Annotated in this window: 49 protein-coding genes and 5 pseudogenes (1 of these 54 running past the window's edge); 40 read left to right on the top strand and 14 right to left on the bottom strand. The window is 40.0% G+C overall.

The window, feature by feature from the left end:
• From prmA to RQ973_RS04040, 5 genes are all read left to right on the top strand, one after another.
• Positions 1 to 12: the final stretch of a 50S ribosomal protein L11 methyltransferase gene (prmA, locus tag RQ973_RS04060; protein WP_311522838.1), read on the top strand. The gene continues 939 nt to the left of window position 1, outside the view; the window shows 12 of its 951 coding nt (coding positions 940-951); the start codon falls outside the window, past its left edge; its stop codon occupies positions 10 to 12.
• Between the two features lies 1 nt (position 13).
• Complete coding sequence (locus RQ973_RS04055) at positions 14 to 757, top strand: 16S rRNA (uracil(1498)-N(3))-methyltransferase (protein ID WP_311522837.1); 744 nt, start codon at positions 14 to 16, stop codon at positions 755 to 757.
• A gap of 10 nt (positions 758 to 767) precedes the next feature.
• Positions 768 to 2,564 carry an oligoendopeptidase F gene (gene pepF, locus RQ973_RS04050; protein WP_311522836.1) on the top strand — a complete coding sequence of 599 codons (1,797 nt, stop codon included), beginning with the start codon at positions 768 to 770 and terminating at the stop codon, positions 2,562 to 2,564.
• Positions 2,565 to 2,812: 248 nt separating this feature from the next.
• Positions 2,813 to 3,604, top strand: a complete 792-nt coding sequence (locus tag RQ973_RS04045; protein ID WP_311522835.1) for a DUF2785 domain-containing protein — start codon at positions 2,813 to 2,815, stop codon at positions 3,602 to 3,604.
• A gap of 109 nt (positions 3,605 to 3,713) precedes the next feature.
• Complete coding sequence (locus tag RQ973_RS04040; RefSeq protein ID WP_311522834.1) at positions 3,714 to 4,382, top strand: aquaporin; 669 nt, start codon at positions 3,714 to 3,716, stop codon at positions 4,380 to 4,382.
• Between the two features lie 217 nt (positions 4,383 to 4,599).
• Here the strand turns inward: RQ973_RS04040 and queF are convergent, their stop codons facing one another.
• From queF to RQ973_RS04005, 7 genes are all read right to left on the bottom strand, one after another.
• Positions 4,600 to 5,091 carry a preQ(1) synthase gene (gene queF / locus RQ973_RS04035; protein WP_248034826.1) on the bottom strand — a complete coding sequence of 164 codons (492 nt, stop codon included), beginning with the start codon at positions 5,089 to 5,091 and terminating at the stop codon, positions 4,600 to 4,602.
• 18 nt (positions 5,092 to 5,109) lie between these two features.
• A complete protein-coding gene (gene queE, locus RQ973_RS04030; RefSeq protein WP_311519889.1) occupies positions 5,110 to 5,826 on the bottom strand; it encodes a 7-carboxy-7-deazaguanine synthase QueE in 717 nt (238 codons plus the stop codon).
• Positions 5,819 to 6,262: a 6-carboxytetrahydropterin synthase QueD gene (queD, locus tag RQ973_RS04025; protein WP_125415378.1), complete on the bottom strand. Its 444-nt coding sequence runs from the start codon at positions 6,260 to 6,262 to the stop codon at positions 5,819 to 5,821. Before queD ends, queE begins: the two co-directional genes overlap by 8 nt.
• The gene (gene queC, locus RQ973_RS04020; RefSeq protein WP_311519886.1) at positions 6,262 to 6,915 is read right to left on the bottom strand and encodes a 7-cyano-7-deazaguanine synthase QueC; all 654 of its coding nucleotides are present in this window, start codon (positions 6,913 to 6,915) and stop codon (positions 6,262 to 6,264) included. Before queC ends, queD begins: the two co-directional genes overlap by 1 nt.
• A 203-nt stretch (positions 6,916 to 7,118) precedes the next feature.
• A complete protein-coding gene (gene trxA, locus RQ973_RS04015) occupies positions 7,119 to 7,433 on the bottom strand; it encodes a thioredoxin (protein ID WP_001029584.1) in 315 nt (104 codons plus the stop codon).
• Positions 7,434 to 7,447: 14 nt separating this feature from the next.
• A complete protein-coding gene (locus tag RQ973_RS04010; protein ID WP_004250771.1) occupies positions 7,448 to 7,669 on the bottom strand; it encodes a DUF4649 family protein in 222 nt (73 codons plus the stop codon).
• Between the two features lie 95 nt (positions 7,670 to 7,764).
• Entirely contained in the window at positions 7,765 to 8,145 is a 381-nt protein-coding gene (locus tag RQ973_RS04005; RefSeq protein WP_045762814.1) for a MarR family winged helix-turn-helix transcriptional regulator, read from the bottom strand.
• A gap of 181 nt (positions 8,146 to 8,326) precedes the next feature.
• Between RQ973_RS04005 and RQ973_RS04000 the strand changes: the two genes are divergently transcribed.
• From RQ973_RS04000 to RQ973_RS03985, 4 genes are all read left to right on the top strand, one after another.
• Entirely contained in the window at positions 8,327 to 8,701 is a 375-nt protein-coding gene (locus RQ973_RS04000) for a CidA/LrgA family protein (protein ID WP_000781321.1), read from the top strand.
• Positions 8,698 to 9,393: an LrgB family protein gene (locus tag RQ973_RS03995; protein ID WP_075230666.1), complete on the top strand. Its 696-nt coding sequence runs from the start codon at positions 8,698 to 8,700 to the stop codon at positions 9,391 to 9,393. The genes RQ973_RS04000 and RQ973_RS03995 overlap by 4 nt, the downstream gene beginning before the upstream one ends.
• Before the next feature lie 397 nt (positions 9,394 to 9,790).
• Positions 9,791 to 11,062: a radical SAM/SPASM domain-containing protein gene (locus RQ973_RS03990; protein ID WP_239665526.1), complete on the top strand. Its 1,272-nt coding sequence runs from the start codon at positions 9,791 to 9,793 to the stop codon at positions 11,060 to 11,062.
• Complete coding sequence (locus RQ973_RS03985) at positions 11,059 to 12,519, top strand: ABC transporter ATP-binding protein (RefSeq protein WP_049548509.1); 1,461 nt, start codon at positions 11,059 to 11,061, stop codon at positions 12,517 to 12,519. Before RQ973_RS03990 ends, RQ973_RS03985 begins: the two co-directional genes overlap by 4 nt.
• A gap of 374 nt (positions 12,520 to 12,893) precedes the next feature.
• On the opposite strand, the pseudogene RQ973_RS03980 reads toward RQ973_RS03985, so the two are convergent.
• A pseudogene (locus tag RQ973_RS03980) lies at positions 12,894 to 13,103 on the bottom strand (ABC transporter ATP-binding protein); the annotation flags it as partial.
• Positions 13,104 to 13,328: 225 nt separating this feature from the next.
• Here RQ973_RS03980 and RQ973_RS03975 point away from each other — a divergent pair.
• The 12 genes from RQ973_RS03975 (at position 13,329) to RQ973_RS03920 (ending at position 20,999) form a co-directional block, all read left to right on the top strand.
• A complete protein-coding gene (locus RQ973_RS03975; protein WP_001048970.1) occupies positions 13,329 to 13,574 on the top strand; it encodes a YneF family protein in 246 nt (81 codons plus the stop codon).
• A gap of 205 nt (positions 13,575 to 13,779) precedes the next feature.
• A complete protein-coding gene (racE, locus tag RQ973_RS03970; RefSeq protein ID WP_311522831.1) occupies positions 13,780 to 14,574 on the top strand; it encodes a glutamate racemase in 795 nt (264 codons plus the stop codon).
• Positions 14,571 to 15,542, top strand: a complete 972-nt coding sequence (locus tag RQ973_RS03965) for a nucleoside-triphosphate diphosphatase (protein ID WP_311522830.1) — start codon at positions 14,571 to 14,573, stop codon at positions 15,540 to 15,542. The genes racE and RQ973_RS03965 overlap by 4 nt, the downstream gene beginning before the upstream one ends.
• Entirely contained in the window at positions 15,518 to 16,039 is a 522-nt protein-coding gene (locus tag RQ973_RS03960) for a metallophosphoesterase (RefSeq protein WP_001118959.1), read from the top strand. Before RQ973_RS03965 ends, RQ973_RS03960 begins: the two co-directional genes overlap by 25 nt.
• Positions 16,036 to 16,497 (top strand): cyclic-di-AMP-binding protein CbpB, encoded by a 462-nt coding sequence (gene cbpB, locus RQ973_RS03955; RefSeq protein WP_311522829.1) that lies wholly within the window; start codon positions 16,036 to 16,038, stop codon positions 16,495 to 16,497. The genes RQ973_RS03960 and cbpB overlap by 4 nt, the downstream gene beginning before the upstream one ends.
• The gene (xerD, locus tag RQ973_RS03950; protein ID WP_311522828.1) at positions 16,494 to 17,228 is read left to right on the top strand and encodes a site-specific tyrosine recombinase XerD; all 735 of its coding nucleotides are present in this window, start codon (positions 16,494 to 16,496) and stop codon (positions 17,226 to 17,228) included. The genes cbpB and xerD overlap by 4 nt, the downstream gene beginning before the upstream one ends.
• Positions 17,228 to 17,962, top strand: coding sequence for a segregation/condensation protein A (locus tag RQ973_RS03945; protein WP_311522827.1), 735 nt, complete (start codon positions 17,228 to 17,230; stop codon positions 17,960 to 17,962). The genes xerD and RQ973_RS03945 overlap by 1 nt, the downstream gene beginning before the upstream one ends.
• Before the next feature lie 12 nt (positions 17,963 to 17,974).
• On the top strand, positions 17,975 to 18,544 hold the full coding sequence (gene scpB / locus RQ973_RS03940) for an SMC-Scp complex subunit ScpB (RefSeq protein WP_311522826.1): 570 nt from the start codon (positions 17,975 to 17,977) through the stop codon (positions 18,542 to 18,544).
• Positions 18,531 to 19,256 carry a pseudouridine synthase gene (locus tag RQ973_RS03935; RefSeq protein WP_016466836.1) on the top strand — a complete coding sequence of 242 codons (726 nt, stop codon included), beginning with the start codon at positions 18,531 to 18,533 and terminating at the stop codon, positions 19,254 to 19,256. The genes scpB and RQ973_RS03935 overlap by 14 nt, the downstream gene beginning before the upstream one ends.
• On the top strand, positions 19,256 to 19,510 hold the full coding sequence (yidD, locus tag RQ973_RS03930; RefSeq protein ID WP_000721871.1) for a membrane protein insertion efficiency factor YidD: 255 nt from the start codon (positions 19,256 to 19,258) through the stop codon (positions 19,508 to 19,510). Before RQ973_RS03935 ends, yidD begins: the two co-directional genes overlap by 1 nt.
• A 103-nt stretch (positions 19,511 to 19,613) precedes the next feature.
• On the top strand, positions 19,614 to 20,678 hold the full coding sequence (gene pepA / locus RQ973_RS03925; RefSeq protein ID WP_000209210.1) for a glutamyl aminopeptidase: 1,065 nt from the start codon (positions 19,614 to 19,616) through the stop codon (positions 20,676 to 20,678).
• 24 nt (positions 20,679 to 20,702) lie between these two features.
• Positions 20,703 to 20,999 carry a bacteriocin immunity protein gene (locus RQ973_RS03920; protein WP_075231972.1) on the top strand — a complete coding sequence of 99 codons (297 nt, stop codon included), beginning with the start codon at positions 20,703 to 20,705 and terminating at the stop codon, positions 20,997 to 20,999.
• 28 nt (positions 21,000 to 21,027) lie between these two features.
• Here the strand turns inward: RQ973_RS03920 and RQ973_RS03915 are convergent, their stop codons facing one another.
• Entirely contained in the window at positions 21,028 to 22,659 is a 1,632-nt protein-coding gene (locus tag RQ973_RS03915) for a Na/Pi cotransporter family protein (protein WP_049527702.1), read from the bottom strand.
• A gap of 305 nt (positions 22,660 to 22,964) precedes the next feature.
• Between RQ973_RS03915 and RQ973_RS03910 the strand changes: the two genes are divergently transcribed.
• From RQ973_RS03910 to RQ973_RS03875, 8 genes are all read left to right on the top strand, one after another.
• A complete protein-coding gene (locus tag RQ973_RS03910) occupies positions 22,965 to 28,226 on the top strand; it encodes an endo-beta-N-acetylglucosaminidase (RefSeq protein ID WP_311522822.1) in 5,262 nt (1,753 codons plus the stop codon).
• A gap of 251 nt (positions 28,227 to 28,477) precedes the next feature.
• Positions 28,478 to 29,011: a hypothetical protein gene (locus tag RQ973_RS03905; protein WP_075231975.1), complete on the top strand. Its 534-nt coding sequence runs from the start codon at positions 28,478 to 28,480 to the stop codon at positions 29,009 to 29,011.
• 374 nt (positions 29,012 to 29,385) lie between these two features.
• Positions 29,386 to 30,585 (top strand): phosphoglycerate kinase, encoded by a 1,200-nt coding sequence (locus RQ973_RS03900; RefSeq protein WP_001096781.1) that lies wholly within the window; start codon positions 29,386 to 29,388, stop codon positions 30,583 to 30,585.
• A gap of 135 nt (positions 30,586 to 30,720) precedes the next feature.
• Positions 30,721 to 31,671, top strand: coding sequence for a dihydropteroate synthase (gene folP, locus RQ973_RS03895; protein WP_311522818.1), 951 nt, complete (start codon positions 30,721 to 30,723; stop codon positions 31,669 to 31,671).
• A gap of 1 nt (position 31,672) precedes the next feature.
• Complete coding sequence (locus RQ973_RS03890; RefSeq protein ID WP_311522817.1) at positions 31,673 to 32,971, top strand: folylpolyglutamate synthase/dihydrofolate synthase family protein; 1,299 nt, start codon at positions 31,673 to 31,675, stop codon at positions 32,969 to 32,971.
• A gap of 1 nt (position 32,972) precedes the next feature.
• The gene (gene folE, locus RQ973_RS03885; protein WP_000380927.1) at positions 32,973 to 33,527 is read left to right on the top strand and encodes a GTP cyclohydrolase I FolE; all 555 of its coding nucleotides are present in this window, start codon (positions 32,973 to 32,975) and stop codon (positions 33,525 to 33,527) included.
• Between the two features lie 40 nt (positions 33,528 to 33,567).
• Positions 33,568 to 34,389 (top strand): 2-amino-4-hydroxy-6-hydroxymethyldihydropteridine diphosphokinase, encoded by an 822-nt coding sequence (folK, locus tag RQ973_RS03880; protein ID WP_311522815.1) that lies wholly within the window; start codon positions 33,568 to 33,570, stop codon positions 34,387 to 34,389.
• Positions 34,382 to 35,665 (top strand): DUF308 domain-containing protein, encoded by a 1,284-nt coding sequence (locus RQ973_RS03875; protein ID WP_311522813.1) that lies wholly within the window; start codon positions 34,382 to 34,384, stop codon positions 35,663 to 35,665. Before folK ends, RQ973_RS03875 begins: the two co-directional genes overlap by 8 nt.
• A gap of 48 nt (positions 35,666 to 35,713) precedes the next feature.
• On the opposite strand, the gene RQ973_RS03870 is transcribed toward RQ973_RS03875, so the two are convergent.
• On the bottom strand, positions 35,714 to 36,031 hold the full coding sequence (locus RQ973_RS03870; protein ID WP_311522812.1) for a DUF960 domain-containing protein: 318 nt from the start codon (positions 36,029 to 36,031) through the stop codon (positions 35,714 to 35,716).
• 205 nt (positions 36,032 to 36,236) lie between these two features.
• Between RQ973_RS03870 and ccpA the strand changes: the two genes are divergently transcribed.
• Positions 36,237 to 37,244: a catabolite control protein A gene (ccpA, locus tag RQ973_RS03865; RefSeq protein WP_311522810.1), complete on the top strand. Its 1,008-nt coding sequence runs from the start codon at positions 36,237 to 36,239 to the stop codon at positions 37,242 to 37,244.
• A gap of 304 nt (positions 37,245 to 37,548) precedes the next feature.
• Here ccpA and RQ973_RS03860 read toward each other — a convergent pair whose 3' ends face one another.
• A complete protein-coding gene (locus RQ973_RS03860) occupies positions 37,549 to 38,511 on the bottom strand; it encodes an asparaginase (protein WP_311522809.1) in 963 nt (320 codons plus the stop codon).
• Positions 38,512 to 38,576: 65 nt separating this feature from the next.
• On the opposite strand from RQ973_RS03860, the gene RQ973_RS03855 reads away from it, so the two are divergent.
• Positions 38,577 to 39,968: a Cof-type HAD-IIB family hydrolase gene (locus RQ973_RS03855; protein ID WP_311522808.1), complete on the top strand. Its 1,392-nt coding sequence runs from the start codon at positions 38,577 to 38,579 to the stop codon at positions 39,966 to 39,968.
• A gap of 221 nt (positions 39,969 to 40,189) precedes the next feature.
• On the opposite strand, the gene RQ973_RS03850 is transcribed toward RQ973_RS03855, so the two are convergent.
• Entirely contained in the window at positions 40,190 to 40,642 is a 453-nt protein-coding gene (locus RQ973_RS03850) for a universal stress protein (RefSeq protein WP_049504821.1), read from the bottom strand.
• Positions 40,643 to 40,787: 145 nt separating this feature from the next.
• Between RQ973_RS03850 and RQ973_RS03845 the strand changes: the two genes are divergently transcribed.
• The 8 genes and pseudogenes from RQ973_RS03845 to RQ973_RS03815 form a co-directional block, all read left to right on the top strand.
• Positions 40,788 to 41,627 carry a metallophosphoesterase family protein gene (locus RQ973_RS03845; protein WP_311522807.1) on the top strand — a complete coding sequence of 280 codons (840 nt, stop codon included), beginning with the start codon at positions 40,788 to 40,790 and terminating at the stop codon, positions 41,625 to 41,627.
• A gap of 71 nt (positions 41,628 to 41,698) precedes the next feature.
• Positions 41,699 to 42,136: an Rrf2 family transcriptional regulator gene (locus RQ973_RS03840; RefSeq protein ID WP_153224898.1), complete on the top strand. Its 438-nt coding sequence runs from the start codon at positions 41,699 to 41,701 to the stop codon at positions 42,134 to 42,136.
• Between the two features lie 116 nt (positions 42,137 to 42,252).
• Positions 42,253 to 42,372, top strand: a pseudogene (locus RQ973_RS09470) (helicase SNF2); the annotation flags it as partial.
• Between the two features lie 69 nt (positions 42,373 to 42,441).
• Positions 42,442 to 42,687: a DUF5962 family protein gene (locus RQ973_RS03835; RefSeq protein WP_153225809.1), complete on the top strand. Its 246-nt coding sequence runs from the start codon at positions 42,442 to 42,444 to the stop codon at positions 42,685 to 42,687.
• A gap of 79 nt (positions 42,688 to 42,766) precedes the next feature.
• A pseudogene (locus RQ973_RS03830) lies at positions 42,767 to 42,868 on the top strand (DUF5966 family protein); the annotation flags it as partial.
• A gap of 52 nt (positions 42,869 to 42,920) precedes the next feature.
• A complete protein-coding gene (locus RQ973_RS03825) occupies positions 42,921 to 45,599 on the top strand; it encodes a hypothetical protein (protein WP_311522806.1) in 2,679 nt (892 codons plus the stop codon).
• A gap of 117 nt (positions 45,600 to 45,716) precedes the next feature.
• Positions 45,717 to 45,902 (top strand): annotated as a pseudogene (locus RQ973_RS03820) (hypothetical protein); the annotation flags it as partial.
• Positions 45,896 to 46,003: pseudogene (locus tag RQ973_RS03815) on the top strand (Rrf2 family transcriptional regulator); the annotation flags it as partial. The pseudogenes RQ973_RS03820 and RQ973_RS03815, both read left to right, overlap by 7 nt.
• Before the next feature lie 380 nt (positions 46,004 to 46,383).
• Here the strand turns inward: RQ973_RS03815 and RQ973_RS03810 are convergent.
• Complete coding sequence (locus tag RQ973_RS03810) at positions 46,384 to 50,085, bottom strand: pullulanase (RefSeq protein WP_311522805.1); 3,702 nt, start codon at positions 50,083 to 50,085, stop codon at positions 46,384 to 46,386.
• A gap of 733 nt (positions 50,086 to 50,818) precedes the next feature.
• The gene (locus tag RQ973_RS03805) at positions 50,819 to 52,288 is read right to left on the bottom strand and encodes a M protein trans-acting positive regulator PRD domain-containing protein (protein ID WP_311522804.1); all 1,470 of its coding nucleotides are present in this window, start codon (positions 52,286 to 52,288) and stop codon (positions 50,819 to 50,821) included.
• A gap of 294 nt (positions 52,289 to 52,582) precedes the next feature.
• On the opposite strand from RQ973_RS03805, the gene RQ973_RS03800 reads away from it, so the two are divergent.
• Positions 52,583 to 57,671, top strand: a 5,089-nt coding sequence (locus RQ973_RS03800) for a Rib/alpha-like domain-containing protein (protein WP_311522802.1), incomplete at its 3' end; no start/stop codon positions are given.

Raw genomic sequence — 57,671 nt, 5'->3', positions numbered from 1 at the left:
ATTGGAGGCTAGCATGCAACAGTATTTTGTCAAGGGCAGTGCAGTCTCACCTGTCACCATCGAGGACAAGGAGACCAGCAAGCACATGTTTCAGGTCATGCGCCTGAAGGAAAATGATGAGGTTACTCTGGTCTTTGATGATGGCATCAAGCGCTTGGCGCGCGTGGTAAATGTAGAGGCTCGTCAGTTTGAGTTGCTCGAAGAATTAGCTGACAATGTGGAACTGCCAGTCCAGGTGACCATCGCATCAGGCTTTCCCAAGGGAGATAAGTTGGAGTTTATCACTCAAAAGGTGACGGAACTAGGTGCCAGTCAGATTTGGGCCTTCCCTGCAGACTGGTCCGTTGCCAAATGGGATGGCAAGAAGTTGGGTAAAAAGGTTGAAAAACTAGAAAAAATCGCCCTTGGAGCAGCTGAGCAAAGCAAGCGCAACTTTGTCCCAAGTATTACGCTTTTTGAGAAAAAGGCAGACTTTCTAGCACAACTGAGCCAGTTTGACCGCATCGTGGTGGCTTATGAAGAGTCGGCTAAAGAAGGAGAATCAGCCGCACTTATACAAGCAGTTGCTGGACTGGAAAAAGGAGCTAAATTGCTCTTTATCTTTGGTCCAGAAGGTGGTCTCTCACCTGCAGAAATCGAGAGTTTTGAAGTTAAAGGAGCAGTCTTGGCAGGTCTTGGTCCTCGTATTTTGCGAGCAGAAACAGCACCGCTTTATGCCCTGTCAGCCATCAGTGTATTACTAGAATTAGAGAAATAAGAGGAAAAAGATGGAACAAAAACACCGTTCAGAATTTCCTGAAAAGGAACTTTGGGACTTGACAGCCCTATACCAAGACCGTGAGGACTTCTTACGTGCGATAGAGAAGGCGCGTGAAGATATCAATCAATTTAGCCGTGACTACAAGGGCAATCTTCACACTTTTGAAGATTTCGAGAAGGCCTTTGCGGAATTGGAACAAATCTACATTCAGATGAGTCATATTGGCAATTACAGCTTTATGCCTCAGACGACAGACTATAGCAATGAAGAATTTGCTAATATTGCCCAAGCTGGCATGGAATTTGAAACAGACGCCGGTGTAGCATTGACCTTCTTTGACGATGCCTTGGTGGAAGCTGATGAGGAAGTCTTGGACCGTTTGGGTAAATTGCCTCACTTGACGGCAGCTATTCGTCAGGCCAAAATCAAAAAAGCCCACTATTTAGGGGCTGATGTGGAGAAGGCCTTGACCAATCTGGGTGAAGTTTTCTACAGTCCACAGGATATCTATACTAAAATGCGAGCTGGAGATTTTGAAATGGCTGACTTTGAAGCCCATGGCAAAACCTACAAAAACAGTTTTGTGACCTATGAAAACTTCTATCAAAACCACGAGGATGCTGAAGTTCGTGAGAAATCCTTCCGTTCCTTTTCAGAAGGACTACGCAAGCACCAAAATACAGCTGCGGCAGCCTATCTTGCTCAGGTCAAGTCTGAGAAATTGTTGGCAGATATGAAGGGATATGGCTCAGTATTTGACTATCTTCTAGCTGAGCAAGAAGTAGATCGTGCTATGTTTGATCGTCAGATTGATCTCATCATGAAGGACTTTGCGCCAGTTTCTCAGCGATATCTCAAGCATGTTGCCAAGGTTAATGGTCTTGAGAAAATGACCTTTGCTGATTGGAAATTGGATTTGGACAGTGCTCTTAATCCAGAGGTTAGCATTGATGATGCCTATGATTTGGTTATGAAGTCAGTAGAACCTTTGGGTCAAGAATACAGTCAAGAAATTGCTCGCTATCAAGAAGAGCGCTGGGTTGACTTCGCTGCCAATAGTGGCAAGGATTCTGGTGGTTATGCAGCTGATCCCTACCGTGTGCATCCATATGTCCTCATGAGCTGGACAGGTCGTTTGAGCGATGTTTATACCTTGATTCATGAGATCGGGCATTCTGGTCAATTCATCTTTTCTGACAATCATCAGAGTTACTTTAATGCCCACATGTCTACTTATTATGTCGAAGCACCGTCAACCTTTAATGAATTGCTTCTCAGTGATTACTTGGAGCACCAGTCTGATGATCCGCGTCAAAAACGCTTTGCCCTTGCTCACCGTTTGACAGACACCTACTTCCATAACTTTATTACCCACCTCTTGGAAGCAGCCTTCCAGCGCAAGGTTTATACATTGATTGAAGAAGGAGAAACCTTCGGAGCAAGCAAACTCAACAGCATTATGAAGGAAGTTTTGACTGATTTCTGGGGAGATGCCATTGAAATCGACGACGATGCGGCTCTGACTTGGATGCGCCAAGCTCACTACTATATGGGCTTATATAGTTACACCTACTCAGCTGGACTAGTCATCTCGACAGCGGGTTACCTTCATCTGAAACATTCAGAAACTGGAGCTGAAGACTGGCTCAATCTCCTCAAATCAGGTGGTAGCAAAACACCACTTGAGTCAGCTATGATTATCGGAGCCGATATTTCAACAGATAAACCACTCCGTGATACCATTCAATTCTTATCAGACACGGTTGACCAAATTATCAACTACAGTGCCCAGTTGGGAGAGTAAAGGAATAGAAAGGCTGGTTTAGAATAATGCTCCTGGGTTTGTTGAGCGTCATTATAATTGGACTAGCTGTAGCTATTTTCAAAAACGCCGTTGAAGGTCGTGATGTTAAATTTGAACTTGCTGTAGAGCTGTACTGATAGTTATTTACTTCATTTTAGAACAGTTATCCCAGATTCTATTTCCTTAAGAATTTAATATAAAGTCATCTGCGGATGATTTTTTGACAACTCATAAAAAGAGGTGGGCAGATGTATCAAGAATTGAAAAGAAAAGTAGTAGAAGCAAAACCGAGTTATCGTCAAGAAGAAATCCTGTGGTTGCTTGAGCACATAGGAGATCCGAGTCCAGAGATTCGCGATGAATTGGTTTTTACCAGTCTAGCTAGAGGGATTCAAGAAGAGTTATTTACCAAGGAGCAATTTCAGTTGATCGCTGCTGAGATTGTCTCTGATGGTGGCCTAGATAAAGAGATTGATAAGACAGGAGCTTCAACGCCTGAACGTTCTTTTAGGGCACTTATTTATGCTAATCTCTTATCTGCCGATGGCAATGAACAGTCTCTTTTTTATCAAGTGCTTAAGACTGATATCAGAAATACGATGCTCGATCAAGGGTTGCATTACCTTGAAAAAGAAGAGGATACGACTGGTTTTTCAAGTCAGTATGGTTGGGTGCATGCTTTTGCTCATGGGGCTGATCTTTTAACTGAAGTTGTTTGTCATCCAGACTTTCCTAAAAACAGAGTTCATGAAGTATTTGACATACTTGGCCAACTATTTAAAAGAATTTCGGTTCGATTTATAGATGATGAGGACTGGCGCTTGGCCAGAGTCCTTTACGAACCTATTTTGCAAGGAAAAGTGGAGCAAGCGACACTGGCTTCTTGGATAAAGTCACTTGATTTCCCGATAGAAGAGAGGGAAGATTTTTATAAATTTTCCAATTTCAGATCCTGTCTCTTAGAAGTTTATGTTCAACTTGACCAGAGAAATAGTTTACAAGATGACTTGAAAGAAGCTATTCAATCTTTCCAATATTAGATTTTGATTATCAAATGTGAAAACTTGCACAAAAGTTCCAAGCACATTTCTTGAAACCCTTTACTTCTTCTGATAGACTAATACATAGTTTGAAAAAAGGAGAAAGAAAATGAAAAAATTTGTCGCTGAATTAATCGGTACTTTTATGCTTGTGTTCATCGGAACAGGAGCTGTTGTTTTTGGAAATGGTATTGAAGGACTTGGACACCTTGGAATTGCTCTTGCTTTTGGTTTGGCAATCGTAGTCGCAGCTTTCTCAGTTGGAACTGTTTCAGGTGCTCACTTGAACCCAGCTGTTTCTATCGCTATGTTTGTTAACAAACGTTTGTCATCTTCAGAGTTTGTAAACTACATCCTCGGTCAAGTGGTTGGTGCTTTCCTTGCATCAGGATCTGTCTTCTTCCTCTTGGCAAATTCAGGTATGTCAACTGCAAGTCTTGGTGAAAATGCCTTGGCAAATGGTGTAACTGTTTTTGGTGGTTTCTTGTTTGAAACAATTGCAACTTTCTTATTTGTTTTGGTCATCATGACTGTAACTTCAGCAAGCAAAGGTAATGGCGCAATCGCTGGTTTGGTGATTGGTTTGTCATTGACAGCTTTGATTCTAGCTGGCTTGAACATCACTGGACTTTCAGTAAACCCAGCTCGTAGCTTGGCTCCAGCTGTCTTGGTGGGTGGCGCAGCTCTTCAACAAGTTTGGATTTTCATCCTTGCACCAATCGTTGGTGGAGTTCTTGCAGCTCTTGTTGCTAAAAACTTCCTTGGAACTGAAGAATAATTGAAACTCAAAAAGCCTTGCTCCTCAGCTTGAGGAACAGGGCTTTTTCGTATGATACTCTTCGAAAATCTCTTCAAACTACGTCAGCGTCCATCTGCAACCTCAAAACAGTGTTTTGAGCTGACTTCGTCAGTTTTATCTACAACCTCAGAGCAGTGCTTTGAGCAACCTGCGGCTAGCTTCCTAGTTTGCTATTTGATTTTCATTGAGTATGAGTTTAGCGGTTGTCAATTTTCTCTGGATAAAGGTCGTGTTGGAAGAGGCGTTGTTCTGCCAATCCTTCATACTTGGTTCTAGGTCTACCGTAGTTGTAGTAAGGGTCGATTGAAATGCCACCGCGTGGAGTGAATTTTCCCCAGACCTCTAAATAGCGAGGGTCTAGCAAGTTGACCAAGTCTTTCCCGATGGTATTGATACAGTTTTCGTGAAAATCCCCATGATTTCGGTAACTAAAGAGGTAGAGTTTGAGGGATTTTGACTCGACGCAGAGCTTGTCAGGAATGTAGGAAATATAAATGGTTGCAAAATCTGGCTGAGCAGTGATAGGGCACAGGGAGGTAAATTCAGGACAGTTGAATTTGATGAAATAGTCATTTTCCACATGACGATTGTCAAAAGATTCGAGGACTTCTGGTTGATAGTCGAAAATGTAGTTGGTTTCTTTATTGCCTAGTAGGCTAAGGTTTTTCATTTCTTCTTGTTGTGACATGATTTTTTCTTTCTAATCTTAAACACCACGTTGGTTATCGTATAGGAGGGTATGGAGTTGAGGAAGGACGCGGACATTGCCCCAGCTATCGTCAGTAGCAACGCGTTCCCAGAGTTCTTTGAGGCGGTCCAGTTGGTCTTGGACAATATTTCCTGTAGCCTTGGGTTCAGGATTTCCAGCCGATAAGAAGAGGACATCTGGTTGGTAGCGTTCTTGTATCCCTTTAGCAAAGGCTAAATCTGCATCATCAAAGACAGGGATTTTAAAGGTGACCTTGTTTGGATCCAGTTGGGAAACAATGAAGTCCAAGGTCTCAAAGTTGACTTCCATCTTGGATGAAGGAGGTTTGGGACTGAGAGTGACCTGGTCGATATCTTTCAACCAATTTTGCCAGCGGGAGCCTTGAGTTTCAACAGCTAGAGTGACACCGCGTTCCTTGAGCTTGGTGACCAGTTCAGCCATGTTAGCTGCTAGGATAGCAGGATTTCCGCCAGACAAGGTAACGTAGTCGTAGCTCCCCAATTTATCTAATTCAGCAATGACCTCATCAGCTGTCATGCGAGTTGGTTTTTCAGAACCATCCCAAGTAAAGGCAGAATCGCACCAGTCGCAGTGGTAGTCGCAACCTGCAGTGCGGACAAACATGGTTTTCTGCCCAATAGCACGACCTTCACCTTGAAAGGTTGGGCCAAAAATTTCCAGAACTGGTAGTTTGAGGACACGTTCCCTAGTCATCTAACCACTCCCGTCTAAATTCCGCAAAGGCAGTCGGAGTCTCATAGAGGCGAACGTATTCCAAACGGAGACCACGTTCGTCTGGCAACTCTTGGTTCATAGTTTGAAAAATCCAGTAAACCATATTTTCAGCAGTCGTGTTCATATAGGGAAGAGTTTCATTGAGATAGCGATGATCCAAGTGGGGTTCTAAGTAGTCCTTGTAGATCGCTTTGATGTCTCCAAAATCGTAGGTCATACCACGTTCATCTAAAAATCCACTGACAGCAATCTGCAGATGATAAGTGTGACCATGCAGAGATTTGCATTTTCCCTCATAGTGAAAGAGGTGGTGGGCGGCATCAAAGGTAAATTCTTTTGATACTAAGGTTCTGTGAGGATTGTAGACAAGAGATTCCCCTGTTTCCTGTTTGATTTCTTTGGGTGCAAAAAACATTAGGCCTCTCCTTTCTGTGAGAGATAAACATCTAACCCATGTTGACGTAGGTGGCAGGCTGGACAATCCCCACAGCCACTGCCGATAATTCCATTGTAGCAGGTCAAGGTCTTTTCGCGAACATAGCCAAAGGCACCGAGTTGGTCAGCTAATTCCCAAGTTTCAGCCTTGTCCAGCCACATGAGAGGTGTTTGGATAACGAAGTCGTAATCCATGGCAAGGTTGAGCGTCACATTAAGGGATTTGACAAAGACATCTCGACAATCAGGGTAGCCAGAGAAATCTGTCTCACAGACACCTGTCACGATGTCTTTAATGCCACGTTGCTTGGCAAGAACTGCCGCAAAGGATAGAAAGAGGTGGTTGCGACCATCAACGAAGGTATTGGGAACCTCTCCCTCTTTTTGCTCAATCTCCATATCAGAGGTCAGGGCATTTTCAGTGATTTGCCCCAGCAGAGACATATCTAAGATGTGATGACGAATGCCTTGTTCCTTAGCGATTTCTTGGGCAACTTGAATTTCGAGATGATGGCGTTGACCATAGGCAAAGGTAACGGCTTCTACCTTTTCATAGTGTTGCTTGGCCCAGAAAAGGCAGGTTGTTGAATCTTGACCGCCACTAAAGACGACCAAGGCTGATTGACGTTTCATAGTACTCCTTCCAAAATGGGAAATGTTCAGAGCACGCAAAAAGCTCCCTAGAGGGAGCTAAAAAAATACCAAATAGAGGTTTTTTTTAGCGATGGCATGTCCCAAACATCGTGATATTCTAGTTACAGTCTAGCATATTTTTTGAAAAATGGCAAAGGGCAAGAAAAAAGAGACCAAATGAATGCACTTGGTCTCTCCTTTGATTAGCTTAATTCAGCAACGATTGCCTTGATTTGTTCTGCTGTGTGAACACCAGCAACTTGTTTAACCACTTGTCCATCTTTTTTGAAAAGAAGAGTAGGAATAGACATGATTCCAAATGAACGAGCTGTGTTAGGATTTTCATCAACGTCCATTTTAACGATTTTCAAGACATCTTCTGAAAGTTCTTCAGACAATTTGTCCAAGATTGGACCTTGCATACGACATGGGCCACACCAAGTTGCCCAGAAGTCTACCAAGACCAATCCGTCTTTAGTTTCTTGTTCGAATGTTGCATCTGTAATTGCTTTTGCCATAGTATTTCTCCTTTTTAGTTATATTGGCTTAAATCTTGTTTCATGAGATAGAAGAAAACATCTCCATAAGTCCCATGGTAGTCCAAATCATGCCCCTTGTAGGTTACTTTTTGGACGGGGTAGTAGTCTGCGACACCAATCAGGCAGGCATGTTGAGAACGTTCAAATTCTTCGTATGACTCGAAGGTCATGGTTCTCTCTTGCTTGCTGGCGTCAAGATAAGTGATTTCAATCATAGGATTCTCCTTTGCTAAATCATATTTTCATTTTACTCCTTGAAAAAAGGAATGTCAAGAAAAATGATTGCGCACGCAAGTTTTTTAAAAAAATGTTAGGCTAACCAGTTTGATTTTGTTGCTAAACTTTCTTCAACAGCTGTTTGTAAATAAGCCAAGGTAGTCTGTCCTTCGCTTGTCAGGCAGATAAAACTAGCTCGCTTATCCTGGTCGCAGCATCTCCGACTAAGTAAACCGCAGTTTTTTGCTTCTAAGCGAGCCACCATCCGTGAAACAGCACTAGGGCTCAGGTGGAGTTTGTCTGGCAAGTCGATTTGTCGTAGGGATTTGCCTTCAGCCTGATTTAGAAAGTGCAAGAGGTAAAATTCCTTGAGTGTCAAGGTTTGTTCACTCTGCTCAGCGATGGTCTCTTCTAAAATAGCTTCTAGCTCTACTTGCCTACGGTTGAAGTCAAACCATTTTTCTAAGTAAGTCATGTCCATCTCCTTTCCCTCTATAATAGTGTAATCATACTAGTGCATCTATGATGCTTGCGCACGCAATTAGTATACACCTTTTTGGCTTGGATAGCAAGAAGGATGTTTCTTATATATTTCCTTGAAATTTTCTGAAAAAAGAGTAAACTGGTATGCAGAAAGTCTATTTGTGGAGTTTACAATGAAGTTATATGTTCAGTTAATGATTCTCTTTGTGATTTCTTTAATCGGTGAAGGAATCTCCAGTTTTTTTCATTTGCCCATTCCTGGAAGTATCATCGGCTTGATTATTCTGTTTCTAGCCTTGCAGTTCAAGTGGCTGCGAATCCGCCATGTCAACATGGTGGGGAACTTTTTGCTGGCCAACATGACCATCCTCTTTCTACCTCCTGCGGTTGGAATTATGGAAAAGTTTGATGTGATTGCTCCCTATCTTCTGCCCATTGTTTTGATTGTCTTTTTTGCAGCAGTAATCAATATCATCTTGATTGCGCTTGTGGTTCAATTTATCAAAAAACGCTATGAAGGTGACTACGAAGAAAGAGGTGCTAAATGAGCGAATTTGTATCCAATCCCCTATTTGGGATTGCCTTGTCCATCTTAGCCTATCTTGGGGGAATGATGATTTTCAGACGCTATCCTCATCCCTTAACGACTCCCTTGTTGCTGTCAGCTATTTTTATAATTATCTTTCTAAAGGTGACTGGCATTTCCTACCAAGATTACTACCAAGGTGGGGTTTATCTTAATAACTTGATTGTTCCTTCAACAGTGGCTCTAGGAATTCCCCTCTATAAGAGTTTCCACTTGATGAAGCATCATGCTCGCAGTATTTTCTTTGGTAGTCTGCTGGCGGTAGTGGTCAATACCTCTTTCACAGCCCTTGTGGCCAAAATCTTTGGTATGGACTTTTTTCTAGCTATTTCCCTCTTTCCTAAGTCAGTGACAACAGCTATGGCAGTAGGGATTACAGAAAAGTTGCAGGGCTTGACTACTGTGACTCTAGTAGTTGTAGTAGCGACGGGGATTTTGACCAGTGTAATCGGACCAACACTTCTAAAATGGCTAAAAATAGACGATCCAGTAGCGGTTGGTTTGTCCCTGGGTGGAACAGGTCACGCTGTTGGAACTGGAACGGCCTTTCGCTATGGACCAGTTGCAGGTGCTATGGGAGGATTAGCTATCGGTGTTACAGGTGTTCTCTATGTATTTGTCAGTCCTATTGTAGCTAATTTGATCTTGAGTTAAAAAAATTAACGGCAAAATTTCGAAATTTTAAAAATTTTTCAAAAAAATACTTGACAATCTACATGAGAAGATATACAATGAAACCAAAGAAAACGGATACAAAATAATTTTTGCTTAACAGTATATGAGATTCTTCTTTTCTATAAAAGAATTATACGTATAATAAATTTTTTAAAATTAAAAAAGGAGGGGAAAGCGATGCTTAATTTGACTGATGTTATCAAAGTTGTAAAAAAAGGTCACCTAGCCTCAGTGCGGCAGCATCCAGATAAATGCCCAGGGCGTTATCGTTAGATTGCCTTGAGTTGCTTATGTAAAAGCGATATTTTATCACTTTACTATTATAATGATGAGGCTGAGGGGTAACCCTCAGCCTTTTTAAAGTGGGAGATAAGTTATGGAAACAATTTATTCTTTTTCTACAAATGATGTAGTTTATTTAAAAAATTTATATACAGGATCTATTTGTGAAATTGATGAGGAACTATTCAAGAAGTTATCTTTAAAAGAATTTCCTTATTTGATAAGTGAGATTGATAAACAAGTGCCCTTTATTCACTCTAAACGAATAGTAGAGGGAGATGAATTATCACTATATATAGTTACAACTATGTCGTGTAACTTGACTTGCTCTTATTGTTTTGAGAATGATAAGGATAGGAAACCGTCCTTAAGTAGTGAGTATGACGGTAAAAAGATTGTGAATTTTATATTAGATGAACTCAATTTTAAGAAGTATAAATCTCTGGATATCTGTTTTACTGGTGGTGAACCATTATATAACTTTCAGTTTATAAGAAATTTATGTGAAACTTTAGATGAGAAACTCCCTATTCCTATTTCGTATACTTTGATTACAAATGGAACGATATTCACAAATAAAATAATGTCTTTTCTTGACTGTCATAATTTCGCTATTCAAGTTTCTTTTGATGGTGATGAGCACTATCATAACCTAGAAAGATGCAATCGATTAGGGAAAGGAACTTATCATAGAATCATAAATAACTTGTCAGTTATGTTGGAAAAGTATAAAAATTTATCCATTCAGGCTAGAGTTAACATATCTAAAAGAAATTATATATCTATCCCGAAATTACTTTTAGATTTAAAAAAGTATACAGAATTTGAAAATTTTAATCTTTATTTTGATTTTGTAGCTGTACCTAACGATTCAATTCTATATATTGATAGTGAAACTAAAAAGAAGATTTGTCTAGATTTATTGCTGTTTTTATCAAAGGAAAATATACCGTATTATCATGATTTAAAAATAGGAGGGTACTGTATGTTCAAAAATCAAGATTCTCTTACAATTCATGCCAACGGTACCTTATATAAATGCTATTCATTAGTAGGGAATGAAAACTATCAGTTGGGAAGTATTGGTCAGGCTACTAACGAATTAACAGGTCTGGGAAGCATGTGCCCATATAAAGATTGTGCTTATTATGAATTTTGTTATGGAGGTTGCCCATTTAATACATTTGTAAATAATGGGAAGATGGAACGTGATTGTCAGTTTGACTATTTAGAGTGGTTTCACAAGATTGTATTTTTAGATGAATTAGGATTATTGACAAAGGAGGATGTTGAAGGGGCTATTCAACATATATCTGTTCATAAAATATATGTGGATAAAAATGTTACTATGGAGGCATGCAGATGAAAAGATTGTTATCCTATAACAATAAAGTGCTATTTCTAAAAAGCTTTATTTTGAATGCCCTTGTTACTATACTAACTGTAGCTATTCCTTATATTAGTAAGTTATTTGTTGACCATATTCTATCTCATAAAGTTCATGCTATGATTGTTTATGGGGTGCTTTATGTAGGAATTTCTCTGTTTATTCAAGTTTTATATTATTTTTGTGATGTGATTCAAGGAGAATCAGAATCGCATGTTTGGCAGAATATTTGCCAAAAAACTGCTGAAAATATCCAGCTCTATGATATGGTAGAGACAGAATTGTCTGAAGCTACCATTACACAAGAATTAGGGCAGACTTATGAGCTGTTAAAACGATTTTTTAACGAATATCCTGTTGCTCTTCTCCTGTACTTGATACGAGCGCTTGTTATTATAGGGATTTTATGGAGTATTTCTCCTACTATTGCTGTGATGATAGGTATTTTGATACCTGTATTTATATTTATTTCACAGAAATATAGTGTACGACTATCTAGGCTTGGATCTGATACAGTGAATTGTATGAAGGATATACGCGATTATCTAGTGGATAGCTATAAACTCATGCCTAGTATGCGATTTTCAGCTCATTCTAGCTTGATTGATTTCTCTCCCTTGGTGAAAAAATATATTTCATGTAAAAATAAGGAAGTGAGAATGACTTCTTTATTTGAAAATTTTCTTTCCTATGCATTTTTGAATTTTATGATTATGATGACGACGATTATATCAGGTTATCAAACTTATAAAGGTTGGATTACGATTGGTGATCTAATGGCTATCCAACTATATATTTCACAATTTTGGACACCTATTGAATACTTCCTTGATGTTTATAAGGAGTATTCAGGAAGTAAGCAAATTATCGAAAATTTTATCAATTTTTTAGAACCTGTTCAGATTTCGTATGAGTCTACTCCAATTTTAGAGATAGTCTTAGAAAAGTATGTTAGCCTGGGGAGAGATGGTGAAGAACTGCATAAGCCATTAACAACTCGTTTAGAAAAAGGGCATATTTATCGTATTGTTGGAGAAAATGGTGTGGGTAAGACGCGATTGATTTTAGCGATAGTAGGCTACAGCATGAATTATCATGGTGAGATTTACTTACCTAATTATAGAAAGAATTCGAATTTTTCGTACTGCCCTGCAGAACCTGTTGCGAGTCGATTTTATAAAAATGAATTGAGTCAAGGTGCATCTATGGGACAACTAAAATTGTTGCAGTTGCAAGAAGCAGTAGCGGTGGAGAAAGATGTTTATATTTTTGATGAGCCAAGTAATTTTTTAGATTCACAAAACAAGAAAAAAGTAGTGCAAATCCTGTCCGACTTGTTATCAAAAGAAAAGTTAGTGATTTTGATTAGTCATGATGATGATTTAGTTGATTTTCCAACAGAAGTTATTACTCTTCAATCATGTGATAGTGAGTAAGGAAAATTAGAACTTTATTGAGTTTAAGAAATATAGTGCATTGACCCTAGAATAGTATGCTATGGATTCTAAAACATTTCTAGAAATTAATTTGACTTTCCTAATCTCTTTGTTCATATCTTATTTTCAATCCACTATAGATTAGCAAGAAGAGACTGGGTAAAAAGTTTTTAAAATCAGAAAAACGCATAATATCGGTGTGCAAAAAGTTGACATTATGCGTTTTATTGTGGGAAGATTTACTTATTTTTTCCTAATACTCTTCGAAAATCTCTTCAAACCACGTCAGCGTCGCCTTACCGTAGGTATGGTTACTGACTTCGTCAGTTCTATCCACAACCTCAAAACACTGTTTTGAGGTTGTGGATAGCTTCCTAGTTTGCTCTTTGATTTTCATTGAGTATTAGGTGAATGACTTGGTCGTAGTGTTTTAAGTCCTCTTCTGTGTAGTGGTGAATGACTTCTATGACTGTTTGAGGTAGGGAGAAGAGCAAGTCACTGATCTTTCTGCTATTTTCCAAGTCAAGATTGGCCTTAATCTCATCGGCTAAGATGAGTTGGCTATCATGATAGAGGGTGCGAGCTCTTATCAAACTATGAGAATGTGGAACTTGCTAAAAAAGTAATTCTTAAACCATACCAAACGCTAGCGATTTATGTAGATTAAGTTCAGAAAGAGCCTTCTTCTAAGGAATAAAAGGGCTCTTTTTTAGCTAGCATTCATTTTTTTGAAAGCGTAACTCAAACTAGTCAGGCGTAGGACTTTATGGTATAATATAGAAGATTCAAAAAGAAACAGGAGAAATGTTATGAACCTTATTTTAGCAATTGTATTGATTCTTTTAGCTTTTCTAGGAGGAGCTCTTGGAGGTATGTACTTGGTGCGCAAGCAAATCGAAAAAGAATTTGCGGATAACCCACGTTTGAACGCAGAAGCAGTTCGTACTCTCTTGAGTGCAAACGGTCAAAAGCCAAGTGAAGCCAAAGTACAACAAGTTTACCACCAAATCATTCGCCAACAAAAAGCAGCCCTTGCTAACAATAAAAAGAAATAAATAGGAAAAGTCTGGGATGAAAGTTCCAGACTTCTCACTATGTTTGACTGATATTTAGAGACAAGACTTTTTCCTTGCATTCTATTGATATTTGATTATGATTAAGAGGGAGACAGTGGGGAACTACCCAGTCTGTCAGCAATTTCAGAAAGAAATGAATAATAATGAACTATCAATCAGGAAAAAATACTAGAAAGAAGACTGTATGGATAATCGACCGATTGGTTTTTTGGATTCGGGCGTTGGAGGTTTGACGGTTGTACGTGAACTCATGCGCCAGCTTCCCCATGAAGAAATCGTCTATATTGGAGATTCGGCACGGGCTCCTTATGGTCCCCGTCCTGCTGAGCAGATTCGTGAATATACTTGGCAACTGGTCAACTTTCTTTTGACCAAGGATGTTAAGATGATTGTCATTGCTTGTAATACAGCAACGGCAGTCGTCTGGGAAGAGATTAAAGCTAAGTTGGATATTCCGGTGCTGGGTGTGATTTTGCCTGGTGCATCAGCAGCTATCAAAGCGAGTCAAGGTGGGAAAATCGGTGTGATTGGAACCCCGATGACGGTAAAATCAGATATTTATCGACAAAAGATTCATGATCTAGACCCAGATTTACAAGTGGAAAGCTTGGCTTGCCCTAAGTTTGCTCCCTTGGTCGAGTCAGGTGCTCTATCGACCAGTGTGACCAAGAAAGTTGTCTATGAAACTTTGCGTCCCTTGGTCGGAAAAGTAGATAGCTTGATTTTAGGCTGTACTCATTATCCGCTCCTTAGACCTATCATCCAAAATGTCATGGGGCCTAAGGTTCAGCTGATTGATAGTGGAGCTGAGTGTGTGCGTGATATTTCAGTCTTGCTCAATTACTTTGAGATTAATCGTAGCCGAGATGCGGCGCTCCTTCAACACCGTTTTTATACAACTGCAAATAGCCAAAGTTTTGCCCAGATAGGAGCAGAATGGCTGGAAAAAGAGATTCATGTGGAGCATGTAACATTATGACAAACAAAATTTATGAATACAAGGACGACCAGGACTGGTATGTTGGATCCTACAGTGTTTTTGGTGGTATTCGGACTTTGACGGATGATGACTTAGAGTTTCCTTTGTTTGATTTAGCCAAAATCTTTCGAGATGAGGAGCGAGGATTTCCGCTTTCAGTCACTGTTTTACGATATGGTTCAGCCTATCGTTTATTGTCCTTTGTGGTAGATATACTTAACCAAGAAATGGGACGAAATCTGGAAGTCATTCAACGTCAGGGTGCCTTGCTCTTAGTTGAAAATGGACAACTTCTGTATGTGGAATTGCCTAAAGAAGGAGTCAACGTTCAAGATTTCTTTGAGACAAATAAGGTCAGAGAAACTTTGCTGATTGCGACTCGTAACGAAGGTAAGACCAAGGAATTTCGTGCTATCTTTGATAAACTAGGTTATGATGTAGAAAATCTCAATGATTACCCAGATCTGCCTGAAGTTGCTGAAACTGGTATGACCTTTGAAGAAAATGCTCGCCTTAAGGCTGAAACCATCTCCAAATTGACAGGCAAGATGGTTCTAGCAGATGATTCTGGTCTTAAAGTCGATGTCCTCGGTGGATTGCCAGGCGTTTGGTCAGCTCGCTTTGCAGGAGTAGGGGCTACTGACCAAGAAAACAATGCTAAACTCTTGCACGAATTAGCCATGGTCTTTGAACTCAAGGACCGTTCGGCACAATTCCATACCACCCTGGTCGTAGCGAGCCCAGGTAAGAAAAGCTTGGTTGTCGAAGCTGACTGGCCAGGCTACATTAACTTTGAACCTAAGGGTGAAAATGGCTTTGGTTATGATCCGCTCTTCTTAGTAGGAGAAACTGGCAAATCATCAGCTGAATTAACCCTCGAAGAAAAAAATAGTCAATCCCACCGTGCCTTAGCCGTTAAGAAACTTTTGGAGGTATTTCCATCATGGCAAAGCAAACCATCATTGTAATGAGTGACTCCCACGGAGATAGCTTGATTGTAGAAGAAATCCGTAACCGTTATCTGGGGAAAGTCGATGCTATTTTTCACGATGGAGACTCTGAGCTTCGCCCAGATTCACCCCTCTGGGAAGGGATTCAGGTCGTCAGAGGAAATATGGACTTTTATTCAGATTATCCAGAACGCTTGGTGACTCAACTAGGCCCTACCAAGATCATCCAGACCCATGGACACTTATTTGATATTAACTTCAATTTCCAAAAGCTTGATTTCTGGGCGCAGGAAGAAGATGCGGATATTTGTCTTTATGGTCACTTGCATGTTCCAAATGCTTGGATGGAAGGAAAGACCCTCTTTTTAAATCCTGGTTCTATCAGTCAGCCACGTGGGACCATCAGAGAATGCCTCTATGCTCGTGTAGAAATTGATGATAGCTACTTTAAAGTGGACTTTTTGACCCGTAACCATGAGGTCTATCCAGGCTTATCCAAGGAGTTTGCTCGATGATTGCCAAAGAGTTTGAACAGTTTTTACTGGAGCAAGAGGAAACCTTTTTAACTTCTGCTGAAAATTTGGCTGTACTCATTGATAGCCACAATGCAGATCATGCAATTCTCCTCCTTAGCCAGATGACCTATACCAGAGTGCCAGTAGTGACTGATGAGAAAGAATTTGTCGGAACCATTGGACTAAGAGACATTCTGGCCTACCAGATGGAGCAGGGCTTGAGTCAGGAAGCTATGGCAGATACGGATATCGTGCATATGACCAAGAAGGACGTAGCAGTTGTCAGTCCAGACTATACACTGACGGATGTTTTACATAAGTTAGTGGATGAGTCTTTCCTACCAGTCGTTGACAAGGATGGTATCTTCCAAGGCATTATCACACGGAAATCAATCCTTAAGGCTGTCAATGCTCTCTTGCATGACTTTAGTAAGGAATATGAGATTCGAAGCAAATGAGAGAAGGAATTTCAGCATTTTTAGAAGAAAAACAAGGTTTGTCTGTAAATTCTAAGCAATCCTATAAGTATGACTTGGAGCAGTTTTTAGATTTGATTGGAGAACGAATCTCTGAGACAAGTTTAAAAATCTACCAAGCTCAACTATCAAATTTTAAAATTAGTGCCCAAAAGCGTAAGGTTTCTGCTTGCAATCAATTTCTTTACTTTTTATACCAGAAGGGAAAAATTGGTACCTTTTATCGTTTAGAATTGCCAAAACAGGCTGAGAAAAAGCAAGTTCAGTCAGAACTTTTAGACTTGAGTTCTTTCTGGCAAGAAAGTACCTATCCAGAGGGACGCTTGTTGGCCTTACTGATAGTTGAGTTGGGCCTCTTACCAAGTGAAATTCTAGCCTTAAAAACAAGTGATGTGAATCTAGACTTTCAAGTATTGAGAATCAAGAAAGCTTCTCAACAAAGAATCTTGAGCCTTCCCACAAATTTGCTTGCAGAGTTAGAACCCTTGATGGGGCAGACCTATCTTTTTGAAAAATCTGGGAAGCCATACTCCCGTCAGTGGGCCTTTCGTCAGTTAGAAGCCTTTCTAAAGGAAAAAGGTTTTTCAGACTTATCTGCCCAAAAATTGAGAGAACAGTTTATATTAAGACAAATCGAAGAAAAGGTTGACTTGTACGAAATTGCTAAAAAATTAGGATTAAAGACAGTCATGACCTTGGAAAAATATAGATAATGGATATTAAATTAAAAGATTTTGAAGGGCCTTTGGATCTTCTTTTGCACTTGGTTTCAAAGTACCAGATGGATATCTATGATGTGCCCATTACAGAGGTTATCGAGCAATATCTAGCCTATATCTCCACATTACAAGCTATGCGTTTGGAAGTCGCAGGTGAGTACATGGTCATGGCTAGTCAACTCATGCTCATAAAGAGTCGCAAGCTCTTGCCCAAGGTTGCAGAAGTGACAGACCTAGAGGATGACCTGGAGCAGGACCTCCTTTCTCAAATCGAAGAATACCGTAAGTTTAAACTTTTGGGAGAGCAGTTGGAAGTGAAGCATCAAGAACGAGCTCAGTATTACTCAAAAGCGCCGACAGAGTTGATTTATGAGGATGCTGAACTTGTGCATGATAAGACTACTATCGATCTTTTCTTAGCCTTTTCAAACTTGCTTTCCAAGAAAAAAGAAGAATTCTCGAAAAACCATACAACCATTTTACGAGATGAGTACAAGATTGAGGATATGATGGTTATCGTCCGAGAAGCCTTACTTGAAGGTCAGCGATTATGCTTGCAAGATTTGTTTAAAGAAACCAAGGATTTACAAGAGGTCATCACGCTCTTTTTAGCGACCTTGGAGTTGATTAAAACCCAAGAAATTCTCTTAATCCAAAAAGAGAGCTTTGGAGATATCTATCTCATGAAAAAGAAAGACGAAAATCAAGTAGAACAAAGTCAGGCTTGATAGAGAGGAAATATGAGTACTTTAGCAGAAATAGAAGCGCTCTTGTTTGTAGCGGGTGAAGAGGGGATAAGGATTCGCCAGTTGGCTGAACTCCTTTCTTTGCCACCGACTGGGATTCAGCAAAGCTTAGAAAAGTTAGTCCAAAAGTATGAAAAAGACCAGGATTCCAGTTTAGCCTTGATTGAGACAGGTGGTGCCTACAGATTGGTAACCAAGCCTCAATTCGCAGCTATTTTGAAAGAATATTCTAAGGCGCCCATCAACCAGAGTCTATCTCGAGCTGCGCTAGAAACCTTGTCCATCATTGCTTACAAGCAGCCTATCACACGGATAGAAATTGATATTATTCGGGGGGTTAATTCAAGTGGAGCGCTAGCTAAGTTACAGGCCTTTGACTTGATACGTGAAGATGGAAAGAAAGAAGTTCTTGGTCGCCCTAATCTCTATGTAACTACGGATTATTTCCTAGATTACATGGGTATTAATCATCTGGAAGAATTGCCAGTGATAAATGAGCTTGACATTCAAGCCCAAGAAAGCCAATTATTTGGTGAAAGGATAGAAGAAGATGAGAATCAATAAATATATTGCCCACGCAGGTGTGGCCAGTAGGAGAAAAGCAGAAGAGTTGATCAAGCAAGGCTTGGTGACGGTTAACGGCCAAGTGGTACGTGAATTAGCGACGACTATCAAGTCAGGAGACAAGGTCGAAGTTGAAGGCCAACCCATCTACAACGAAGAAAAGGTCTATTATCTGCTTAATAAACCACGCGGAGTGATTTCCAGTGTGACAGATGACAAGGGTCGTAAGACTGTTGTCGACCTTTTGCCTAATGTCAAAGAGCGTATCTACCCTGTAGGACGTTTGGACTGGGATACCTCAGGTGTCTTGATTTTGACAAATGATGGTGACTTTACGGATGAGATGATTCACCCTCGTAATGAGATTGATAAGGTCTATGTTGCGCGTGTGAAAGGGATTGCCAACAAAGAAAATCTTCGTCCCTTGACTCGTGGAGTAGAGATTGATGGCAAGAAGACCAAGCCGGCTGTTTATGAGATTCTTAAAGTAGATCCAGTTAAAAACCGTTCAGTTGTTCAGTTGACCATTCATGAAGGACGCAATCACCAGGTCAAAAAAATGTTTGAAGCTGTTGGTCTCCAAGTAGATAAACTTTCTCGAACTCGTTTTGGTCATCTAGACTTGACAGGACTTCGTCCAGGAGAATCACGCCGTCTCAATAAAAAAGAAATCAGCCAACTACACACCATGGCTGTAACAAATAATAAATAATGAAAAAAATCTTAATTGCGCCAGTGCGCTTTTACCAACGCTTTATCTCGCCAGCCTTTCCACCGTCTTGCAGATTTGAGCCCAGCTGTTCAAACTATATGATTCAGGCTATTGAAAAACATGGATTCAAGGGAGTTTTGATGGGCTTGGCTAGGATATTACGTTGCCATCCTTGGTCTGAAACGGGTAAAGATCCAGTACCAGACTACTTTTCATTAAAGCGAAATACAAGAGAAGAAGGATCACATTTGTGATTCTTTTATTGTTATAAGAGTAAGTTACTTGGTAAAATGTTGATTTCCACTACCTTTCTCCTATAAAAAGTGGTAAAATGGTTGAAAGAAAGAAGGGATAGAAATGACAACATTATTTTCTAAAATCAAAGAAGTAACAGAACTTTCCGCTATCTCAGGTCATGAAGCACCTGTTCGCGCTTATCTTCGTGAAAAATTAACACCTCACGTGGATGAAGTTGTGACTGATGGCTTGGGTGGTATTTTTGGGGTGAAGCACTCAGAAGTTGAAAATGCACCTCGTGTTTTGGTAGCCTCTCACATGGATGAAGTTGGTTTTATGGTTAGTGAAATCAAGCCAGACGGAACCTTCCGAGTAGTCAGCATTGGTGGTTGGAACCCTATGGTTGTCAGCAGCCAACGCTTTAAACTCTTTACACGTGAAGGACGTGAGATTCCAGTAATTTCAGGTTCAGTTCCTCCACATTTGACTCGTGGCACAGGTGGACCAACCATGCCAGCTATTTCGGATATCGTTTTTGACGGTGGTTTTGCGGATAAGGCTGAGGCTGAAAGTTTTGGTATCCGTCCTGGAGACACAATCGTTCCAGATAGTAGCGCAATCCTAACTGCTAATGAAAAAAATATCATCTCAAAAGCATGGGATAACCGTTACGGTGTGCTCATGGTTAGCGAGTTGGCTGAAAACTTGTCAGGTCAAAAACTAGGAAATGAACTTTATCTTGGAGCTAACGTCCAAGAAGAAGTTGGACTTCGTGGTGCCCATGCATCTACAACAAAATTTGATCCAGAAGTATTCCTTGCGGTGGATTGCTCACCAGCAGGTGATGTTTATGGTGGTCAAGGTAAGATTGGTGATGGAACCTTGATTCGTTTCTACGATCCAGGTCACTTGCTTCTCCCAGGCATGAAAGATTTCCTTTTGACAACTGCTGAAGAAGCTGGTATCAAGTATCAATACTACTGTGGAAAAGGTGGAACTGACGCAGGTGCAGCTCATCTGAAAAATGGTGGTGTCCCATCAACCACAATCGGTGTCTGCGCTCGTTATATCCACTCTCATCAAACACTTTATGCTATGGACGATTTCCTTGAAGCCCAAGCTTTTCTACAAGCCTTGGTTAAAAAATTGGATCGTTCTACAGTAGATTTGATCAAAAATTATTAAACTAAAAAGATGGAGGTGATAGGTATGGAAGAATCAAACCTAGAAACCTTGATACGGGACCTTTACAATCATGCCCGTCAAAACTTGAGTGAAGATTTAGTGGTTGCACTCCTAGAAACTGCTAAGCAGTTGCCCAGCACCAATGAGCGCTTGCTTGCAGTTCGACTTTCAGGGCTAGTCACACTTGAACTTCTCAAGAATCCTAGAACACCTGCGCCAGAGTTAGTCAATCTGGCCAGTTTTATCCAAAAGGAAGAAGCAAGGTACAAGGGTGCAGCTGCCTCTTCCATTATGATTGGAGAGCTATTTAAAATGCTTTGATTCGAAAGAATCAAAGCATTTTTTTATATTAAATTTGTTCAGCCAAAACCTTTTCAGCAAGGTTCATAGCGTGGTCTGACACACGAGTATAGTGTGAAATGATATCGATAAAGTTGACACCTGCTTGGGTAGAACATTCACCATTGTTTAGGCGCTTGATGTGAGTCTTACGAAGGACACGTTCCATCTTGTTGATGGCTTCATGGCGTTCAATAAGAGCTTGAGCTTTTTCAAGGTCATTATTTTCAACACTTTCAAGAGCATCTTTAACGAAATCGCTTGTTTGACGGTAAATCTCTTCCAACTCTTCTAGGGCTGAGTTAGAGAATTGAACATTCTTGCGTTGCAAGTAGTCGTTAAGATTAATCAAAGCTTCAGCGTGGTCACCGATACGTTCCAAGTCTCGAGAAGAGTCAAGGATGTTGGTTAAGACTTCACTCTCTTTTTGGCTCAATGCTTCACTAGATAGACTAATGAGGTAACGTGTTAATTTCTCGTCGATTGTGTTGATAGCTTCTTCGGTCTTGTGTCCTTTTTCTGCGACTTTTTCATTAGAATTGATAATGTAGTCGTAAGAAAGATCGAATGCTTTAACAGCATAGTTTCCTAGGTGCAAGAGTTCTTTCTTGGCATTTCCTAGGGCGATAGAAGGAGCTTGCTTGATGAGTTGTTCATCCAGGTAAAGAGGTTCGTATTTAACAACTTCGTCTTCACCAGGGATTAGCTTAGTAACAAAGTAAGCCAAAGCACCGATGAATGGGAATTGTACGATGGTATTACTTACGTTAAAGGCACCGTGTGAGAAGGCAATTGTCATCTCAGGTGAGAGGTGAAGTAGTGCCTGGAAGTACTCGATCATCGAAGTGAATGGGCCTAACAAGATTAAGCAGAGGATGGTTCCTAAAACGTTAAAGGTAACGTGTGTTGCTGCAACTCGTTTAGCAGAGATATTTGCTCCGGCTGCTGCGATAATAACTGTTAAGGTTGTACCGATATTATCTCCGAATAGGACTGGTAGTGCCCCTTTGAGGTCGAGGAATCCACCTGCATAAAGACCTTGTAGGATCCCGATGGTTGCAGAAGAAGCCTGAATCAGAACGGTAATAACTGCACCAGCCACAACTCCCAAGATAGGATTTTGACCCAAGGTAACCATGTATTCCTTAAACTGAGGCAAGTCTTTAAGAGGGCTCATCCCAGCACTAATGAGGTTGAGGGCATAGAAGATACCACCCACACCAAAAAGGATACGTCCAATATTATTTGCAGTACGGTTTTTTGTAAAGAATAAGAACATGGTTCCAAGGAAAATCAAGGGTAGGGCATACTCGCCAAGTTTGAAACCGATGATGAAGGACGTTACGGTCGTTCCAATATTGGCTCCCATGATAATCCCGATGGCCTGTCTAAGGGTGAGGAGACTAGCACTGACCAGTCCAACCGTAATAACCGTTACACCTGTACTTGACTGGATGAGGGCAGTGACGACAATCCCCACTAAGACCCCTAAAAAGGGATTACTTGTGTATTTGTCAATGTAATAACGAAGGCGGTCTCCAGCAGCTTGTTGCAAACCGTCCCCCATGGTCTTGATACTATATAGGAATAGTCCCAGACCACCTAAAAAGTGAAAAATAATTTCCTGCCAATTAATGGACATTTTCTTTTTCCTCCGAAAAATAATCGCGGAATTTCTCCCATTCTATTTTAAAGGATAAAAGTAAATCTAACAAGTAGTAAATGCTCTTTTTTTGAGAAAAATGTTGGTTTTATTCGAAAAATGGCAGATGATTGTCTAATTTATATTAATTCTTCACTTCTTTATAGTTCTTGAGGGGCCAGTGTTGACTCTTTTTCTAAATATCGTAAAATAAAAATGACCTGTTCTGTATATTTTTGGAACAGCTACTTTTTTAATTCAAAAATAAAGCGCTTACTTTCAGGAGAAAGTCAAAGGAGAAAAAGATGAAGAATCCATTTTTTGAAAAACGTTGTCGCTATAGTATTCGAAAATTGTCAGTGGGTGCCTGCTCATTGATGATTGGTTCAGTTCTATTTGCAGGTCCAGCTTTGGCTGAAGAGTCTGTCGTTCCAGAAAATGGGACAACAACTACAGCAGTAGCTTCAGAGCAACCGTCAACCACTACTCCAGCAGAAGCAACTACACCAGCACCAGAAGTATTGAAAGAGCTAGAAGCAAGGGAAGACAAGGAAAGTGAGCAACCAGTTTCAGAAGAAAAACCAACCTTGGACCAGTTGAATGCAGGTGATAAAGAAGCGACAAGTCCAACTGCTGAAACTCCTAAGGCTGAAGAAGCACCTGTGGCTACAGAAAATAAGGCTGAAGAGAAAGCAACTGTCTCAGACGTTCCTAAGAATGAAGAAAAAAGTCTTCGACCAAAAGAAATTAAATTTGACACTTGGGAAGATTTGTTGAAATGGGAACCAGGTGCTCGCGAAGACGATGCTATTAACCGCTCTTCAGTAGAACTAGCCAAGCGCTATCGTGGATATGTGGTTAACGAAAAAGCTAATAAGGACGCTAAGGTTGAAGCTCTTGCTAACACTAACTCTAAGGCTAAAGACCACGCTTCTGTAGGTGGTGAAGAGTTTAAAGCCTATGCTTTTGACTACTGGCAATACTTGAATTCAATGGTCTTCTGGGAAGGGCTCGTTCCAACTCCGGACGTGATTGATGCTGGTCACCGTAATGGTGTCCCTGTATTGGGTACACTCTTCTTCAACTGGTCTAACAGTATTGCAGACCAAGAAAAATTCGCTGCAGCCCTTCAACAAGACGAAGACGGAACATTCCCTATCGCTCGCAAGTTGGTTGATTTGGCCAAATATTATGGATTTGATGGCTACTTTATCAACCAAGAAACAACAGGTGATATCGTAACGCCCCTTGGTAAGAAAATGCGTGACTTCATGCTTTATACCAAGGAATATGCTGCTAAAGTCAACCATCCTGTCAAGTATTCTTGGTACGATGCCATGACCTATGAATATGGTCGTTATCACGAAGATGGACTTGGTGAATACAACTATCCATTCATGCAAAAAGAAGGGGACAAGGTTCCTGCAGATCACTTCTTTGCCAACTTTAACTGGACTAAAGAGAAAAATGACTATTCTGTAGCTATGGCCAAATGGCTAGAACGCAGTCAGTATGATGTTTTTGCAGGTTTGGAATTGCAACAAGGTGGTTCTTACAAGACAAAAGTGAAATGGGATGCCCTTCTAGATGAAAATGGTAAGCTCCGCTTATCACTTGGCCTCTTTGCACCTGATACTATCACGAGTCTTGGTAAGACAGGAGAAGACTATCACAAGAATGAAAATATCTTCTTTACAGGTTACCAAGGAGATCCAACAGGTCAAAAACCAGATGACAAGGACTGGTACGGGATTGCCAACCTTGTAGCTGATCGCACACCAGCAGTGGGACGTACCTTCACAACATCCTTTAACACTGGACATGGTAAAAAATGGTTCGTAGACGGAAAAGCTTCCAAGGATTCTGAATGGAACTATCGTTCTGTATCTGGTATCTTGCCTACATGGCGCTGGTGGCAGACATCATCAGCTGCTAAACTCCAAGCTGACTATGACTTTGAAGATGCCTACAATGGAGGAAACTCCCTTAAATTTGCTGGAGATCTAGCTGAAAATACCAACCAAGATGTTCGTCTCTATTCTACAAAACTGGAAGTAACAGATAAAACAAAACTTCGTGTTGCTCATAAAGGTGGTAAGGGAAGCAAGGTCTATGTAGAGTTTGCGACCCAGAAAAACTACACCTATGGTGGTGAGAATGCTCGTAAAGAGCTGACTCTATCTGACGATTGGACAAAAGATGAATTTGATTTGAGTGCCTTGGCAGGTCAGACTATTTACGGTATCAAGCTCACTTTTGAAAATACTGCTGCCCTTAAGGGCTATCAATTTAACTTGGGTGAGTTGACTGTAACAGATAATCAAGAGGCCCCACAAGTACCAACAGCTCTTAAAGTTGCCAAACAATCCCTTAAAAATGCCCAAGAAGCGGAAGCTATTGTTCAATTTACAGGTAACAAAGATGCTGACTTCTATGAAGTTTATGAGAAGGATGGCGATGCTTGGCGCCTATTGACAGGCTCATCTGCAACTACGATCTACCTACCAAAAGTTAGCCGTTCAGCTAGTGCAACTGGTACTAGTCAAGAGTTGAAGGTTGTCGCAGTTGGGAAGAATGGACTTCGCTCTGAAGCAGCAACTACAAACTTTGAGTGGGGAATGACTGTCCAAGATACCAGTCTTCCAAGACCTCTAGCAGAAAATATCGTTCCAGGAGCGACTGTTATCGGAAGTACCTTCCCAAATACAGAAGGTGGAGAAGGCATCGAAGGTATGTTGAATGGTACGATCACCAGTCTATCTGACAAATGGTCTTCTGCTCAGTTGAGTGGTAGTGTTGATATTCGTTTGACACAACCACGCCGTGTCGTTAGATGGGTCATGGACCATGCCGGTGCTGGTGGAGAATCTGTCAATGACGGCTTGATGAATACCAAGGACTTCGACCTCTACTACAAGGATGAAGCTGGAGAATGGAAACTAGCTAAAGCTGTTCGTGGCAATAAAGCTCATGTTTCAGATATCACCCTTGATAGCCCAATCACTGCGCAAGAATGGCGCTTGAACGTCATCACATCTGACAATGGAACACCATGGAAAGCCATTCGTATCTACAACTGGAAGATGTATGAAACTCTTGATACGGAGAGCCAAAACATTCCAATGGCTAAAGTGGCAGCGCGTGTCCTAACTGATAATAAGGTTCAACTAGGATTCTCAGAAGTTCCTGCTGGGGCAACCATCACAGTTTATGACAAGGCAGATTCACAAACTCCAATCGCTACCTTAAATACAGCAGTTGGAGGGGATCTGGCGACAAATCCATTGAGCTTTGAAAAACGTCCAAGTCTTCTTTACTACCGAACACAATTGCCAGGGAAAGAAATCAGTAATACTCTTGCGATAACAATTCCTCAGGATGAAAGAAAGATTAAGGCTGTCAGTCTAGAAGTAGCACCTAAAAAGGCAACTTATCAAGTTGGTGAGGAATTGAATCTTAAAGGTGGTCTTCTCCGTGTCAAATACGAAGGTGAAGAAGCAGATGAAGTCATCAACCTTAGTCATGCTGGTGTTGTAGTCAACGGCTACGATGCTCACCATCATGGCGAACAAGAGTTAACAGTAACCTATCTTGGTCTTCCAGTTGCAGGAAGTTTCAAGGTTCAAGTCACTGGTGAAGAAGCTGGTCCAAAAGAAGTCGCAGCCTTGTATATTAGCAAGCAACCGAAAATTGACTACTTGGTAGGCGATGCTCTAGACTTCTCAGAAGGACGTTTCAAGGTCTTGTATGATGATGAGACGGAGACTGAACATAGCTTTACAGACCAAGGAGTCGAAATTACAGGTTATGATTCTCAAAAGACAGGCCGTCAAAAACTTGAGTTGCACTATCAAGGACAAACTGTCGAATTTGATGTTCTAGTATCACCTAAGGCAGCCATTAACGACGAATATCTGAAACAAGAAATCACATCTGCTCAAGGACGCAAAGAAACATTAGCTTATACATTTGCGGATGCAGCAAAACAAGCAGCTCTAGTTGAGAAGATTGATGCAGCGAAAGCGATCTTAGAAAATCATGATGCTAGTCAAGAAGCAGTCAACCAAGCCTTGAATGACTTGAAACAAGCTGGTGTGGATTTGGATGGCAATCAACGTTATCAAACTGCTAGAGAAGAATTGGAAAGCTTGCTCGAATCCGTCATTGAAAAAGATCCTCAATCTGAGTTGATTGCACAAGCTGAAGCTTTGTTATCTTCACAAACGCCAACTCCAGAAGCTTTTGCGGACATAAAAGAAAAGCTGAATAAGAAACTAGCTCCTGCAGAAGAAAGCCACCATGTGGGTAGCTTAGAAGAAGGTGAAACTGCTCCAACAGTTGAAGTTCTACCTGAGCTAGTGGTTGAAACAGAAACTCAAGCCTTCGAACGCCAAGAACGTCCGTCAGGAGACCTCTTGGTGGGTGAACGTAGAATCGTTCAGGCAGGTATAGAAGGTCAGACTCGTCGTCTGATTGAAGTTGATGCTAAAGGCAATCGCACGCTTCTTCAGACAGAGGTAGTCAAGGAAGCAGTTGCAGAGATTACTGAAGTTGGGACTAGGGTAGAAAGTCGTGTTCAACCATTGGACGGTTCTGGGAATCTTGTTCTCGAAAAACTAGAATTGGAAGTGAAAGAAGAAGCCGTAGCTTTCAATCACCAAGAGCGTTCAACAGCAGATCTTTTATTAGGTGAACGCCGTGTGGTTCAAGCTGGTGAAGCTGGGCAAATCCGTCACATGATTGAGATAGATGTTAAAGGCAATCGCACACTTCTTCAGACAGAGGTAGTTAAGGAAGCTGTGGCTGAGATTGTTGAAGTTGGTACTAAGGTAGAAAGTCGTGTGCAACCACTAGAAGGACCAAAAGTATTGGAAGTTAAGAAACCAAGCTTGGTAGTTGAAGAAGAAGTTCTTGCATTTGCACGTGAAGAAAGAGAAAACTCAAACCTTTTAGCAGGTGAACATCGTCTAGTTCAAGCTGGAGTTGGAGGCCAAACTCGTCGTCTGATTGAAGTAGATACAGAAGGCAACCGCACTCTTCTTGAGACAGAAGTAGTCAAGGAAGCAGTGGCTGAGATTACTGAAGTTGGTACCAAAGTAGAAAGCCGTGTTCAACCACTAGACGGAGTCAAAGATTCGACCATTAGCAATCCAGCATTAGTGGTTGAGGAAGAAAAGGTTGCATACGGCCATGAAGAACGAGTAAATCCTAGTCTTCAAGCAGGAGAACGTCGCCTGGTTCAAGTAGGAGTTGAAGGACTTCGTAGAAATCTGGTAGAGGTTGATACTGAAGGCAACCGCAGTCTTAAGAGGACAGAACTTGTCAAAGAGCCAGTAACTGAGATTGTTGAAGTTGGTACAAAAGTGGCTGAAATTCCAACTGAAAAACCAGTCGCACCTGTTCAAGTGATTCAAACGACTAAGCAGGAAGTTTCAAAAGCTGAAAAACCTGAAGGAAAACAACTTCCAAGTACAGGTGAAGAAGTAGATACAAATCTCCTTGCTTTAGGATTGGTTGGAGTCCTAGGTGGCTTTGGACTACTCGCTCAAAAGAAAAAAGAAGATTGAGTTGAACTTCTAAATTACCGTCTGACAAGATAATAGTATTAAAAGGCAAGAGCCATTTTTGGTTCCTGCCTTTTTGCATTCTTAGAATGTTTGTGTTAAGATTTTTATTACTCCATAAGAAACCTTGTAATGAAATGTTTGCATGTTCTGCTTTTAATTTTTTTGGTTGTGTCTGTTTATAGAGTTATTTCTAGTAACTCTCAAGTAACTCTCATCAAGAATTGGTTTGGGGATAGGAAAGGAAAAAGACGATGAAATTGTTAAAAGTAGTCATTGCTGTAATCATTGTAGTAGTGAGCCTTGGCTTAGTAGTATTCATAGGAGCGAGTATGTATGCTGTTACTACAATCAATTTGCTATCTAACTCAGTCTATTATGCGCAACGGATGCCTCATAAGGAGGGGACAGAACCCGACTTAGTCATGTTGATTGAAAACATGGGGGAGATTTATACTCCGAAAATTGAAGGTATTCGCTATGATGATGGAGCGAAATTTATCGAAAATTCTATCGATTCAAGTGGTAATCCTACCAGTTTTGGTGAGTTTGATGGAGGTTATGGCTACAGTGATAAAAACGATGTGTCCTATAAGTTTGATAAGAATTTTGAGCTTGAGTGGACCCTCGATAAAGAGTATAAAGAAATTGATCTTGCAACAATTGATGAAACAAAGATAAAAGGAGAGATTAGAGAGACCCTTAAACCCATACTTGATGTACAATCTAAGCCCGTTGTCAATCTTCAATGGTTGTTTAATATGAAGTATCAGGATAGGTTTAATTAGAGATGCAGATAGGTCTTTAATTTGAAATTAAACTGAACAAAAGTGATTGAACTCTTAGAAATGCGATGCTGATATTTCTGAGAGTTTTTCTATCGCCATGCAAAACTTTCAAAATAGATTTTTAAAAATTGAACGGTTTCTGAAGAGTTAGTTCAAAAAATAAAGACACAACTCCAGACAGTAGCTCTTTCTCTATAAATGAGCAACATACCATAGATGAAGATAAAAACAGTGAGGGATTTCCTCAGAGAGTAAAGAGTAAGTTTAATTTACTAGAGAGACCTGTTTCAAGATAAAAGTTTAAGGTTTTGCTATCTCTTTTATTGATTTTGTGATATAATTAACACGTAAAAAAAATTAAGGAGTCTTTCCAAATGGCAAAATTGACTGTTAAAGACGTTGAGTTGAAAGGGAAAAAAGTTCTCGTTCGTGTTGACTTCAACGTACCTGTAAAAGATGGCGTGATTACTAATGACAACCGTATCACTGCAGCTCTTCCAACTATCAAGTACATCCTTGAACAAGGTGGACGTGCGATTCTTTTCTCTCACCTTGGACGTGTAAAAGAAGAAGCAGACAAAGCTGGTAAATCACTTGCTCCTGTAGCTGCTGACTTGGCTGCTAAATTGGGTCAAGAAGTTACATTCCTTCCAGGTGTAACTCGTGGTGCTGAATTGGAAGCAGCTATCAACGCTCTTGAAGATGGACAAGTTCTTTTGGTTGAAAACACTCGTTTTGAAGATGTTGACGGTAAGAAAGAATCTAAAAATGATCCTGAACTTGGTAAATACTGGGCATCACTTGGAGATGGTATCTTCGTAAACGATGCATTCGGTACAGCTCACCGTGCACACGCATCTAACGTTGGTATCTCAGCAAACGTTGAAAAAGCAGTTGCTGGATTCCTTCTTGAAAACGAAATTGCATACATCCAAGAAGCTGTTGAAGCTCCAGAACGTCCATTCGTGGCTATCCTTGGTGGTTCAAAAGTTTCAGATAAGATCGGTGTTATCGAAAACTTGCTTGAAAAAGCTGATAAAGTTCTTATCGGTGGTGGTATGACTTACACATTCTACAAAGCACAAGGTATCGAAATCGGTAACTCACTTGTAGAAGAAGACAAATTGGATGTTGCGAAAGCTCTTCTTGAAAAAGCAAACGGCAAATTGATCTTGCCAGTTGACTCAAAAGAAGCTAATGCATTTGCTGACTACACTGAAGTGAAAGACACTGAAGGTGAAGCAGTAGACCCAGGATTCCTTGGTTTGGATATCGGTCCAAAATCTATCGCTAAATTTGATGAAGCATTGACTGGTGCGAAAACAGTTGTATGGAACGGACCTATGGGTGTATTTGAAAACCCTGACTTCCAAGCTGGTACAATCGGTGTGATGGACGCTATCGTGAAACAACCAGGCGTTAAATCAATCATCGGTGGTGGTGATTCAGCTGCCGCAGCAATCAACCTTGGACGTGCAGACAAGTTCTCATGGATTAGTACGGGCGGAGGCGCTTCAATGGAACTTCTCGAAGGTAAAGTTCTTCCAGGACTTGCAGCTTTGACTGAGAAATAAGAATATAGAAAAAGGAGGACTCAGGTTCTCCTTTTTTTGCGCTCTTTTAAAGTTAAAGAGTACTGAGGGATAATTGGACAGAATCCAAAAAAAACAGTAAAATAGAGGAATACCAATCTAAATGAAATTTGAGTGATGAACGTGGAAAAAAGAGAGAATCTTACAAAAACAGCTATTTGCGGTATTATCAATGTTACCCCAGATTCTTTTTCTGACGGGGGCCAATTTTTTGCTATTGAAGAAGCCTTAAAACAGGCTAGAAAATTGATAGCTGAAGGTGCCACTATCTTAGATATCGGTGGAGAATCTACTCGACCTGGAAGTGGCTATGTTGAGATTGGAGAGGAAATCCAGCGTGTGGTTCCAGTCATTCAGGCTATTCGTCAAGAAAGTGATGTTCTGATTTCGGTCGATACTTGGAAAAGCCAAGTGGCAGAAGCAGCTTTAAATGCTGGTGCCAATATAGTCAATGACATTACAGGCCTTATGGGGGATGAGAAGATGGCAGAGGTGGTTGCCAGGGCTGGAGCTCAGGTGGTCATCATGTTTAATCCAGTCATGGCACGCCCTCAGCACCCTAGTTCACTCATATTTCCTCATTTTGGATTTGGAGAGCCTTTTACAAAGGAAGACTTAGCAGACTTTGAACAACTACCAGTAGAAGAATTGATGACAGCTTTCTTTGATCGTGCTCTAGTAAGAGCGGAAAAAGCAGGGATTTCGAAAGAAAACATCATGCTGGATCCAGGGATTGGCTTTGGTTTGACAAAGAAAGAAAATCTCATCCTCCTACGTGACCTTGATAAGCTTCACGAGATGGGCTATCCTATCTTTTTAGGAGTCTCTCGCAAGCGCTTTGTCATCAATATTCTTGAAGAAAATGGATTTGAAGTCAATCCTGATACTGAAGAAGGCTTCCGAAATCGTGATACGGCTTCGGCTTATGTGACTAGTATCGCTACTAGACAAGGTGTGGAAGTGGTGCGCGTGCACGATGTAGCCAGCCACAAGATGGCAGTCGAAATTGCGTCTGCTATCCGTCTGGCAGACCATGCGGAAAATTTAGATTTGAAACAATATAAGTAAGATGAATAAAAACGAAACGAATCAGTGGATTGCCCACTACCGGACAGACCAACCGCACTTTGGTTTGGAAAGAATGGTAGAGCTTTTAGCTTTACGAGGCAATCCACATCTTAAGCTTAAGGTTATCCACATTGGTGGAACCAATGGCAAGGGCTCTACTATAGCCTTTTTGAAGAATATGCTGGAAAAGATGGGGCTAAGAGTTGGAGTTTTTAGCTCTCCCTATCTGATTCATTATACCGACCAGATTGCCATTAATGGGGAATCTATCCCAGAAGCAAGATTAGAGTCCTTGATGGCGGATTATCGTTTACTACTTGAAGGGGAGCATGCTCAAGCCTTGCAAGGAACGACAGAATTCGAGATTATCACTGCTATAGCTTATGACTATTTTGCTTCTGAGCAAGTCGATGTGGCGATTATGGAAGTTGGTATGGGCGGACTTTTGGATAGTACCAATGTCTGTCAACCCATCCTAACAGGCATCACTACCATTGGGTTGGATCATGTAGCACTTTTAGGAGATAGCTTGGAAGCCATAGCAGAGCAGAAAGCAGGGATTATCAAACAAGGAATTCCTCTAGTGGCTGGTCACATTGTCCCAGAAGCCTTGGCGGTTATTGACCAGATTGCAAAAGCGAAACAAGCTACCAGAATCGCCTATGGAGATGCCTATCAAGTCAGTCATTATGAGAGTATTGTGACTGGCGAGACCTTTGGCTATACAAGTGCTGTTAGACAAGGTCGCTTCCAGACAGGATTGCTGGGTTTGCACCAGATAGAAAATGCTGGGATGGCGCTGGCCTTGTTAGATAGCTATTGCCAAGCGACTGGTCGAGAATTGCCAGATAATGCTTTAGTGGCTCAAGCTTTGGAAGAAACAAGCTGGCCTGGACGCTTGGAAGTTGTTTCTAGAGAACCCTTGATGATTTTGGATGGAGCACACAATCCTCATGCTGTCAAAGCTTTGTTGGCTACCTTGAAAGAATGCTTTACGGACTATCAGAAGGAAATCCTCTTTACTTGTATCAAAACCAAGGCCTTGGAGGACATGTTGGACTTGCTAGAAACCTTGCCTGATACTAAGATTACGCTAACTCATTTTGAGGATAGTCGTGCGACGGATGAAAAAATCTTGAAAGAGCTAGCTGATTCTAGAAATTTCAACTACCAAGATTGGCAAGAATTTCTAGACCAAAAATTATCAGAAAATGAAGAGAAAAAAACAGTTAGGATTATCACGGGCTCATTATACTTTTTAGCCCAAGTGAGAGCCTACCTAATGGAGGGGAAAAATTAGAATGGATACACAAAAGATTGAAGAAGCTGTAAAAATGATTATCGAGGCAGTTGGTGAGGATGCAAATCGCGAAGGCTTGCAGGAAACACCAGCCCGTGTAGCCCGCATGTACCAAGAGATTTTTTCAGGTCTTGGGCAAACTGCTGAAGAGCACCTGTCAAAGTCCTTTGAGATTATCGATGACAATATGGTAGTGGAAAAGGATATCTTTTTCCATACCATGTGTGAACACCACTTTTTACCATTTTATGGTCGAGCTCACATTGCCTATATCCCAGATGGACGTGTAGCAGGTTTATCAAAGTTAGCTCGTACTGTGGAAGTTTACTCTAAAAAGCCACAGATTCAAGAGCGTTTGAATATTGAGGTGGCCGATGCCTTGATGGAGTATTTGGGTGCTAAGGGAGCTTTTGTTGTCATCGAAGCAGAGCATATGTGTATGAGTATGCGTGGTGTTCGAAAACCAGGAACTGCGACCTTGACTACAGTAGCTCGTGGTCTATTTGAGACAGATAAGGATCTTCGGGATCAGGCTTATCGTCTGATGGGACTATAAAAAATCCGCGTCAAGCGGATTTTTCTAGAAAGGATTAGTTATGGATCAACTGCGAATTAAAGACCTAGAAATTTTTGCCTTTCATGGACTTTTCCCTAGTGAGAAGGAACTGGGGCAGAAGTTTGTCGTTTCAGCCACCCTATCCTATGATATGACCAAGGCTGCGACAGACTTGGATTTAACTGCTTCTGTCCATTACGGAGAACTTTGCCAGCAATGGACGACATGGTTTCAGGAAACGAGTGAGGATTTGATTGAAACAGTAGCCTACAAACTAGTAGAGCGTACTTTTGAGACCTATCCTATCGTTCAAGAGATTGAGCTGGAACTAAAAAAACCTTGGGCACCTATCCATCTTCCGCTGGATACTTGTTCAGTAACCATCCACCGTCGCAAACAGCGTGCCTTTATCGCTTTAGGAAGCAATATGGGGGATAAGACGACTAATCTCCAGCAAGCGATTGACAAAATGCAAGCTCGTGGCATCCATGTTCTCAAGGAGTCTAGCGTAATTACGACTAAGCCTTGGGGTGGAGTGGAGCAGGATAGCTTTGCTAATCAAGTGGTTGAGGTGGAAACCTGGTTGCCAGCTCCAATCTTGTTAGAAACCTTGTTAGAGATTGAATCAGAGATGGGACGGGTCAGAGAGGTGCATTGGGGACCTCGCTTGATTGACCTGGATTTGCTTTTTGTAGAGGACCAGGTCATCTATACAGACGACCTCATCTTGCCTCATCCTTATATTGCTGAGCGTCTCTTTGTTTTAGAGTCTTTACAGGAAATAGCCCCCCATTTTATCCACCCAACACTGAAACAACCGATTCGGCACTTGTATCGTCAATTGGAGAAAGAAAATGCCTAAGTTTTCCGAAACTTATAGTAAATGGAGAAGTCTAGGGGAGGGAGCGCTAGCTATTGTCCTAGGTCTTCTCTTGATTTGTTTTGGGCAGATTGTACCGAGGCTTGGTTATCAACTCTTGATGGGGTACTTTTCCTTGTCGGCTATTTGGCATTTATTGACACGATGGTTTCAGGAAAAGTCCCGTAGAGAAAATATTTTTGTAACCATAGCCAAGCTCTTTCTTGCAGTCATCCTATTTGATTCAGTCATCCTGCAAGGGATAGCCCTCTATCTCCTTGTGATGATTATCGGAGGTTATCAACTGTTTACAGGTCTGATCAGTCTGATTACTTGGTTGATTTACCGAAATAATCATATCCATCCGAGGGTCAATTACTTATTTGATGCAATGTGGATGATGGGATTTGGTCTCTATAGTATCTCCCCTTTTCATGATGCAACAAATTTTGAGTTGCTCCTGTTAGGTTTTTACTTAATCATGTTGGGAGCGAGTAGTGTCAGGGATGGTTTCTATTTTGAAAAAGGGAGAAGTAATCCCAAGCTGAAGCGCAGAATGAGAATGACACTGCCTATATTCATGACAGCTTTGATTCCAATCAGCACTTTACGACGATGGAATGAACTGTTATCTACTCATCAGACGGAAGAAAGTCAAGTACATTCAGAGAGGAAAAATGATCAGACAGTTGATTTGGAAATTTTTATCCATGCTTCAGAATCCTCTTTCTTTTTAGCCATGGGGCATGTGGATATCTGCTATCAAGGTCAGGTTATCTCCTATGGTTCTTATGATCCTCACTCGGAGCGTTTATTTGGGATGATTGGGAATGGGGTTTTGTTTAAGGCCAATAAAGAGAAATACATCGAACTCTGTAAGAGAGAAAGTCAGAAAACTCTATTTGCCTATGGCTTAAGCTTGTCTGAGCAACAGAAAAAAGCTATAGAAGAACAACTGAGAGAAATTGAAGGACTCTTAATTCCTTGGAAACCAAGTTCGCAACTCATGAAAAGAAGAGAAGGGGAAATCAAGCATACCTACTCTTATCAGCTGAAACACGAGGCTGATGCCACTCTTTATAAGTTCAGTTCGTCCAAGTTTAAGACTTATTTTGTTCTCAGCACAAATTGTGTCTTATTGGCTGACTCTATCGTGGGTAAAGCTGGAACAGACATTCTCAGCCCCCAAGGATTTATTGTCCCAGGAACTTATCAGGATTATCTTGACTTAGAATACACCAAACCAAGTGGTATAGTAGTCAGTCGTTCCATTTATTAGCAAAAAGAAAACTCTAGTTTCCTAAGTAGATAGAGGAGACTAGAGTTTTTAAAATAGGTCATTTTCTTCTGGTAGGAGAATGGTTTCCTTCCCATCCATATCCATGACCAGAACTTTAGGTGGATAGAGTGGGTCAAAGGGATGATTGAAGTCGAATTCAATCGTAGTTGGTAGATGTTGACTAGAAAAACGAAAAGTGATGGAGCCTTCATGATTCAAAAGTCGAAATTCCAATTCATCTTCTAGCTCAAAAACATGCTTTAAAAAATGATCGATTATATACCAGATTGAATCGATAACATCGTCGGGTAAATTGGTCACCACACCGAAACTGGCACATCGTCTATGAGAATCTGTAAAAGCCATTCCTATCTCCTAATTGATTTTTTTATTATCATACTGCAAACTGCTAGAAAAATCAAGAAAAGTCAACTACCTTTAAAAATATGAGAATGATTTTGAAATTTTTTCAACGAATCTTCATCAAACGCTTGAAAATGCTTACAATTAGTGGTAAAATGAGAACAGTGGAATCATGAAAACAAAATTTTCAAAGTAGAAAGGAAACGGAATGAACACAGATGATACAGTAACAATTTATGACGTTGCCCGAGAAGCGGGAGTGTCAATGGCGACTGTCAGCCGTGTTGTCAATGGCAATAAAAATGTTAAAGAAAATACTCGAAAGAAAGTCTTAGAGGTTATTGAACGTCTAGATTATCGTCCTAATGCAGTAGCACGTGGTCTAGCAAGCAAGAAAACGACAACAGTTGGAGTCGTCATTCCAGATATCACAAATACTTATTTCTCTGCCCTTGCTAAAGGGATTGACGATATCGCGGAGATGTACAAATACAACATCGTCCTTGCTAACAGTGATGAGGATGATGAAAAGGAAGTATCTGTGGTCAATACTCTCTTTTCTAAACAGGTGGATGGCGTTATCTTCATGGGTTATCATTTAACTGAGAAGATTCGCTCAGAGTTTTCACGCTCACGCACACCTGTGGTTCTTTCAGGAACAGTGGATGTGGAGCACCAACTTCCAAGTGTCAATATTGACTATAAACATGCTACGGTTGATGCAGTTCGCCATCTCTTGAAACGAAATAAAAAAATTGCCTTCGTTAGTGGACCATTAGTGGATGATATTAATGGCAAGATTCGCTTATCTGGCTACAAAGATGCTTTGAAAGAAGCGGGAATTAATTACAGTGAAGGTCTTGTTTTTGAATCAAAATACCGTTATGATGATGGTTATGCCTTGGCAGAACGCTTGATTTCTTCTAAAGCAACCGCAGCGATTGTAACAGGAGATGAACTAGCAGCAGGTGTGTTGAACGGACTTGCTGACAAGGGAGTTTCTGTACCAGAAGACTTTGAAATCATCACCAGTGATGATTCACAAATCGCGCGCTATACTCGTCCAAACTTAACCACCATTGCGCAACCTTTGTATGACCTTGGTGCTATTAGTATGCGTATGTTGACGAAAATTATGCATAAGGAAGAGTTAGAAGAGCGTGAAGTTCTTTTGCCACATGGTTTGGTAGAACGTCATTCAACTCGTAAAGATTAACCAGAAGAGGTCGGGATAAAAATCCCGACCTCGCTTTTTAGTAGTAAAAACTTTTTGGTCAATGGTTCAAGTATCAAGTTGATGGTAGAAGGCTTGCGGGGGTGACTAGAAAACAAGACTTGATCTAGTAATTTCTATCTCACCGACTTTTTTATACTCAATGAAAATCAAAGAGCAAACTAGGAAACTAGCCGCAGGTTGCTCAAAGCACTGCTTTGAGGTTGTAGATAAGACTGACGAAGTCAGTTACATATACCTACGCAAGGCGACGTTGACGAGGTTTGAATTTGATTTTCGAAGAGTATTATCCTTCCATATAGGCTCGTAATTCCTCTCCTGTAAGGCCAGCATTGATAGCAATGAGGAGTTTGAGACGAGCTTTTTGAGCATTTAGCTCTTTGACAAAAAATACGCCAGCATTTTGTAGACAAACGCCACCCCCCTCATAGGCATAAACAGGTTCGGCAATCCCGTTAAAACAACGAGAAACCAAGGCGATGGGGAGCCCTTCTTGGATAAGAGCGTTCAATTTTTGTGATGTTTCCTTGGGAACATTTCCAGCACCAAAGGCCTGGATAATAAGACCATCTAGCTGGTCAACAGGAAGCAAATTAAGGAGTTCTTCTGTCATGCCAGCATAGACTGGAATAATTGGAATCAAGCCCTGGATCCTTTCAAGGTCAAAACGAATACGGGGTTCAGCTGTTTTGAAGTAGAGAATCTCCTGTTTCATGATGAGCCCAAGAGGGCCGTGGGTCGGCGTTTGAAAGGTACTAACATTTGTCGTGTGCGTCTTGGTCACATACTTAGCAGCGTGGATTTCATCATTCATCACGACCAAGACACCCTTATCAGCAGCCTTATCGTCACTCGCTACACGTAGGGCACTGAGATAATTGTAGACACCATCGCTTCCGAGTTCGTTGGAACTACGCATGGCCCCTGTTAGTACGATCGGTTTGTGAGGAACCTCCATGGTATCGAGGAAATAGGCAGTCTCCTCCAAGGTATCTGTCCCATGTGTAATCACGAAACCGTCATAATGATCAGCCTCCTCTTTGATTTTTTGATAGAGGGCCAGCATATGCTTGGGTTTAATATGGGGACTTGGCAGATTAAAAAAGTCGAGGGCGTGGACTTCAACTCCTTCAAGTGGATTGGATACATGATTCATAGGGTTTTCTTGGCTAGTTACAACAGCGCCAGAGTCATCGGCTTGCATGGAAATAGTACCACCCGTATGTAAAACAAGGATTTTCTTAGGCATGATTTACTCACTCTTTCTGAAATGTGGTATAATCATTGTATCACAAAAGGGGAGATTGAGGTAGGATGGAAGTCAAAGCTGTTTTTTTTGATATCGATGGAACACTGGTCAACGATCGCAAGAGTGTTTTGAAATCCACTAAGGACGCGATTAAGATTGTGAAGGACCAGGGAGTGCTTGTTGGAGTAGCGACAGGGCGAGGACCTTTTTTTGTTAAGGATTTAATGGATGATTTAGATCTGGATTTTGCTGTAACCTATAACGGCCAATATATCTTTAATAAAGACAGAGTCTTGTTTACAAGTCCTCTTTCCAAATCTCATTTACGGCAGTTGATAGCCTATGCTAAAAAAGAGGGCAAGGAGATTGCTTTGGGGACTAAGGATGCCATGCTGGGTTCAAAAATCATGTCTTTTGGCCTAGGTTCTTTTTCACAAAGAGTGAGTCGTTTTGTCCCCTCTATGTTGACTCGTACAGTTAGTCATTCCTTTAATCGAATGGTGAGTAAGGTCGTTCCTCAGAAGGAAGAAGACTTACTTCAGTTGATGAATCAACCCATTTATCAAGTTTTGATGCTAATGACACCAGAAGAATCTGAGAAAGCAGCAGCTGATTTTCAAGACTTGAAATTGACTCGTAGTAATCCTTTTGCAGCCGATGTCATCAACCAAGGAAATTCAAAGCTAGAAGGCATTCGCCGTGTCGGAAAAGAGTATGGTTTTGATCTCAATCAAGTCATGGCATTTGGTGACTCGGACAATGACCTAGAGATGCTGGCGGGTGTTGGAATGTCAGTTGCCATGGGCAATGGTAGTAGCAGTGTCAAGGAAGTCGCTAAGCATATCACAACCAGCAACCAGCAAGATGGGATTCACAAAGCTTTGGAACATTTTGGTGTTCTGGCTTCAGAAAAAGTTTTTGTCAGCCGTGATTATCATTTTAATAAGGTCAAGACCTTCCATCACATGATGGATGAACGAACTCAAGAGGAGCCCCAAGCTTGGGACTTAGAAGGTGCCACCCATAGAGCGGGATTTAAGATAGAAGAATTAGTGGAGTTTGTCCGAGCTGCTAGCTCTTCTGAAGAAGATTTCGAACAAGCAGTAGGACAGTTACACCAAGCGCTGGATAAAGCAGCAGAGAAAGTTGCTAAGAAAACGCCTGCTCAGCAAGATTTGGTAGGGCAAGTGGACGCCTTGATTGATACTTTGTACTTCACCTATGGTAGTTTTGTTTTGATGGGAGTGGATCCAGAACGGATTTTTGACATTGTCCATCAAGCCAATATGGGTAAAATGTTCCCTGATGGAAAAGCTCATTTTGATCCAGTGACCCACAAAATCCTAAAACCAGATGATTGGGAAGAAAAATACGCTCCAGAACCAGCCATTAAAAAGGAAATTGAGCGTCAGATAAAGGCCTATGAACGCCACAAGGAAAGAGCCGATAAGAAATAGGCGGTAGGAAAGGAAGCCTGGAATGATGTTTTTATTTCCTAGCTCCAACTACGACATCAACAATTTATAGTTAGTTGAATCTAGAATAGTACACTACGGATTCTAAAAAAACTTCTAGAAATTAAGTTGGCTTTCCCAATCTCTTTGTTCACACCTTAATTCAATCTATTATATAGAAAAATGAGGTTAGGAGAAAAATCCCAACCTCATTTCTGTTTTTATTACAAAGTTTTATCCTTATCTCTAACGACGAGAAGGTCAACGCTGGTATGGCGTAAGATATATTCTGATGAAGAACCAACTAGCAAGCGCTCAAAGGCATTGAGTCCTGTTGCTCCAACTAAAATCAAATCAACCTTTTCTTTGTCTGGAATTGTTTTAGCTAAGAGAGTTTTAGGGTTACCCATCTCAATAACAACTTTTATGTCTGTGAGACCAGCATCTCTTGCACGCTTTTCATATTCTGCCATCAAATCGTTGGCCTCTACTTGCAATTCTTCGTAAACTTCAGCATCAAATGTTGAGATGCTTTGAAGAGCACGTGTGTCAATGACATGAGCAATAGTTAGTTTTGCTTGGTTACGCAGTGCTGAATGAACCCCTTTGATGAAAGCCAAGTCAGCTTCCTTAGAACCGTCAACTGCTACCATGATATTTTCATAACGTTGTGTCATAGCAAAAACCTCCTCATTCTTATTACCTTCATTGTAATCCTTTTCACTAAAAAAGTAAAGTAAAAAACGATAGAAAAGATAGGTGCTTTTTGACTTTGACTTGGAGTTTGTTATAATAAAAATAGAAAAGCTAAGAGGAAAAGATATGACAAAAATCGCAGTATTATCAGATATACATGGCAATACAACAGCCTTAGAGGCTGTTCTGGCAGATGCCCAGAAGTCGGAGGTTGATGAGTATTGGCTCTTGGGAGATATCCTCATGCCTGGAACAGGACGAAAAAATATTCTCCAGATACTGGACACTTTACCCATCACCCATAGAGTTTTAGGGAATTGGGAGGAGAGCTTGTGGCGCGCCTGCCATCGTCAGTTAGATGAAACCAGACCCAGTCATCGTTATCTCTTACGCCAATGTCAGTATATTATGGAAGAACTCAGCATCGAGGAGATTGAGGCACTGCAGGACTATCCTTTGCAAGTGCATCGCCAGTTTGGAGATCTGAAGCTAGGGATTAGTCATCACTTGCCTGATAAAAACTGGGGAAGAGAGCTGATTCATCTTGGTAAGCAAGAGGATTTTGATCGTCTTGTCACCAATCCAGATTGCGATATTGCCATTTATGGCCATATCCATCAGCAGTTTCTTCGTTATGGTAGTGGTGGCCAGCTTATCCTGAATCCAGGTTCGATTGGGCAACCCTTCTTTTTATCTGGGAATTTACGCAAAGACTTGCGGGCCCAATACATGATCTTAGAATTTGACGAAAAAGGTTTAAAAGATGCTGATTTTCGTCGTGTCGATTATGATATTGAGGCAGAATTACAGCTAGCCAAAGACTTACAATTACCCTACTACCAAGTTTATTATGAAAGTTTGGTTAATGGGATTCACCATACCCACAATCAGGACTTGTTGCACGAAATCGCTCAGAGTCAAGGACATGATGTTGAATTGGATGACTGGCTTAGTGGTAACTCTTGACATTACAACTAGAAGAGATATAATAAACTTAAGAAAAGAAAGAACTAATCTGACGAAAAAAGGAGAAGAGGATGCAAATTTCAAGTCGATTTACCATTGCAACTCACATGTTGATTATTATTGCCCTAAAAGGGAAGGAAAGCAAGGTGACTAGCGATTTTCTAGCTAGTAGTGTTGGAGTCAATCCAGTTATTATCCGTAAAACCTTGTCCCAACTGAAAAAGGCAGAGTTGATCTCAGTTGCGCGTGGAACTGGAGGGGCAGAGATTATCAAAGACTTAGAGGATATCAGTCTATTAGATGTTTACCAAGCGGTCGAATGCCTTGGAAAGACAGGTCAACTCTTTAGTTTTCATGACAATCCCAATCCAGCCTGTCCAGTAGGAGCTAACATCCATGGGGTTTTAGATGAGAAATTACAAAAGATTCAGCTAGCCATGGAGCAGGAGCTGAGCCAAACCAGTCTTGCTCAAGTGGTGACAGATGCAGAGAGTAGGCTAGAAGGATAAGAGGACTTTAGATCCTCTTTTTCTATGTGGATAATTATGATAAAATGTAGTCATTAACTACAAACTATAAGAGAAGTCAATAGTTTTATCGTGCCCTTACCAGATACCGTCTCTTTTATGAAGTTTTAGCTCCCTTAGTTGAAAAAGAAGCAGAAATTGAGGAAATATATGCGTATTTGGCCAAGTTTAGTGAAGATACACTAGACAAAGATCAACAAATAGCACTTGAGATATAAGAAAAACGCTGACAAATATTTTTGAACGCGGTAAAATGAAGTTAAGAAATTACAAAATGAGACTAGATTATGGTCAAAACGATAGAAGAAATACGTTATCAACTAGAAGAATGGGTGGCACAAGGTTTTACAAGTTCAGAGGATAGTTCTGACTACCAAGATTTAAAGGAACAGTATGAAGATGAACTCCTTGATGTTAGTTTTTCAAAACGAGAAATAATCAGTCAATTAGAGGTCATCATCACAACCCGTGATAATGGCTTTCCAGACTTAGAGGAGGTTACAAAAGAAGAATATCTTGATTTAGCTAGTTAATTAGACGAAATCGACAAGGAACAAACTGATTATTACCGTAAGCACTTATCCTAGAAAGATATTCAAGTTGTTGTAACTAATTCTACAAAGTCTTTTGATCATTGCAGTAATTGAACTGATATTGCTTGTCCTTTATCAAATTGCGAAAGTTTCAGGTGCCTTGTTTCAAATCAGATTTATCATATATATTAGGTATAATCATTATTAATTAGAAAAAAGAAGGGGTGTTTTGCTTGTTTGAAAAATTAATTCTATATTCTCCAATAATTATTTTTGTATTGTCCTATATTCTAAGATTTTTTGGGCGACTTAGGTTTACAATCTTTATAGATGAATTAATTTCAGGTGATAAAATCAAATATTTTTCTCATATATTATTTTTCTCAATCGTGAGTTATATTTATTGGTTATGTTATCAATATAAAATTTCATTATTTAATCTTGAAAGTGATGATTTAGATATAGCATCCGTATTTTCTGTAGTCTTAGCTATATGGTCGTGTTACGGAGTTTATGTTGGATTTTTACAATTTATGGTTGGTTATGACAATAAAGAAAAAGGGACTTACTTAGGCTATCAAAAAATGGATTTTTTAACAGACAGCAATGTTTGGTATCATTTAACAAATAGTTGGGAGTTCATTGGTTCTTTGTTGCTATCAATTATTATTCCTCTTATAGTTAAATTTAATGCATCTGCAGGTATTCATTATCAATATATTTGGCAGGCTATAATTGGTTTCCTATTGATTTTGTTTATCTTTCTTTTGAAATTTAGCTTAAAAGTGGCTAAAACAACTATATTTATCAACAAAAATACTGATGGAAGATTGAAAGAATTCATAGAATCGGATATTGAAAATAGATACCACAGATATTTTAATAGATTACTCAAGCAAAAATTTTCCCATGGAGCTAGAAAGAGTTATTTTAAGCAAGTTAGAGTGGATCTATCTAAGATTGACAATGCTAAAGATAAAAGCACATTTTTAGAATTTATTTATTGTAATATTTCTAGTGAAGAAATTATTGGAATTTTAAAGGAATTTGAGGTGGGAGATATTTTCAATTATAAGTGCTTTATAAAAGAGAAATATGAATTAATATCTCATATTAATTGTGAAGATGATGAATTAATTTGTTTTGCTACTTCTTTATTTAAGCTAGATGTTCAGATGTTTGATAAATTAATTAAAAAGAATATACGTTGGATAGAGAATGATAATAGTTTTAAAACTACGGGTATTTTTAGAAAAAAAGAGATTTTAGGTGTAGAGTATAATTCGAAAGTTAGGAATTTAGGAATTAATTGGTATGAATATAGTAAAATAAATAACATACATTTTTGTATGTTTGAAATATTAGCGGAGATGGCTAAAAATAAACAAACAAATTCTTATTTGATATCTTTAGTTCAGAAAAAGATTTCTAAAAATAATGTTTGGAAAAATTATTGGGAAACAGATATTCCCAGCAAAATATTTATTTTTGACAAGTTAATTTCTGATTCCAATCTTCGAATTTCTAAAGAATACTTTAGAAAAATCAAAAAGATAGATGTATATTACTCATCAACCTATCCTGATAGCATTGACTATAATTCTGATACTGACAGTGTATATCTTGCATTGCATTCAAATATACTTAAAATTGATTTCCATTTAAAAAATGGTGAACAGCATTATGTTCAGCGCAATGAAATCAGAGACTATTATAATGAATATGAAGAGAAAGTTTGGAATATTATTTTTGATAAATATAGAAATTCAGATGATTTATCAGACGTATTTCTTCCTGATTTAAGAGAGCCTGAAATGAGAGTAGATCCTTTTGATGGCGGTGATGAAATAATTATTCTAGACTACGATAATAAGCTTGCTTACTCTAGAATATGTTTTAAGTACCTAACTGATAATCATAACCATGTTGACAGTAGTACTTCCAATTTTACCAATTTAATAGAAATCGTAAAAACGATGTCTATTAACTATCGTGGAGCATTTGCATTATACCAACTGCTTCATCCAGAAACTAGAGACTGGGATTCAAGTGATGGAGAATATATTGAAATCTTAGTGGAAATTTTTAAGTCTAGTAAAGAAAAAAAGGAAAAACTTTATAGCAACATGATTTCAATAATTGATACCGTCGAATATGGTGAGCATGTTGGTGTAGAGATTCTTAAAAAGGTGTTTGATACTAGAGATATTGAACTTATTGATGATGAGTTTTTGAAAGATTTCAAAGGTATTTCTAAACTAAAGCTTATTGTAGTTCAAAGTATATTATCTACTAGTCCATATGGTTTTAGAAGAGTGGAGTTGCAAGAAAGATGGGGAAAACAAGATTTAGTTGACCAATACATAAGAGGACTTTCCATAACTCCTAATATATTTCCAACCTACACCTATGATTATAAGACTTTGAATTCTACCATGAGTGAATTCTTGATGAAAAATATAGAATTACTTTCCCCCTACGAATTTAGTCAGTTACCTTTAAGTTCACTTTTGTTACTTGAAGAATTTTTATATCGGAAATGGGGAAGGGAGGAAAAGCATGATGAACAAGAATTTATGGTTAATCTCATCAAAAAAGAAGCTGAGTATAAATCAAAGGGTTATTCATATAGTATCTATGGCTCTCTCTTGAAATTTTTTACCTTAAAATTGATAGAAGGCAAAGGGAATAAATATTTAAAACTAGTCAATGATAAAGATTTTAAAAAAGAATTTAAGTTTTCTTTACTTAATCATCTTAAGAGAAATCAATTGACACTAGATATGTATTTAGATGGAATTGATGAGGAACTTAAAAATTACGATAGCGTAATGATTGGTATTTGTGAAAAAGAATTAATTAAAAGAGAGGTAGAAAAAATAATTTTTGAAAATTATTTATATCTTGGATAATTGCCATTATAAAATAGAGGCTTCTTAATAACAGTTATTGGATTACCAATTGGTAGACCTTTTTCTTTTGATAAAATTTTCAAGTTAATCTTAATATGATATGGCTATCATTAATAAGGAGATGGCTTGGGATGTCGGACAGCAGGCTATTACATTCCATCTGACTTTATCCGTGAATTTGTAGCCTTGTGTGCGAAATTGAAGTGGATTTTTATGTTCTTCTACGGATTATTATTCTTAACCCTGCTATTTTCCTATAAGGAAATTCTATGGCGAGGGATTCTTAAAAACCAAGGATTTTAGATGAGAAATTACAAAAGATTCAGCTAGCTATGGAGCAGGAGCTGAGCCAAACCAGTCTTGTCCAAGTAGTGGCAGATGCCGAAGCAAGGATAGAGAAATAAGAGCTTCTAGAAAGAGGCAGAACGTAGACCTACCCTATCAGTAATAAAAAAATTGCCCTTATAGAGGTTGGATACTATATAGTAAAAACTCTTAGAAATGCTGACATAATGCTATTTTTAAGAGTTTTTTTATTTTCTCTAGTAAAAGAAAGAGATTGAAACAAATTGATCAAAATGAACCTTTTTTTAAATCTGAAGAGGCGAGACACAAACATAATTTTAGTAGAATATTGAGTATAAATCTTTCCACAATAAAACGCATATTATCAAGTTTTTTAAACATCTGAATAATATGCGTTTTTCTGATTTTAAAGACTTTTATCCCAGCCTCTTTTTACATGTCTTTCTATCAAGTTGCTGGATTTATAGAGTCCTTGCTTTTATTGTTCCTTTCTTGACTTGAGGAAGCTACCAAGTCCAAGGAGGGCTAGGAGGCTAATTCCTGCTAATGCAAGGTAGGAAACTTTTTCTGTTCCAGTGTTTGGAAGGACTTTTTGTGATAGTGAGTCAGTTCCAGGTTGAGTTGCGTCAGACTGGTTAGCAAGAGTTTGCCCTTTATCCTCTGACTTGTCTGTATTTGTTTCATAGGTGCTTGGTTGCGCTTCTGGTTTTTCTTCCACAGCTGGGGCAACGATGGCACCGCCTTGAGCGATTCGAAGAACAGTGGCTGTAAGGGCATTTAATTTCAAGCCTTTTTCAGTCCATTCAAGTCCTTGAGGGTTGGCAATTCCGACTGGTCCTGCTTGGTTTTCATCTGCTAAAACTTCAGCATTTCTTAGATGTGCAAAGGCAGTTCCCAAATTAAATTCGCGAGCTTTTTCGTCCGCATTGACAAAGACTGCGTAGATATCTCCGTTTGGAGCAGTGATTTGGTAGCCAATCACTACATCTTCTTTGTCCACACCATTTTGGCCTGGGATAGTGATGAGGTGGACACGGTCCTTGATATCTTGAAGACTCTTAAGTCGGAAGGCGTCTGTAGATTGGCGAAGTGCAATTAAACCTTTCATGTAGTCACGGCTCTTGACATTTTCAGGATAAGCTTTTCCATCAGTTGCCTTGGTCCAATCAAACTTGTTGACAGCATCACTAGAGTCATAAGAATCATGGATGAAGTAAGGATAGTCAAATGGGTTACCGTCCTTATCACGCAACAAGTGAGATTTATTTGGTACCTTATCTTCTGAAACTGGAGTCTTGTAGGCTGGGTCACGGAATTGTTTGGTACGTCCGTATTCCTGACCAGAGTGAATAAATGGAGTTCCTTGAGCTGTCAAGACCATGAGATTTCCGAGGCGCAAACGACGATGGATTTCCGCATAGTTTTCAGCCTTGCTTGGGTCTTTTTTGATTGATTGGGCAATGATGTCAAAGAGGGTCAAGTTATCATGGGCTGCGATGTATTGAATCACATCTCCAGGGCTATCTGCTTCAAAGTTGGTTGGTTGAGCAATTAGATTTTTAAAGATGGTATTGATATCGCGTTTTCCACCTGTGATAAAGGCAGGTTGACCTTCATTTGGATAACCAGACTTGAGGTTGTTACGGATGTCATCTGAAAATACAGCGACAGTATCGGTATGTTTCATCCAATCTTGGTCAGCAGCTTTAGTAGGCATATTTTCATCACCAGAATAGGTTCTCCAACCTTCACCAAGCATGATGAGATTTGGATTGAGGGCGCGTGCAGCCTTGTAAGCTTCTTCGACAGAAGCTGCATCATGATCTCCCATCATATCGAAACGGAAACCATCTACTTTGTAGGTATCAACTAGATATTTGATAGAGTCTACCATGACGCGTTTAGACATGTAGTGAGTTGTTCCTAGACGACCACCACCAAAGCTAGTACGAGGTGTCCCGTCTGCATCCATGAAGTGGTAGTAGTTTGGCTCAATGTCTTCAAAGATATCAACATTGGCAGTATGGTTGTAAACTACGTCTAAGATAGCACCCATGCCACGTTTATGGATTTCGTTGACAAGGTTCTTAAATTCTGCGATACGTTTTTCTGGGTCCTTAGGATCACTTGAGTACATACCAGTCAAGGAGAAGTAGTTTTGCGGGTCGTAGCCCCAGTTGTAGTTGCTATCGCTTGAAGCATAGGCGGACAAGCGTTCATGGTTTTTCAATTCATTGACATAATAGTAAGACAAGACGGGAAGGAGCTGGATGTGGGTTACACCCAAGTCTTTGAGGTAGTCTAGTTTTTCGATAAAGGCTTCAAAAGTACCAAATGGTTTGGTCAAATCTTTTGCGATAGCAGGATCTGAGGTAAAGTCACGAACGTGAGCCTCGTAGATAACAGCATCTTCACGAGATTTGAAGTTATGAATCTTACCATAAGTCAAGTCTTGAGGTCCAAGTTTTGCTGGATCCACAAAAGCAGCTTTAGCAACCTTATGGGCAGCGTCTGTTTTGGATAGATCGCTGTTCCAAGCTGCCAGAGATTTAGCGTAAGGATCAAGTACGAGGACAGTCTTGCCTTGGCGCTCGATCTGGTAGTGGTAGTAGTAGCCAGTATAGTTGCTAATACCAAGTCCTGAATTCTCATCCAGGGTCTGTTTCCAAGTTCCTTTTTCTCCTTTTTTAAGAGCGACGGTTCCAACCACTTTTTCAGGATCTTTCTTATCGTAGATGACAACAGAAACTTTATCAGCACTTGGAGACCAGAGTGTCAGATCAACACGTTTGCCATCTTCTTTAAGATTAGCACCAAGAGGGCCATCGTAACTGTAAGTCTCATCTTTGAGACGCCAGCTTGAACGAGTTGTAAAACGGTCTGAATCGTAGGCAACGGTGTATGGGTTTTGAGTGTCAGAGAAATCACCGATGTAGGTTACTTTCTTACCTGTTTCATCAACTGTAACATCTGTGATTGTTACTTTATTGCCTAGGTGGTCTGTGATCGTTGAGCGTTTGAGAATGTCTTCTTTTTTTGCACCAACCAAGGTAGAAAAACTACTTTCAATACGGGACTTAGCCACATGTTGGGCACCAGTCATACGTATGTCGTGTACATAGTAAGGGTTGGTGTAGATTGTTTCGTCATCATCCTTAAGGAAGATTTGACTGTGGTTTTTCAGGTCAGTAAATTTATAATCTTCTTTTCTGATTTTCACATCATCGCCTTTCTTGCTCTCATCTAATAGTAAAAATCCAAATTCTCTGGCGGCTTCATTGAGCGGAATGTCGATGTAGCGTCCGTGTTTTCCACTTGCAGTAAAGTCTGTACCGTCAGGCCATTCTCCACTACTTGGAGTTTTAACATCTCCCCAATACCAGAGAGATTTCTTGTCATAGTTGCCATCGGTGCGGAAATAGTTGACGCGGATTGTTCCCGCAGGCTGAGGTTGGTAGTTGTGGACCTTGTAGTCCTCATCAAGCCAAGCTTCATTCATCTTTGGAGAGAGGCGTTCTACCGAACGGTCTCCGGTAAGGTTGTCACCTTTGGTGTTGTTAATGAGGAAGCTGATTTTCTTAGCTTGTTCATTTTTTAGTTTGACATCAAGGTAGTAGCCGTAGTCGTCTTTCTTGGCATCCTTGAAGGACTGGGCACCATTTGGCCAATTTTCAGATGGTTTTTCGACATCGTCCCAGGTCCAAAGGCCTTGCGAATCTTGGTTTTCTTGGGGAAGTTTTTTGACGTGGATACGGAAGTAGTTGTCTTGGATCGGATTTTCAGATACAGTGTCTGCTGGCGAAGCTTTCTCAGTAGCTAGACTTGATACTTCTGTTTTCTCGTCTTTATTGGTTAGAAGGCTTGCACTAGTCTCGGTTGTATCTGTTTCAGAAACTGCTACTGGGTTAGATGTTTTAGAATCTAGGGAAGCGTTTGCATCTTTTGAGGTCAAAATAGGCGTTTTTTCCTCAGCTTGGCTGGTTTCTGTAGTAGCTGGGCCTGCACTAATAGCGCTTACATTTTCTTGTGTGCCCAGACTAGTTTCAGCTGCAGCTACAGAAGGTGCTGTTAAGGCAAGGAGGATAAAGCTTGCTCCAATAAGGACAGAGCCAGTTCCGTTTTTCAGAGAACGGATACTGTAAACCATTTTTTTATCTGGTTGAGATGACGTGTTTTTCATAGACACTCTCCTATCATTTATTTCTATCCTAGTATAGCATGGAGTAAAATTTTATGCAATCGTTTTCTTTTGTTTTGTAGGTGAGAAATCAGACTCCATTAAAATCCAATCCCCCTTTTTGTTGATAGTCTACTGAAGAAATATCGTAGCCTAAGTATAAACATTGAAATTGACCAGCTAATCAGTAGATCTTGCTATATTCTAGAAAAGCAAGGAAAAGTTTTTTGTTAGACTGAAATAGATAGGTTATAGTTAAATAAAATCTGAACAAATTTACTAGAGAAGTTAAGTCAATTTCTAGCAATTTTTTAGAATTCACAATGCAGAGTATATTGAATCTAGAACAGTACACTACGACTGCTAAAAATATTTCTAGAAATAAGTTTGACTTTCCTAATCGAATTGTTCATCCCTTATTTCAATCCACTATGTTGTAAATGAGCAGAAATTTATCAATAAGTGCGAATCCATTGTTGAAAGTAATACTCAATGAAAATCAAAGAGTAAACTAGGAAATTAGCCGCAGGTTGCTCAAAACACTGTTTTGAGGTTGTGGATAGAACTGACAAAGTCAGCTCAAAGCACTGCTTTGGGGTTGCAGATGGACGTTGACGCGGTTTGAAGAGATTTTCGAAGAGTATAAAAACGCATAATATCAAGTTTTTAAGATAACTGACATTATGCGTTTGTATATGTTTTAGTCTGCTTACTTGGTTATAAAACAGAGGCTTTTTTAAAGTTTACTAATGGAAAGAGTATTGAGTTCATTGACGACTTGTAGATTAGCCATGCGACCGACGTTCATGAGTTTCGGATGAACCAATCCTTCAATATCAAAGTTGGTAATGATGGCATCGTAACCCGCTTCCATGATTTCATTGACATTGAGTGTCGCTTTATCCCATGTTTCAAAGTGGATGTTTCTAGAGGTGTAAAATTGATAGAGTGAAATCAAAGCCTGAGGATGGGCAAAGTCAAACTCACTTAAAACAAGAACACGAACCTTGGTTTGGTGCTTTAGGAGTTGTTCCATTAGATCAGTTGCGTGGGTTAAAAGAGTATAGACTAGATGGATTACAGCGTGAAGTTGCTCCTTTTGTCCCAAGCTAGACTTATAGCGCATCATTTCAAAACTAGCTGCTTCGTAAAAATCTGGGAAGAACTTTTTAATCTTATTCAGTGCATAAGATTTGTTATGAGAAATGATAGATTCTGAGTTGATTTCTTGACGCTCTAGAAATGCAGTGTTATGCAAGTGCCAAATCAATTGATCGGTATTTGAAAAGTGGACATCAAACTGTCGGGTAAGATTGTCTAGGACATCTCGAGCTGAGTGATAGGAGTGATCGACTTTCTCATTGTCTTTCCGCGCCTCTAGGAAATCCTCGACCGTGAAGAAAATCCCCTCTTGAGTATAGGAGCTGAAAATTTGGTCAATAGTTGTAAAATCGAGTGTGATTCCAAGACGATCACCAAGAGATTGCAATTCCTGCTGGAAGTTTGAAAGTTGACTAAAAATAGAGCGAAGAGAGTCAAACTCGATTTCCCCTTTAGGTCTCGGTAAAATCTTTGCTCGATGGAGATTGACTGCAATTTGTATCTTCAGCTGAAACATATTTTGGTAGGTGATAGGATAGCCTGTGACCTTGACAAAAAAAGTCACAAATTCATCCACATCTTCAGAAGAGAAAGGAAATGGCCATTTGAAGAAACCATAGGCTTCATGGAAATATTGGGCAAAAAAGAAGCGAATGTCTCTTTCGTCTCCAATAATTGAAATAGGCGTCACCTTGAGCTTGAATTTATATTTTGACCGCAGAATATTATTGATTTCAGCAACCTTCTTACGAAGTGAGGGAAGAGAAATGTCAAGCGTTTGAACTAGGTGCTCGAAAGTAAATGGTTCTTCTAATAGGAAGAAAGCTCTGAGTACCTGAAAATTAACAGACTCTTGCAAAACGTGTCTATAAATTCGCTCAATACCAAAGTTCTGTTCGTTCGTTAGTCGGATACCAGCAGTTGATGATAAAATATCAAAGCAAGAAAGTTGCTCGCGCATTTCTTTGATATCGCTTTTGATGATGCGTCCATTCAAATCTAGAATATCAGCCAAGGTGTCGATATGAATCCATTCTTGGTTCTCAAATAAGTATTCTAGAATTTTTAATTGTCTCTGTTCTTTGTGAGATAATAGTTCTCTCATAGAAAATACTCCTTGAAAATATAATGTATTATAAACAAAAAAAAGATAAAAAAATTATCAGGGCTTTTTTCTATTATAGCATGTTTTCGGAAAAAATTTTTAAAATTCGTTTATAAATTACCAATTTTTATAATAATTTTACTAAAAAAATCGAAAATTTGGAAATGATTTGCATCAAATGTTTTTTTTTTTTCTAAAAGGAGCAAAAAACTTGACTATGTTGATACCATATTTTATAATAGCAATGTATGTAAAACACATGCGACTCTAATAAAAAATAAATAGGAGATAAGAATGTATTTTAATCGTAAAAATGCAGAGCAGAAGAACTGGCGTATGATTAAAAAAGGAAAACATTTCCTTTTTGGTTGTTCGCTTGTTTTTGCGGTCGGAGCTAGCTTAGCTACTCAAACAGTCCATGCAGACACAGCATCGGAATCTACAGTTGAGAGTGGCTCAAAAGCTAAAGAGGCTAAGCCTGGATATGGTGGAGAAACGGGGACTTATGAAGCTCCTGCTGCTGTGGCAGAGACTCAGCCAGCAACAGTTGAAAAAGCAGTGGTAGCGGAAAACACTACTGCTAAAACAGCTAACAAAGAAGTTTTGACCCAGTTGGTCGAAGAAGTAAAAGGCTTGGACAAAGCAGGAAAGACAGAAGACTCTCTTTCTCGCTTGAACACAGCACTTGAACAAGCACAAAAGGTTTTGGATAAGGAAGAAGCTAGCCAAGACCAAGTGGATACAGCAGTCGCTAGTCTCAAAGAGGCAGTAGCTCAACTTGCTATCAAAGAAGAAAAAACAACAGCAGTAGCCACTGAAGCTAAAGTTGAAGAAGTAACGGAAGCGGCAACTGAACCAGTCGCACCAGCTGAACCAGTCCGTTCAAGAGGGAAACGTGATCTAAGTTCACGTGCAGTATACCGTTCAGTTGACGGCTCACTCGCTGAAGGTGAATTTGCTGGTGCGGGTGTCAAGCAGTTTCAGTCAGTTCGCTACAGTGTGGATGGAGACACAACAACTTGGACAATTAGTGTTGTACCGCAGCATAAGAATCACCAAGCTGCTGGCTTGGTGGTCGCATCAGATGATACAATTCAAAGTATTACTGTCGTAGACCGTGGTCCTAATGCTGGACGTCTGAATGAGGATTATTACGTTGAGAAAGATTTTGGAAAGCTCCCTGCTATGAGCAATCACAAAGCTTTGGCGTCTCATTATAAATACATTGGTGGAGGAGTTCCTGATTCGCTTACCTATAGTGTAGTGACTAAAGGTACCAAACACAATCTGTTTGCTCGTTTTGCAACAGCTATTGTAAAAAACTCACTAGAAAATGGTGGGATGAATGGTTCATCAGCTGTTAAAAATCGTACTTCAGATTTCCCAGAAGTTGGGATTAATATTTCATCAAGACTTGCACCACAACCAGGAGTCAACAACACTTACACTCAAACAAATGACACAATTACAGTACCTACTGTAGCTTCTACAGACACAACCATCTCAGGTACAGGTAAGCCAGGTGCTATCATCAATCTCAAGAGCAATGGTAAAACTGCTAAGCAAACCCAAGTTGCACAAAACGGCCAATGGTCATTCCCACTTGATTTTGGTTTGAATAGTAGCGTCTCTGGTGGTCCACAGTTGGTTACTGGGGATAATATTAGCGTTACCCAAACAGTTGGTGGAGTAGAAAGTGCTGCTACACCTGTAAACATCTCTCTAGGTCACTCAGAGATCGTACCATCATCTAAATCAAAACAACAGAATAATCTTGTTGAAAATGATAGAAATGTTACCTTGAAAGTGCCACATGATGCGGGAGCAGCATACTTCCAATTCACAGATACAGATGGCAAGGCGCAAGAAGTTGGACTCAAGCGTACGGCTGTTCCAGGTAAGTGGCAAGTAAACTCTTCAAGCAGTGCTATTGCTAGTGTTGCTTCAAGTGAAGATGGTAAGTTCTACTCAACGATCAACTTGACCTTGAACAAAGATATGAAAGCTGGAACAACAGCTCGAGTTATCTCTAACATGCAAGAAGGTAGCTACTCAAGTCTTCAAGGATGGCAAACACGTAACGTTGAAGAAGCTCCAAAAGCAGAGACTCCAAAAGAAGAAACTCCAGCACCAGTTGCACCACAACCAGAACCATCAAAACCAACCGCTCCAGCAGTAGATGCTGCAACTGCAACTAGTGGTCCAGAAATTGTCAATGATTTGGCAGGTAAAGCAAGTACTCCAGCTGATGTAACAGTGAAAGCACCAGCAGGTTCAACTGTTAAACTTTACAACAAAGATGGCGTTGTGATTGGTGAAGCTGTAGCTAACGACCAAGGTGTAGCAACTGTTCACCCTACAAACAGCCTTCCAGAAGGTGAGATTACAGCTACTACAACACCAGCAGGTGGAAGTGAGTCAGCTAAGAGTGCACCGATTACGGTTACAAAAACACCAACTCCAATTGAGAACAAGCAGGTAACTACGGGTCCTTATAAGTTGCAAATGATAACCAATGCGACTAAGGTTACACTTTATCGTGGAGATAAACTTCATTTAACAGGTGATGCTGCTGGGACAGCCTTGCGTTGGTTTGGGATTACTAAACCCACAGCTTTTAATGTAAAAGGGGTATCACCAACGGGTGGATTGGCTACTAATGGAAGTAAAGCAATAAGAAACAGCCATGCCGAAACAGAAGGTACTGTTTCATGGAACCAACGTCTTGGAGATACTACGGTTACCTTTAGAGCTGAAGGAAGTCCAGATCCAACAAGCAATCAGAGAGCAGCAATTGAACGAACAATTACTGTCACAGTTCTTGAAACCACTAAAAAGTATGACCCAGTTGCAGGTACAAAAGTAGATATTGCAAATCCAAACAACGTTAGTGAAGATGAAAAGAACAAGATCATCGACTCAGTTAAAACTGCTAACCCAAATCTTCCAGCAGAAACACAATACAGTGTAGATGAAAAAGGTAACCTTACTATCACTTATCCTGATGGATCAACAGATAAGGTTGCAGCAGCATATCTCGTTAACCCAACAACTCCTGCACGTGAAAACGTAGCTCCAACAGTAGAAATTCCTTACTCTAATAAAGCTGAAAAAGAAGTTTATGTCTATGGTGGAGAAGCAAACTCATTCGATATCAAATTCAAAGATGATAGTGGAAAAATTGCAAGTGCTACTGTAAAACAAGGTGGTAACAAAGCGTTTGCTGATGTTGCAGGTGAAGCAAATACCATCAACACTCAATATGGATTTAAAGCAAATGTTATCAATGCTGAAACTCCGGCAACAGCAGATGCACCAGCAGTCATTACCTACTCAGGTACTCCAGCAGCAACAGATGGTTTATCAAAAGAAAGACTAGATGCAGCAACTAAAGGAGAAAATCCAGAAGGTTTGGCTTTGGGATGGCGTTATGCAACTGCAACGGATACAGATGGTGCATTTATTGAGAATGGAGCAACAAATGCTTCAAACCCAACTGACCCAGGTGCATTCCGTGTCATGCTTAAGGCACAAACTCAAAAATATGACATTGTAGCTCCAACAGAAAAAGTTGCTGTAGCAGACCCAACGAATGTAACAGATGACGACTTAGCTAAAATCAAAGAGAAACTCCAACTTGAGTACTCTCAAACGAATGATGATGCTAACTTGGCAGACAAAAAAGGTACAGCTGTAGCTGATAAAGATGCTAAGATTCAATCAGTCACAAAAGACGCTGATGGAAATCTTGTTGTGACCTATAAAGATGGTTCTCAAGATAAGAAACCATTGTCAGAATTTGTAACTAAAGATACAACAACTCCTGCACGTGACAACGTAGCACCAACAGTAGAGATTCCTTACTCTAATAAAGCTACTAAAGAAGTTTATGTATACGGTGGAGAAGCAAACTCATTCGATATCAAATTCAAAGATGATAGCGGAAAAATTGCAAGTGCTACTGTAAAACAAGGTGGTAACAAAGCGTTTGCTGATGTTGCAGGTGAAGCAAATACCATCAACACTCAATATGGATTTAAAGCAAATGTTATCAATGCTGAAACTCCGGCAACAGCAGATGCACCAGCAGTCATTACCTACTCAGGTACTCCAGCAGCAACAGATGGTTTATCAAAAGAAAGACTAGATGCAGCAACTAAAGGAGAAAATCCAGAAGGTTTGGCTTTGGGATGGCGTTATGCAACTGCAACGGATACAGATGGTGCATTTATTGAGAATGGAGCAACAAATGCTTCAAACCCAACTGACCCAGGTGCATTCCGTGTCATGCTTAAGGCACAAACTCAAAAATATGACATTGTAGCTCCAACAGAAAAAGTTGCTGTAGCAGACCCAACGAATGTAACAGATGACGACTTAGCTAAAATCAAAGAGAAACTCCAACTTGAGTACTCTCAAACGAATGATGATGCTAACTTGGCAGACAAAAAAGGTACAGCTGTAGCTGATAAAGATGCTAAGATTCAATCAGTCACAAAAGACGCTGATGGAAATCTTGTAGTAACCTATGCAGATGGTTCTCAAGATAAGAAACCATTGTCAGAATTTGTAAACGTAGCTCCAACAGTTGAGCTCCCATACTCAAATGAAGCTAAGAAAGAAATCTATGTTTATACAGGTGAAAACACTGATTTAACATTCAAAGCATCAGACAACACTGCTGTTAAAGATATGTATGTACGTGGTCCTGGTGGTATTGGAAAAGATAATACGGCAGATTACGGTTTCACAACTGGAAAAATCGAGAATTCAGCAGTCACTCATGGTGATGGTACTGTATCAGGTGCTACAGCTACTATTAAGATGACAGGTGTTACAACACTTAAAGCTCCAAACCATTGGACAAGCTTTGTTGTTGCTAATGACAATGATAATGCACCATCAACTACTGATTTTAGAGCATTGGATCAAAACCCTAATGCAACTCAGACACCAGGATATGTTCACTTTATCGTTAAATCTCAAACAGATAAGTACGATATTGCAACTCCAGCTCCAGCTGATAAAGTTGAAGTAGCAGATCCAGATAAAGTAACAGATGCTGAGTTAGATAAAATCAAAGAAAAATTACAACTTGAGTACAAAAAAGATAACGATGATGCGAACATCGCAAAAGATACTCCAGTTGATAAAGATGGTAAGATTAAATCAGTCACAAAAGATGACAAAGGAAATCTTGTAGTAACCTATACAGATGGTTCTACAGATACAAAACCATTATCAGAATTTGTAACTAAAAAACCAACAGATGCAGATAAGAACGAGCCAACACCAAAAGCTCAAACTGTAGATAAAGGAACTGAACCAAAAGCAGAAGATTCAATCGGTAACTTGAAAGATCTTCCTAAGGGTACAACAGTAG

The sequence above is a fragment of the uncultured Streptococcus sp. genome (assembly GCF_963511325.1).
In the GTDB taxonomy this organism is placed as follows: Bacteria; Bacillota; Bacilli; order Lactobacillales; family Streptococcaceae; genus Streptococcus.
Note: the sequence above shows the minus strand (reverse complement) of the source record. Positions and strands in the feature narration are given on the sequence as shown.

Bases quoted from the DNA above. Each gene is read 5' to 3' on its own strand.
- RQ973_RS04055 (WP_311522837.1), top strand. From the start codon at position 14: ATGCAACAGTATTTTGTCAAGGGCAGTGCAGTCTCACCTGTCACCATC.
- pepF (WP_311522836.1), top strand. From the start codon at position 768: ATGGAACAAAAACACCGTTCAGAATTTCCTGAAAAGGAACTTTGGGAC.
- RQ973_RS04045 (WP_311522835.1), top strand. From the start codon at position 2,813: ATGTATCAAGAATTGAAAAGAAAAGTAGTAGAAGCAAAACCGAGTTAT.
- RQ973_RS04040 (WP_311522834.1), top strand. From the start codon at position 3,714: ATGAAAAAATTTGTCGCTGAATTAATCGGTACTTTTATGCTTGTGTTC.
- queF (WP_248034826.1), bottom strand. From the start codon at position 5,091: ATGTCACAACAAGAAGAAATGAAAAACCTTAGCCTACTAGGCAATAAA.
- queE (WP_311519889.1), bottom strand. From the start codon at position 5,826: ATGACTAGGGAACGTGTCCTCAAACTACCAGTTCTGGAAATTTTTGGC.
- queD (WP_125415378.1), bottom strand. From the start codon at position 6,262: ATGTTTTTTGCACCCAAAGAAATCAAACAGGAAACAGGGGAATCTCTT.
- queC (WP_311519886.1), bottom strand. From the start codon at position 6,915: ATGAAACGTCAATCAGCCTTGGTCGTCTTTAGTGGCGGTCAAGATTCA.
- trxA (WP_001029584.1), bottom strand. From the start codon at position 7,433: ATGGCAAAAGCAATTACAGATGCAACATTCGAACAAGAAACTAAAGAC.
- RQ973_RS04010 (WP_004250771.1), bottom strand. From the start codon at position 7,669: ATGATTGAAATCACTTATCTTGACGCCAGCAAGCAAGAGAGAACCATG.
- RQ973_RS04005 (WP_045762814.1), bottom strand. From the start codon at position 8,145: ATGACTTACTTAGAAAAATGGTTTGACTTCAACCGTAGGCAAGTAGAG.
- RQ973_RS04000 (WP_000781321.1), top strand. From the start codon at position 8,327: ATGAAGTTATATGTTCAGTTAATGATTCTCTTTGTGATTTCTTTAATC.
- RQ973_RS03995 (WP_075230666.1), top strand. From the start codon at position 8,698: ATGAGCGAATTTGTATCCAATCCCCTATTTGGGATTGCCTTGTCCATC.
- RQ973_RS03990 (WP_239665526.1), top strand. From the start codon at position 9,791: ATGGAAACAATTTATTCTTTTTCTACAAATGATGTAGTTTATTTAAAA.
- RQ973_RS03985 (WP_049548509.1), top strand. From the start codon at position 11,059: ATGAAAAGATTGTTATCCTATAACAATAAAGTGCTATTTCTAAAAAGC.
- RQ973_RS03975 (WP_001048970.1), top strand. From the start codon at position 13,329: ATGAACCTTATTTTAGCAATTGTATTGATTCTTTTAGCTTTTCTAGGA.
- racE (WP_311522831.1), top strand. From the start codon at position 13,780: ATGGATAATCGACCGATTGGTTTTTTGGATTCGGGCGTTGGAGGTTTG.
- RQ973_RS03965 (WP_311522830.1), top strand. From the start codon at position 14,571: ATGACAAACAAAATTTATGAATACAAGGACGACCAGGACTGGTATGTT.
- RQ973_RS03960 (WP_001118959.1), top strand. From the start codon at position 15,518: ATGGCAAAGCAAACCATCATTGTAATGAGTGACTCCCACGGAGATAGC.
- cbpB (WP_311522829.1), top strand. From the start codon at position 16,036: ATGATTGCCAAAGAGTTTGAACAGTTTTTACTGGAGCAAGAGGAAACC.
- xerD (WP_311522828.1), top strand. From the start codon at position 16,494: ATGAGAGAAGGAATTTCAGCATTTTTAGAAGAAAAACAAGGTTTGTCT.
- RQ973_RS03945 (WP_311522827.1), top strand. From the start codon at position 17,228: ATGGATATTAAATTAAAAGATTTTGAAGGGCCTTTGGATCTTCTTTTG.
- scpB (WP_311522826.1), top strand. From the start codon at position 17,975: ATGAGTACTTTAGCAGAAATAGAAGCGCTCTTGTTTGTAGCGGGTGAA.
- RQ973_RS03935 (WP_016466836.1), top strand. From the start codon at position 18,531: ATGAGAATCAATAAATATATTGCCCACGCAGGTGTGGCCAGTAGGAGA.
- yidD (WP_000721871.1), top strand. From the start codon at position 19,256: ATGAAAAAAATCTTAATTGCGCCAGTGCGCTTTTACCAACGCTTTATC.
- pepA (WP_000209210.1), top strand. From the start codon at position 19,614: ATGACAACATTATTTTCTAAAATCAAAGAAGTAACAGAACTTTCCGCT.
- RQ973_RS03920 (WP_075231972.1), top strand. From the start codon at position 20,703: ATGGAAGAATCAAACCTAGAAACCTTGATACGGGACCTTTACAATCAT.
- RQ973_RS03915 (WP_049527702.1), bottom strand. From the start codon at position 22,659: ATGTCCATTAATTGGCAGGAAATTATTTTTCACTTTTTAGGTGGTCTG.
- RQ973_RS03910 (WP_311522822.1), top strand. From the start codon at position 22,965: ATGAAGAATCCATTTTTTGAAAAACGTTGTCGCTATAGTATTCGAAAA.
- RQ973_RS03905 (WP_075231975.1), top strand. From the start codon at position 28,478: ATGAAATTGTTAAAAGTAGTCATTGCTGTAATCATTGTAGTAGTGAGC.
- RQ973_RS03900 (WP_001096781.1), top strand. From the start codon at position 29,386: ATGGCAAAATTGACTGTTAAAGACGTTGAGTTGAAAGGGAAAAAAGTT.
- folP (WP_311522818.1), top strand. From the start codon at position 30,721: ATGAACGTGGAAAAAAGAGAGAATCTTACAAAAACAGCTATTTGCGGT.
- RQ973_RS03890 (WP_311522817.1), top strand. From the start codon at position 31,673: ATGAATAAAAACGAAACGAATCAGTGGATTGCCCACTACCGGACAGAC.
- folE (WP_000380927.1), top strand. From the start codon at position 32,973: ATGGATACACAAAAGATTGAAGAAGCTGTAAAAATGATTATCGAGGCA.
- folK (WP_311522815.1), top strand. From the start codon at position 33,568: ATGGATCAACTGCGAATTAAAGACCTAGAAATTTTTGCCTTTCATGGA.
- RQ973_RS03875 (WP_311522813.1), top strand. From the start codon at position 34,382: ATGCCTAAGTTTTCCGAAACTTATAGTAAATGGAGAAGTCTAGGGGAG.
- RQ973_RS03870 (WP_311522812.1), bottom strand. From the start codon at position 36,031: ATGGCTTTTACAGATTCTCATAGACGATGTGCCAGTTTCGGTGTGGTG.
- ccpA (WP_311522810.1), top strand. From the start codon at position 36,237: ATGAACACAGATGATACAGTAACAATTTATGACGTTGCCCGAGAAGCG.
- RQ973_RS03860 (WP_311522809.1), bottom strand. From the start codon at position 38,511: ATGCCTAAGAAAATCCTTGTTTTACATACGGGTGGTACTATTTCCATG.
- RQ973_RS03855 (WP_311522808.1), top strand. From the start codon at position 38,577: ATGGAAGTCAAAGCTGTTTTTTTTGATATCGATGGAACACTGGTCAAC.
- RQ973_RS03850 (WP_049504821.1), bottom strand. From the start codon at position 40,642: ATGACACAACGTTATGAAAATATCATGGTAGCAGTTGACGGTTCTAAG.
- RQ973_RS03845 (WP_311522807.1), top strand. From the start codon at position 40,788: ATGACAAAAATCGCAGTATTATCAGATATACATGGCAATACAACAGCC.
- RQ973_RS03840 (WP_153224898.1), top strand. From the start codon at position 41,699: ATGCAAATTTCAAGTCGATTTACCATTGCAACTCACATGTTGATTATT.
- RQ973_RS03835 (WP_153225809.1), top strand. From the start codon at position 42,442: ATGGTCAAAACGATAGAAGAAATACGTTATCAACTAGAAGAATGGGTG.
- RQ973_RS03810 (WP_311522805.1), bottom strand. From the start codon at position 50,085: ATGAAAAACACGTCATCTCAACCAGATAAAAAAATGGTTTACAGTATC.
- RQ973_RS03805 (WP_311522804.1), bottom strand. From the start codon at position 52,288: ATGAGAGAACTATTATCTCACAAAGAACAGAGACAATTAAAAATTCTA.